Annotated in this window: 56 protein-coding genes (1 of these 56 running past the window's edge); 39 read left to right on the forward strand and 17 right to left on the reverse strand. The window is 65.0% G+C overall.

The genetic code is table 11. From position 1 onward, the window contains the following. Window positions 1–154: 154 nt before the first annotated feature. From EZV60_RS15035 to EZV60_RS15125, 20 genes are all read left to right on the forward strand, one after another. Window positions 155–985 carry a 3-oxoadipate:acetyl-CoA acetyltransferase gene (locus EZV60_RS15035; protein ID WP_135506491.1) on the forward strand — a complete coding sequence of 277 codons (831 nt, stop codon included), beginning with the start codon at window positions 155–157 and terminating at the stop codon, window positions 983–985. A gap of 112 nt (window positions 986–1097) precedes the next feature. Next, the gene (locus EZV60_RS15040; RefSeq protein WP_135506427.1) at window positions 1098–2207 is read left to right on the forward strand and encodes an efflux RND transporter periplasmic adaptor subunit; all 1110 of its coding nucleotides are present in this window, start codon (window positions 1098–1100) and stop codon (window positions 2205–2207) included. Continuing rightward, window positions 2204–5281: an efflux RND transporter permease subunit gene (locus EZV60_RS15045; protein WP_135506428.1), complete on the forward strand. Its 3078-nt coding sequence runs from the start codon at window positions 2204–2206 to the stop codon at window positions 5279–5281. Before EZV60_RS15040 ends, EZV60_RS15045 begins: the two co-directional genes overlap by 4 nt. A gap of 326 nt (window positions 5282–5607) precedes the next feature. Continuing rightward, window positions 5608–5898: an SH3 domain-containing protein gene (locus tag EZV60_RS15050; RefSeq protein WP_135506429.1), complete on the forward strand. Its 291-nt coding sequence runs from the start codon at window positions 5608–5610 to the stop codon at window positions 5896–5898. A gap of 44 nt (window positions 5899–5942) precedes the next feature. Beyond that, a complete protein-coding gene (locus EZV60_RS15055; RefSeq protein WP_167853539.1) occupies window positions 5943–6986 on the forward strand; it encodes an SH3 domain-containing protein in 1044 nt (347 codons plus the stop codon). A gap of 36 nt (window positions 6987–7022) precedes the next feature. Continuing rightward, window positions 7023–7331 (forward strand): hypothetical protein, encoded by a 309-nt coding sequence (locus EZV60_RS15060; RefSeq protein WP_135506431.1) that lies wholly within the window; start codon window positions 7023–7025, stop codon window positions 7329–7331. A 137-nt stretch (window positions 7332–7468) separates the two neighbouring features. Then, a complete protein-coding gene (locus EZV60_RS19350; protein WP_245306324.1) occupies window positions 7469–8257 on the forward strand; it encodes a hypothetical protein in 789 nt (262 codons plus the stop codon). 12 nt (window positions 8258–8269) lie between these two features. Then, entirely contained in the window at window positions 8270–8635 is a 366-nt protein-coding gene (locus tag EZV60_RS15070; protein ID WP_135506432.1) for a GlsB/YeaQ/YmgE family stress response membrane protein, read from the forward strand. A gap of 102 nt (window positions 8636–8737) precedes the next feature. Continuing rightward, window positions 8738–9001 (forward strand): hypothetical protein, encoded by a 264-nt coding sequence (locus EZV60_RS15075; RefSeq protein ID WP_135506433.1) that lies wholly within the window; start codon window positions 8738–8740, stop codon window positions 8999–9001. Between the two features lie 49 nt (window positions 9002–9050). Then, window positions 9051–9350 (forward strand): hypothetical protein, encoded by a 300-nt coding sequence (locus EZV60_RS15080; RefSeq protein WP_135506434.1) that lies wholly within the window; start codon window positions 9051–9053, stop codon window positions 9348–9350. A 142-nt stretch (window positions 9351–9492) separates the two neighbouring features. After that, window positions 9493–10461: a L,D-transpeptidase gene (locus EZV60_RS15085; protein ID WP_135506435.1), complete on the forward strand. Its 969-nt coding sequence runs from the start codon at window positions 9493–9495 to the stop codon at window positions 10459–10461. Between the two features lie 10 nt (window positions 10462–10471). Further along, window positions 10472–10630: a hypothetical protein gene (locus EZV60_RS19145; protein ID WP_167853540.1), complete on the forward strand. Its 159-nt coding sequence runs from the start codon at window positions 10472–10474 to the stop codon at window positions 10628–10630. After that, window positions 10627–11616 (forward strand): META domain-containing protein, encoded by a 990-nt coding sequence (locus EZV60_RS15090; protein ID WP_135506436.1) that lies wholly within the window; start codon window positions 10627–10629, stop codon window positions 11614–11616. The genes EZV60_RS19145 and EZV60_RS15090 overlap by 4 nt, the downstream gene beginning before the upstream one ends. After that, window positions 11606–12445, forward strand: a complete 840-nt coding sequence (locus tag EZV60_RS15095) for a hypothetical protein (RefSeq protein ID WP_135506437.1) — start codon at window positions 11606–11608, stop codon at window positions 12443–12445. The genes EZV60_RS15090 and EZV60_RS15095 overlap by 11 nt, the downstream gene beginning before the upstream one ends. Then, a complete protein-coding gene (locus tag EZV60_RS15100) occupies window positions 12435–13172 on the forward strand; it encodes a heparan-alpha-glucosaminide N-acetyltransferase (protein WP_167853541.1) in 738 nt (245 codons plus the stop codon). Before EZV60_RS15095 ends, EZV60_RS15100 begins: the two co-directional genes overlap by 11 nt. Before the next feature lie 96 nt (window positions 13173–13268). Further along, complete coding sequence (locus EZV60_RS15105; protein WP_135506439.1) at window positions 13269–13913, forward strand: protein-tyrosine phosphatase family protein; 645 nt, start codon at window positions 13269–13271, stop codon at window positions 13911–13913. A 15-nt stretch (window positions 13914–13928) separates the two neighbouring features. Further along, window positions 13929–15368 carry a hypothetical protein gene (locus EZV60_RS15110; RefSeq protein ID WP_135506440.1) on the forward strand — a complete coding sequence of 480 codons (1440 nt, stop codon included), beginning with the start codon at window positions 13929–13931 and terminating at the stop codon, window positions 15366–15368. A gap of 40 nt (window positions 15369–15408) precedes the next feature. Next, on the forward strand, window positions 15409–16326 hold the full coding sequence (locus tag EZV60_RS15115) for a metallophosphoesterase family protein (RefSeq protein WP_167853542.1): 918 nt from the start codon (window positions 15409–15411) through the stop codon (window positions 16324–16326). After that, window positions 16323–17117 (forward strand): MgtC/SapB family protein, encoded by a 795-nt coding sequence (locus tag EZV60_RS15120; RefSeq protein WP_135506442.1) that lies wholly within the window; start codon window positions 16323–16325, stop codon window positions 17115–17117. The genes EZV60_RS15115 and EZV60_RS15120 overlap by 4 nt, the downstream gene beginning before the upstream one ends. Further along, entirely contained in the window at window positions 17107–17955 is an 849-nt protein-coding gene (locus EZV60_RS15125) for an SdiA-regulated domain-containing protein (RefSeq protein WP_167853543.1), read from the forward strand. The genes EZV60_RS15120 and EZV60_RS15125 overlap by 11 nt, the downstream gene beginning before the upstream one ends. Here EZV60_RS15125 and EZV60_RS15130 read toward each other — a convergent pair. From EZV60_RS15130 to EZV60_RS15170, 9 genes are all read right to left on the reverse strand, one after another. Next, window positions 17952–19064, reverse strand: a complete 1113-nt coding sequence (locus EZV60_RS15130) for an alpha-hydroxy acid oxidase (protein ID WP_135506444.1) — start codon at window positions 19062–19064, stop codon at window positions 17952–17954. The two genes, EZV60_RS15125 and EZV60_RS15130, sit on opposite strands and share 4 nt — an antisense overlap. Window positions 19065–19072: 8 nt before the next feature. After that, window positions 19073–19486, reverse strand: coding sequence for a universal stress protein (locus EZV60_RS15135; RefSeq protein ID WP_135506445.1), 414 nt, complete (start codon window positions 19484–19486; stop codon window positions 19073–19075). A 30-nt stretch (window positions 19487–19516) separates the two neighbouring features. Continuing rightward, window positions 19517–20497: an alcohol dehydrogenase catalytic domain-containing protein gene (locus EZV60_RS15140; protein WP_135506446.1), complete on the reverse strand. Its 981-nt coding sequence runs from the start codon at window positions 20495–20497 to the stop codon at window positions 19517–19519. Further along, a complete protein-coding gene (locus EZV60_RS15145) occupies window positions 20494–21255 on the reverse strand; it encodes an SDR family NAD(P)-dependent oxidoreductase (protein ID WP_135506447.1) in 762 nt (253 codons plus the stop codon). Before EZV60_RS15145 ends, EZV60_RS15140 begins: the two co-directional genes overlap by 4 nt. After that, a complete protein-coding gene (gene hisD / locus EZV60_RS15150) occupies window positions 21248–22555 on the reverse strand; it encodes a histidinol dehydrogenase (protein WP_135506448.1) in 1308 nt (435 codons plus the stop codon). Before hisD ends, EZV60_RS15145 begins: the two co-directional genes overlap by 8 nt. Before the next feature lie 13 nt (window positions 22556–22568). Then, the gene (locus tag EZV60_RS15155) at window positions 22569–23897 is read right to left on the reverse strand and encodes a TRAP transporter large permease (protein ID WP_135506449.1); all 1329 of its coding nucleotides are present in this window, start codon (window positions 23895–23897) and stop codon (window positions 22569–22571) included. Between the two features lie 11 nt (window positions 23898–23908). Then, window positions 23909–24421: a TRAP transporter small permease gene (locus tag EZV60_RS15160; protein WP_135506450.1), complete on the reverse strand. Its 513-nt coding sequence runs from the start codon at window positions 24419–24421 to the stop codon at window positions 23909–23911. A 99-nt stretch (window positions 24422–24520) separates the two neighbouring features. Beyond that, a complete protein-coding gene (locus EZV60_RS15165) occupies window positions 24521–25669 on the reverse strand; it encodes a TRAP transporter substrate-binding protein (RefSeq protein WP_135506451.1) in 1149 nt (382 codons plus the stop codon). A gap of 21 nt (window positions 25670–25690) precedes the next feature. Next, the gene (locus tag EZV60_RS15170) at window positions 25691–25876 is read right to left on the reverse strand and encodes a hypothetical protein (protein ID WP_135506492.1); all 186 of its coding nucleotides are present in this window, start codon (window positions 25874–25876) and stop codon (window positions 25691–25693) included. A 133-nt stretch (window positions 25877–26009) separates the two neighbouring features. Between EZV60_RS15170 and EZV60_RS15175 the strand changes: the two genes are divergently transcribed. The 5 genes from EZV60_RS15175 to mnmH all read left to right on the forward strand — a co-directional run bounded on the left by EZV60_RS15175 (window position 26010) and on the right by mnmH (window position 31605). Further along, window positions 26010–27035: a LacI family DNA-binding transcriptional regulator gene (locus tag EZV60_RS15175; protein ID WP_135506452.1), complete on the forward strand. Its 1026-nt coding sequence runs from the start codon at window positions 26010–26012 to the stop codon at window positions 27033–27035. A gap of 99 nt (window positions 27036–27134) precedes the next feature. Further along, window positions 27135–27593, forward strand: coding sequence for a (2Fe-2S)-binding protein (locus tag EZV60_RS15180; protein ID WP_135506453.1), 459 nt, complete (start codon window positions 27135–27137; stop codon window positions 27591–27593). Window positions 27594–27597: 4 nt separating this feature from the next. Next, entirely contained in the window at window positions 27598–29778 is a 2181-nt protein-coding gene (locus EZV60_RS15185) for a xanthine dehydrogenase family protein molybdopterin-binding subunit (RefSeq protein ID WP_135506454.1), read from the forward strand. Window positions 29779–29782: 4 nt separating this feature from the next. Further along, window positions 29783–30388, forward strand: a complete 606-nt coding sequence (locus tag EZV60_RS15190; RefSeq protein ID WP_135506455.1) for an Isoquinoline 1-oxidoreductase subunit — start codon at window positions 29783–29785, stop codon at window positions 30386–30388. Between the two features lie 140 nt (window positions 30389–30528). Next, the gene (mnmH, locus tag EZV60_RS15195; RefSeq protein ID WP_135506456.1) at window positions 30529–31605 is read left to right on the forward strand and encodes a tRNA 2-selenouridine(34) synthase MnmH; all 1077 of its coding nucleotides are present in this window, start codon (window positions 30529–30531) and stop codon (window positions 31603–31605) included. On the opposite strand, the gene selD is transcribed toward mnmH, so the two are convergent. Beyond that, window positions 31566–33704 carry a selenide, water dikinase SelD gene (gene selD / locus EZV60_RS15200; RefSeq protein WP_135506457.1) on the reverse strand — a complete coding sequence of 713 codons (2139 nt, stop codon included), beginning with the start codon at window positions 33702–33704 and terminating at the stop codon, window positions 31566–31568. The genes mnmH and selD overlap by 40 nt on opposite strands. Window positions 33705–33917: 213 nt before the next feature. Between selD and EZV60_RS15205 the strand changes: the two genes are divergently transcribed. The 9 genes from EZV60_RS15205 (at window position 33918) to EZV60_RS15245 (ending at window position 43723) form a co-directional block, all read left to right on the forward strand. Beyond that, window positions 33918–36797, forward strand: a complete 2880-nt coding sequence (locus EZV60_RS15205) for a monovalent cation/H+ antiporter subunit A (RefSeq protein WP_135506458.1) — start codon at window positions 33918–33920, stop codon at window positions 36795–36797. 1 nt (window position 36798) lies between these two features. Continuing rightward, a complete protein-coding gene (locus EZV60_RS15210; protein WP_135506459.1) occupies window positions 36799–37152 on the forward strand; it encodes a Na+/H+ antiporter subunit C in 354 nt (117 codons plus the stop codon). Further along, complete coding sequence (locus EZV60_RS15215) at window positions 37149–38819, forward strand: monovalent cation/H+ antiporter subunit D (protein WP_135506460.1); 1671 nt, start codon at window positions 37149–37151, stop codon at window positions 38817–38819. Before EZV60_RS15210 ends, EZV60_RS15215 begins: the two co-directional genes overlap by 4 nt. Window position 38820: 1 nt before the next feature. Continuing rightward, window positions 38821–39321 carry a Na+/H+ antiporter subunit E gene (locus EZV60_RS15220; protein WP_135506461.1) on the forward strand — a complete coding sequence of 167 codons (501 nt, stop codon included), beginning with the start codon at window positions 38821–38823 and terminating at the stop codon, window positions 39319–39321. Further along, window positions 39318–39605: a K+/H+ antiporter subunit F gene (locus EZV60_RS15225; RefSeq protein WP_135506462.1), complete on the forward strand. Its 288-nt coding sequence runs from the start codon at window positions 39318–39320 to the stop codon at window positions 39603–39605. Before EZV60_RS15220 ends, EZV60_RS15225 begins: the two co-directional genes overlap by 4 nt. Continuing rightward, window positions 39602–39976 (forward strand): monovalent cation/H(+) antiporter subunit G, encoded by a 375-nt coding sequence (gene mnhG / locus EZV60_RS15230; protein WP_135506463.1) that lies wholly within the window; start codon window positions 39602–39604, stop codon window positions 39974–39976. The genes EZV60_RS15225 and mnhG overlap by 4 nt, the downstream gene beginning before the upstream one ends. A gap of 149 nt (window positions 39977–40125) precedes the next feature. Further along, window positions 40126–41700 (forward strand): ABC transporter substrate-binding protein, encoded by a 1575-nt coding sequence (locus tag EZV60_RS15235; protein WP_135506464.1) that lies wholly within the window; start codon window positions 40126–40128, stop codon window positions 41698–41700. A gap of 86 nt (window positions 41701–41786) precedes the next feature. Continuing rightward, the gene (locus tag EZV60_RS15240) at window positions 41787–42770 is read left to right on the forward strand and encodes an ABC transporter permease (RefSeq protein ID WP_135506465.1); all 984 of its coding nucleotides are present in this window, start codon (window positions 41787–41789) and stop codon (window positions 42768–42770) included. Beyond that, complete coding sequence (locus EZV60_RS15245; protein WP_135506466.1) at window positions 42770–43723, forward strand: ABC transporter permease; 954 nt, start codon at window positions 42770–42772, stop codon at window positions 43721–43723. The genes EZV60_RS15240 and EZV60_RS15245 overlap by 1 nt, the downstream gene beginning before the upstream one ends. 20 nt (window positions 43724–43743) lie before the next feature. Here EZV60_RS15245 and EZV60_RS19150 read toward each other — a convergent pair whose 3' ends face one another. Continuing rightward, on the reverse strand, window positions 43744–43902 hold the full coding sequence (locus EZV60_RS19150; protein ID WP_167853544.1) for a hypothetical protein: 159 nt from the start codon (window positions 43900–43902) through the stop codon (window positions 43744–43746). A 191-nt stretch (window positions 43903–44093) separates the two neighbouring features. On the opposite strand from EZV60_RS19150, the gene EZV60_RS15250 reads away from it, so the two are divergent. Beyond that, window positions 44094–45095 carry an ABC transporter ATP-binding protein gene (locus tag EZV60_RS15250; RefSeq protein WP_135506467.1) on the forward strand — a complete coding sequence of 334 codons (1002 nt, stop codon included), beginning with the start codon at window positions 44094–44096 and terminating at the stop codon, window positions 45093–45095. Beyond that, window positions 45092–46057, forward strand: coding sequence for an ABC transporter ATP-binding protein (locus tag EZV60_RS15255; protein ID WP_135506468.1), 966 nt, complete (start codon window positions 45092–45094; stop codon window positions 46055–46057). The genes EZV60_RS15250 and EZV60_RS15255 overlap by 4 nt, the downstream gene beginning before the upstream one ends. Before the next feature lie 100 nt (window positions 46058–46157). On the opposite strand, the gene speB is transcribed toward EZV60_RS15255, so the two are convergent. The 6 genes from speB to EZV60_RS15285 form a co-directional block, all read right to left on the reverse strand. Beyond that, a complete protein-coding gene (gene speB, locus EZV60_RS15260; protein ID WP_135506469.1) occupies window positions 46158–47000 on the reverse strand; it encodes an agmatinase in 843 nt (280 codons plus the stop codon). Further along, window positions 46997–48166 (reverse strand): carboxynorspermidine decarboxylase, encoded by a 1170-nt coding sequence (locus tag EZV60_RS15265; protein ID WP_135506470.1) that lies wholly within the window; start codon window positions 48164–48166, stop codon window positions 46997–46999. The genes speB and EZV60_RS15265 overlap by 4 nt, the downstream gene beginning before the upstream one ends. A gap of 210 nt (window positions 48167–48376) precedes the next feature. Beyond that, window positions 48377–49588, reverse strand: coding sequence for a saccharopine dehydrogenase family protein (locus EZV60_RS15270; RefSeq protein WP_135506471.1), 1212 nt, complete (start codon window positions 49586–49588; stop codon window positions 48377–48379). Between the two features lie 11 nt (window positions 49589–49599). After that, entirely contained in the window at window positions 49600–51501 is a 1902-nt protein-coding gene (speA, locus tag EZV60_RS15275; protein ID WP_135506472.1) for a biosynthetic arginine decarboxylase, read from the reverse strand. A gap of 112 nt (window positions 51502–51613) precedes the next feature. Further along, a complete protein-coding gene (locus EZV60_RS15280; RefSeq protein WP_135506473.1) occupies window positions 51614–52855 on the reverse strand; it encodes a lytic murein transglycosylase in 1242 nt (413 codons plus the stop codon). A 26-nt stretch (window positions 52856–52881) separates the two neighbouring features. Next, entirely contained in the window at window positions 52882–53559 is a 678-nt protein-coding gene (locus EZV60_RS15285; RefSeq protein WP_135506474.1) for a cupin domain-containing protein, read from the reverse strand. 242 nt (window positions 53560–53801) lie between these two features. On the opposite strand from EZV60_RS15285, the gene EZV60_RS15290 reads away from it, so the two are divergent. The 3 genes in view from EZV60_RS15290 to EZV60_RS15300 are tightly spaced (at most 6 nt apart) and all read left to right on the forward strand, a layout consistent with a single transcriptional unit that may run on beyond the window. Beyond that, window positions 53802–55235: a circularly permuted type 2 ATP-grasp protein gene (locus tag EZV60_RS15290; RefSeq protein WP_135506475.1), complete on the forward strand. Its 1434-nt coding sequence runs from the start codon at window positions 53802–53804 to the stop codon at window positions 55233–55235. A gap of 5 nt (window positions 55236–55240) precedes the next feature. After that, window positions 55241–56182 carry an alpha-E domain-containing protein gene (locus EZV60_RS15295; protein WP_135506476.1) on the forward strand — a complete coding sequence of 314 codons (942 nt, stop codon included), beginning with the start codon at window positions 55241–55243 and terminating at the stop codon, window positions 56180–56182. A gap of 6 nt (window positions 56183–56188) precedes the next feature. Then, window positions 56189–56256, forward strand: the 5' end (the start) of a protein-coding gene (locus EZV60_RS15300) for a transglutaminase family protein (protein WP_135506477.1). Its footprint extends 733 nt past the window's final position; 68 of the gene's 801 nt are visible here — the first part of the coding sequence; it begins with the start codon at window positions 56189–56191; its stop codon lies beyond the right edge, outside the window.

A 56256-nucleotide genomic window follows, 5' to 3' on the forward strand; every position in this document is an offset into this window, starting at 1 on the left:
CCTGCCGGGTTTGATTTTCGAATTTCTCGAAATCGTGGCACGGTCCGCGACGGTCGGCAAGTCACCAAAGCGCGCGATGGCGGCTTGCGCGCGCAGGGCCGCCGGGGCATGTTTTGTACAAATTGTAGCAACCTCAAGACCCGCTTTGTCCAATTTGTACACTCCCTGCATCCTTTGCGTGGCCATCACGGGGTCGGTTCCCACGAAGGCCGACAACCCCGCCGTGCCGATCACCGTGACCGAACAGGTCGAGTCGACCCACGAGGCGTTCGAGGCGGGGGCAGCCATCGCGCATTGTCACGTGCGCAACGACGACGGCACGCCCAGTTCGGACCCCGAGAAATTCGCCCGTCTGAAGGAAGGGATCGAGGCGCATTGCCCGGGCATGATCGTGCAGTTCTCGACCGGTGGCCGGTCGGGCGCGGGTCAGGCGCGGGGCGGGATGCTGCCGCTCGGGCCGGACATGGCCTCGCTTTCGGTGGGCTCGAACAATTTTCCGACGCGGGTCTACGAGAATCCGCCCGACCTGATCGCCTATCTGTCGGGGTTGATGCGCGAGCATGAGATCACGCCGGAAATCGAGGCGTTCGATCTGAGCCACATCCTTCAGGCGATCCGGCTGCACGAGGCGGGCGAGATTTTCGGAAAGCTATACGTGCAGTTCGTGATGGGCGTGAAGAACGCGATGCCCGCCGACCGGGAGGTGTTCGACTTTTACGTCAAGCTGATGCGCGACCGGGCGCCCGGGGCCAACTGGTGCGCCGCGGGGATCGGGGCGAACCAGATCCGGGTCAACGAATGGGCCATCGCGGCGGGCGGGCATACCCGCGCGGGGCTGGAAGACAACGTCCGGCTGGATCGCGACACGCTCGCGCCGTCGAACGCGGCGCTCATCCGGCGGGCGGCGGAGCTTTGCGAGAAATACGAGCGCCCCGTTGCGACGCCCGCGCAGGCGCGTGAGATCCTCGGCCTGCGCGCCGCGTAAGCTTTTGCGCCGCTGCCTCACGCGGATGTGCTAGGCTGGGCCGCGCGGCGCACGTGACGACCGGCGGCGGCGGGCTATACTCTTTGCGATCTCATATGGCGGACGGCGCGGCGTGACACGGACCTCTTTCGGCAAACAGCTTTTGATCTGTGCGATCCTGATCGGGATCGGCGCGGCGGCGTGGGGCATGCGTGCGGAGCTGGGCGCGCTCTGGGCCTCGGTGACCGGGACTACGGCAGGCGACGCCCGGGCCGAGCGGAACCGCGACGGGGTGCCGGTGATCACCGAGCCGGTGCGGATCGTCAGGGATGACCTGACCTTTTCGGCCATCGGCACGGGCTATGCCGCACGCTCGGTCACGCTGCGGGCCCCGGCCAGCGGGCGGATCACGGCGCTGAGCCTGAGCCCGGACCGGACGTTTGCGGAAGACGAGGTTCTGCTGCAGCTTGACGACACCGACGAACGTCTGGCGGTGGAATTGGCCGAAGCGCAGCTGGAACGGGCCACGCAGGAGCGCGAGCGATACCGCGCGCTGCAGGACACAGGCGCCGCGGCGCAAACGCGGCTGGAACAGGTGGAAACCGATTTCAAGGTGGCCCGCATCGAGCTGGAACAGGCGCGCGCCGATCTGGAGGACCGCAGCCTGCGCGCGCCCTTCGACGGGGTGACCGGTATCGCGTCGGTCGAGCGCGGTGACCGCGTGGCCGCCGAGGACGCGGTCGCAACCTTCGACGACCGCAGCAGCATTCTGGTGGAATTCGACCTGCCCGAGGCGTTTCTGAGCCGTGTGGAGCCGGGCCTGACCGTCACGGCGCGTACGCCCGCGGTCGAGGGGCGCAGCTTTGACGGGCGCATCACCGCCATAGACAGCCGGGTGGACCCGGCGACGCGCACCGCGCGCATTCGGGCCAGCATCGACAACAGCGCCGATATTCTGCGCCCCGGCGCGTCCTTCTCGGTGCGCATGGACCTGCCCGGCGCGGCGTACCCGGCCGTGCCCGAACTGGCGGTGCAATTCTCGCGCGGGTCGCTTCTGGTCTGGCGGGCGCGCGACGGCACGGCCGAGGAGGTGCCGGTGCGCCTGATCCGACGGCGAGCCGGGCTGGTCATCGTCGACGGCCCGCTGGAGGAAGGCGAACCGGTCGTCGTGGAAGGCACGCAGCGCCTGCGCCCCGGCGTGACGCTTGATGTGCTCAACGAATCGACCGAGGCCAGTTCATGAGCTTTGACGGCGGCGGTCTTTCGGATCTGAGCGTGCGGCGGCCCTATATGGCCGCCGTCATGAGCCTTTTGATCGCCATCGCCGGGATCGGGGCGCTATTCGGCGTCGAGGTGCGGGAACTGCCGGATGTGGACCGGCCCATCGTGTCGGTGCGCGCCAATTATCCCGGTGCCTCGCCCACCACTGTCGACGCCGAGGTGTCGTCGCTGGTCGAGGGGGCTGTGGCGCGGGTGGCCGGCGTTGAATCGGTGCGCACCTCGTCCGAAGAGGGCAATTTCCGGATGCGGGTCGAGTTCAGCGCCGACCGCGATCTGGCCAATGCATCGAACGATGTGCGCGAGGCGGTGAGCCGGATCGAGAACCGTCTGCCCGACGGGGTGGAAGACCTGTTCGTGGTCAAGTCCGAGCAGGACGCGGACCCCATCGTGGACGTGGCCGTGTGGTCGAACGAGCGATCCATCGACACGCTGACGCGGCTGGTGGAGGACGCCATCGCCACCGAGTTCACCGCCGTGGAAGGCGTGGCCGAGGTGGTGCTTTTCGGGGACCGGCAGCGCGTCTTGCGCGTGGCGGTGGAGCCAGACCGGCTGGCGGCGTTCGGGCTTTCTATCGGGGAAGTGGCCGAAGTGCTGCGCGCGGCGCAGTTCGACGTGCCCGTGGGCAGCTTTGCCTCCGGCCCGCTGGAAGTTCTGGTGCGCGCCGACGCCACGGTGGCCGACCCCGCACGGATCGAAGACCTGATGCTGAACGACCGAGTGCGGCTGGGCGATGTGGCGGGCGTTTATTTCGGCCTGGCGACGCCCGACAGCGTGGCGCGCCTTAACGGGCGGCAGGTGGTCAGCCTGGGTATCGTGCGGCAGGCGCAGTCGAACACGGTGCAGATCTCGGGCGAGGTGAGCCGCGCCATCGAGCGGCTGAAGCTGCGGTTTCCCGATCTGGGCTTTCAGGTGACGAATGACGACGCGGTCTTTATCCGGGGCGCGATTGCCGAGGTTTTGAAGACACTGGCGCTGGCGCTGGTGATCGTGATCGCGGTGATCTGGGTGTTCTTCGGGCGGTTGACCGCGACGCTGATCCCCGCCGTGACGATCCCGATCGCGCTGATGGGCTCCATCGCGGGGCTGTGGCTCATGGGATTTTCGATCAACCTGATCACACTTCTGGCACTGGTTCTGGCCACGGGTCTGGTGGTGGATGACGCCATCGTGGTGACCGAGAATATCCAGCGACGCCGGCAGGAGGGCATGGGCCGCCGGGCCGCCGCCGTTCTGGGCGCGCGGCAGGTCTTTTTCGCGGTCATCGCCACGACGATCACGCTGATCGCGGTCTTCGTGCCGATCTCGTTCCTGCCAAGCGACGCCGGGCGGCTGTTCACCGAGTTCGGTTTCATGCTGGCGGTGACGGTGGGCATTTCATCTTTCGTGGCGCTGACCATGTGTCCGATGCTGGCCTCGCTGTCCGAGGGGCTGGCGCAGGGCAACGGGATCTTCGACGGGCTGGGGGCGTGGCTGAGCCGGACCTATGCCGCGCTGGTGCGCCCGATGATCCGCGCGCCGCTGGTGACGCTGGTGGGCGCGGCCCTGCTGGCCGGGGGCGCGGGGCTTGTCTATGACGATCTGGGCGCCGAGCTTGTCCCCAAGGAGGACCGCGGCGAAATCTCGGTCTGGATACAAGGGCCGGACGGCACAGGGCTTGATTACACAGACCGGCAGGTGGTGAAGGTCGAGGAGGCGCTGCAGCCCTTCGTGGACGAGGGTGTGGGGCGCGGCATCTATTCGATCACCGGGCGTTACGACCTAAACCGCGGCAGCATCGGGATGCGTCTTGTCCCGTGGGAGGCGCGCGAGATCAGCCAGGGCGAGATCGAGGACGCGATCCGCCCGGCGCTGGAGGGGCTGCCGGGCGCACGTCCCTTCGTGCGGTCAGGCAATTCGCTGGGCCTGCGGGGCAGTTCGGGGGGCGGGCTGAGCATCGCGCTGACCGGGCCGAATTACCCCGATATCGCCGTGGCGGCGGATGCGTTCGCGGTGGCGATGGAGGATATCCAAGGCCTGTCGCGTATCCGCGTGCAGTACCAGGCGACCCAGCCGCAGCTGAGCATCGGGGTGGACCGGCAGCGCGCGAGCGATCTGCGGGTGCCGATGGCGACGCTGTCGGGCACGCTGCGTGCGCTGATCGACGAGGACGAGATCGCCGAGCTGACCATCGAGGACGAAGCCATCCCGATCCTGCTGCAATCGGCGGCGGGCGCGGTGCGCGACCCGGTGGATCTGATGAACCTGAATATCCGTTCGGACGCGGGCGATCTGGTGCCGCTGAGCCAGATCGTGACCTTCGAGGAAAAGGGCGTGGCCGCCGAGCTTGACCGCCATGCCCAGCGCCGGGCCATCGAGATCGACGCAAGCGTGGCGCCCGAGGTGACGCTGCGCGAGATGATCGACGAGGTGCGGGCGCTGGCGCAGGAGGAGTTGCCGGAGGGGATCGGGCTGATCTTTCTCGGTGAGGCCGCATCACTTGACGAGACGTCGTCGGCGCTGACGGTGACCTATGTGATCGCGCTGCTGGTGGTGTTCCTGGTGCTGCTGGCGCAGTTTGAAAGCCTGACGAGCGCTTTGGTGGTGATGATCACGGTGCCCTTCGGGGTCTGCGCGGCGATCTATGCGCTGCTGCTGACGGGGACGACGATCAACATCTACAGCCAGATCGGGGTCTTGATGCTGATCGGGGTAATGGCAAAGAACGGGATCCTGCTGGTGGAGTTCGCCGATCAGCTGCGCGACCGGGGCAGGCCCGTGGTCGACGCGGCCTACGAGGCGGCGCAGGCGCGGCTGCGGCCCATCGCGATGACGCTCATTTGCACGGTGATGTCGGGGCTGCCGCTGATCCTGGGCGGGGGCCCGGGCGCCGAGGCGCGCGCCGCCATCGGCTGGGTCATCGTCGGCGGCCTTGGCCTTGCGGCGGTTTTCACGCTGTTCCTGACCCCGGCGGCCTATGCGCTGATCGGGGGTCTGGGCAAATCGCGGGCCTCTGCTGCGCAGGCGCTGGCCGAAGAGCTGAAGGCGGTGGACGGCTAAGGCGGATCGTTGCCGGGCTGCGCGCGCCGCGTCGCGGCGAATCCTTGCCGTAGACCGAAAAAATCGCCGAACCGCATACTTTCGCCCTGTCTGTTTACTTTGTTCTTCCCTATCGTAAACTTCAAAATCGAGGGACTCAGCATCAGTCAGCTTTGGTCGGGCAAGATGACTTTTTATCCGTAAGCTCACCTGTCTCATGCGCAGGCCGCATTGCGCGGCGCCAAGCCTGCGGTCCGCCGACGTGAATGCAGAGTTCGTCATGTAGCGTGACGTTTGTTGATTGAATTCCGAAGACCGAACCGAATTACAGGAGCCTCTGTCCAAACATGCACTCGAAACTTGCAGCAGCCCTTGTCGCCTTCGCCCTAGCCCTGCCCCCTATCGGAGCGCAAGCCGAAGCCGATGGGCCCGACTTTTACCGTGTCGTCGGCGTGGCGTCGGACGACATGCTAAACCTGCGGCGCGGCCCCGGCACGAATTACGAAACCATCGTCGGCCTTCCGCCGGGGCGTGAGTTGGACCTGCTGTCGCGGGAAGGCAACGGCTGGTGCCTGGTCGCGCTTCGCGAGACACCCCAGCTGCAGGGCTATGTGTCTTGCCGCTATATCGGAGAATAATCCCCATGTTCCTGTCCTTTTCACGGGCTCGGTCACGGGCCGGAGTGTTTTCGGCCATCCTTCTTTCAGCCGTTGCAGGCGGGGCGCTTGCACCGGCCGCGTCCGCGCAGGACAGCGTGCGGATCCAGTTCGAAAGCGGCGCGACCGACACGCAGATCAATGGCACGATCGTCGGTGACGAATACATCGATTACGTGGTCAACGCCCGCGCCGGTCAGACCATGGTCGTCGCGCTGGACGTGACGGCCACGAATGGCAACGGATCGGCCTTTTTCAACATCCTGCCGGCGGGCAAGGATTTCGACGGGCTTTATACCGGTCACATGGATGACGACAACCGCGCCGAAGTGACGGTTCCTTCGGATGGCGACTGGGCGATCCGTGTCTATCTGATGGGCAACGATCGCGATGCCGGCAAGACCGTGGGCTATGCGATCAACCTTTATATCACGCCCACGGGCGCCAGCAGCGGCAGCAGCACCCCCGCCTCTGGGTCAAGCCCGGACATGTTGCCAGAAGAGGACTTTTTCATCGTCAATCTTTCGACCGCGGGCGGAACGCTGAACGTGCGGGACGCGCCGCGGGCGAGCGGGGGCCTTGTCGGCAAGGTGACGAACGGCACTGTTATGCGCAACACCGGCGGCTGCACCCTGTCGGACGGTCAGCAGTGGTGCAAGGTCGAACCCTCGGCCGGCGGGCCGTCGGGTTGGGTCGCCGCGCGGTTCCTGTCGCTGCCGCAACCCGGCGGTCAGGGACAGGCCACCCAACTTCCCAGCGCCAGCCGCATGGAGCGTGTCACCTTCAGCGCCGGAACGACCGGCACGGAACTTGGCGATCAGCTTGGGCCGAACACTTCGGTCACGTATCTGCTTGGCGCGAAGGCGGGACAGAATCTCTATTTCCGTCTGGCCGCGGACGCATCGGTGCTGTCCTGGCGGATCTACAATCCGGACGGGTCGCTGGCCGATCAGGGCGGGCCCGGGAAGGAATACCGCGGCGAGCTTTGGCAAACCGGGGAGCACAAGTTCGAGGTCATGAATTCGGGCGGCAGCGCCCAGTCTTTCAACGTGATCTTCAGCATCGATTAAATCAGCGACCAAGCATGCAATACTGAAAGGACCAGCATGAAACCTTTGAAACTTTTTGTCGGACTTGCCTCAATCGCCGCACTGGCGGGCTGTGTGGAAGACAGCGGATCCTCGGCGCCAGCGCAAGGAACGCCGAGCGTCGGAAGCTCTTCGGACGTGACGTCTTTCCAGGGCGCGCGGGCCGGACAGGCCGAGGGCGGTCTGCGCGCGCTTGGCTACGAGCCGATCCGCAGCCAGGGCCTGACGACCTACTGGTTCAACCGCGACACTGGCGCCTGTGCTGAGATCACCACCTCGGACGGGCGGTATTCCAGCGTCACAATGGTGCCGGCCGAAGACTGCTAAGCGCAGGTCGGCACATATGAAAAAGGCAGGCACGCGTCCACGCGTGCCGGTCTGCACACCGGGTAAGACGCGCGCGGCGGCGGGACGGCCGCGCCGGCACCAAAGGGCGATCATGACGTAAATTGAGGGATCAAAAGATGAGAAGGCTTTTATATTGCAGCGTCGCGTTTTTTGCGCTGGCAGCCTGCCAGGAAGACGAAGCCGCGCCTGCCGAAGAGAGCGGAAACGGGTCGTCAGAGAGCACGCAGAGCGCCCAGCCGGAGACGACACCGGCCCAGACGCAAACGCAGACCGAGGACACCGCGACGGCGGATGACGGCGGCGGGGCCATGGCCGACGCGCCCGAGCCCGAGGAAGACGCGCCCGCAGAGGCCTCAAGCCAGGATGCTGTCGCACCTTCCGAAGTCACGCAGGACGCGATCGACGGATGCATCGACGCGCTGCGCGCACAAGAGGGCGCAGTGGGCGGCACCGTGCAAAGCACCGAGTTTTCCGAGGCCAATTCGCTGGTGATGCTGGAGGATGCCAACGGGACCACGTGGCGCTGTCTTGTGTCCAATGACGGCAGCGGCGCGTCAATCGAGGCGCAAGGCGGATCAGGCGCGACCGAGGACACCGCCACGGCGGACGATGGCGGCGGCGCGATGGCGGGAAGCGAAGCCGAAACAGCCGACGATGGTGGTGGCGCGATGGCGGGCAGCGAAGAGGCCGCGCCCTCTGCCGGAAGCCCGAGCGATGTGACCGGGTTTGTCGGCGCGCGGGCGGGACAGGCCGAGGGCGGCCTTGCGGCGCTTGGCTTCGAAGCGATCCGCAGCGAAGGCCTTACGACGTTCTGGTTCAACCGCGACACCGGCGCCTGCGCGCGCATCACGACGTCGGACGGGGTCTTCTCGGATATCGAGATGCTGCCGGCGGAAGACTGTTAAAGGAGCACAGCCATGCAGATCAAACCATGTGCCGCGGCCCGCGCGAGTGCGGTGCTCGTCTGTCTCGCCGGTCCGGCGTTGGCGCAGGACCAGGCCGCGGAGATTGTCGGCGGCGCGGTAGGCGGTCTGATCGGGCTGATCCTCGTGATCATCGTCGGCGCCGTGGTCGGCTGGCTGGCGAGCCTGATCGTCAAGGGCGGCGGATCGGGGTTCTGGGGCGATGTCCTGATCGGGATCGGCGGGTCCATCCTGGCGGGGTACGTTCTGCCGGCGGTGGGTATTTCGCTTGGTGGCACCGTCGGCAGCTTTCTTGCCGCACTCATCGGGGCCGTGCTGTTGATCCTGATCGTCCGGCTGATCCGGAAGGCGGCAAACTAGGGTGTCTCTTGCAGGCCCGGGCGGCGTGCCGCACCGGCCCGCGGATATGAGCAACATCCACGCGGACCAGATGAATGAAGACCGGCAGAGGAAAGTGGTGGCATGGCGAAGACGGTATGCAGCTTTGCGATCTGGATCCTGATCCTGCTTTATGTCGGGGCGGTCTTCATCTTCCTCGTCGGAACCTTCGGCTGGTTCGGAGAGGAGCGCGACCCGTTGTCGGGGGTGTTCCTGTTGCCGCTCGGCCTGCCTTGGAACCTGCTTTTTGGCGCCTTGGACGACAGTCTGCGGCCCTGGCTTTCGGCGGCGGCCCCGATCGTGAACATCGTTATCCTGAAAGCCATCTGCAACCGGGTTACGGCCTGAGCGGCCCCGTGCAAACGACCTTGATCAACACAACAGAAGGACAAAGGACATGGGAAAAATCATTGCCGGCCTGATCGGGCTGATTATCGGGGCCGTCGGGGGCATGAGCCTTGGCGGCGGTGCGATGATGGGCGCGGGCGTGGCGACCGGTCTGTCGGCGGGGATCTGCGCGACAGTGCAGGCCGCGCAGGAAGAGGGCCTGATGACCGCCGAGCAGGTCGATCAGGTGCTGACCCGGGCGGCGCAGGATCTTGGATCGACCGCGCAGCTTGACGACGAGGCGGCCATGGTCGGCAGCGCCGATCAGTGCCAGAGCGTGATGGACAACCTCACCGCCGCGGGCGGCTGACGCGCCTGCCCCTGACGGACGGGCCGGAGCATCCCGTCCCCCCACACCCCATCCTCGGCAAGCCCTCGGTTTGCCGGACGTTCCGGGCGATGCAGACGGCACCCTGCAAAACCGCGCGCCGCCCCGCTTGAAGGAGTTGAACATGATGAAACTGACCCGCCGCGGCGTTCTGGCAGGCGCCGGATCCTTTGGCCTTACCATGCTGGCCGGGCCGCTTTTCGGGCAGCACGTCTACAAGGAAATTCACGCGCTGGAGCCGGGAGAGTTCACCTGGCATCCCGAGCGGCAGCCGCGCGGACCGGTGGCAGTGATCGTGTCGCTCGACGAGCAGCTGGTGCATGTCTACCGCAACGGCGTGCGCATCGCGGTCTCGACCTGTTCGACCGGCAAGCCTGGCCATTCGACACCGACGGGCGTCTTCGTGGTTCTGCAGAAGGATCGCGATCACAGGTCCTCGACCTACAACAACGCGCCGATGCCCAACACCAACCGCCTAACCTGGGACGGGATCGCGCTTCATGCGGGCAATCTGCCGGGCTATCCCGCCTCGCATGGCTGCGTGCGCCTGCCGCTGAAGTTTTCGGCGCTGCTTTTCGACGTGACCCATCTGGGTACGCCGGTCATCATCGCGGATGAGCATCACTTCCCCATGGATGTCGCGCATCCCGGCATGATCCTTGGCGGCTATGCCGAGCATGAGTTCGAGGACGTTCTGGCCACGCTGGAGCCGCGCAAGCATCCCTCGGACTGGGACCTGGACGAAGCGCATCCGATCACGTCGATGATCGCCTCGTCGCACGACAAGAAGATCGCGATCATCGAGAATGACCGGGAGATCGCGGACGGGCCGCTCATTTGGGACGGAGAGCCGCTCGGCTCGCATGTCTACGTTTTGAAAGGCGCGCATGACGCGGCCCAGGGCATGCATTGGGAGGCGCTGACCTATTCCGGCAGCAGCGGAGGCCTGCACGACCTGCGCCGGGTGCGCACCGACAAGGCCTTTTCGGAAACCATCCGGCAGCACGTGCATCCCGGCATGATCTATGTCTTCACCGATCTTCCGCTGCATCCCGACAACCGGTCGGGCCGCGATTTTGTCATCATGTCCTGAGGAGGATCGCATGGACGCACGGATCGATTACATCGGGCGGTCCCGCGCCCTGCCCGGCCTCGCCGCGCTGGGGTCCATCCTGCTGTTGAGCGGGTGTTTTCCCGGCGCCGCGGATCAGACGCAGGGCGTCGTCGTCGCCGACATCGCCGAGGAGGGCGTGGAAGAATGACCCGATCACAGAGACGAACCGCTGCCGGTACCGTGGCTACGCTGGCCCTAACCCTGACGCTTGGGCAGGCCGCGCAGGCCGAAACGCGGGAATGGCGCATCGACACGGTCAACGGTAGCCCGGCGCAGGGCGAGGCCGGGCTGCGCCTGTCCGACGAGGGGGCGCTTTCGGGAAAGACCGGTTGCAACGGCTTTATGGGAACGGCCTTTTTCGCCGATGGGCTGCTGCTGGTCGACGAGCCGCTTGCGACCACGCGCATGGCCTGTCCCGGCGCGGAGGTGACGGCGCAAGAAGACGCGGTGCTGCGCGTGCTGAGCGGGGCGGTCGCGGTGGCCTTCAACCCGGTCTCGGGCGCGATGACCCTGACCAAGGAGGGCGACAGCATGATGCTTGTGCCCGGAGCCTTTGACGCCGCAGCCGCCCAAAATCCGCCCGAGCCCGCCGTTTTCGAGGCCGACTACGTCAATGTCTTCGGCCTGAGCGGGCCGCTCAACATTCGCAGCACGGCCAGCACGGATGCGAAGGTCGTCACGCGGGTTCTGGCGGGCACGCTTCTGCGCAACGAGGGGTGCGAGCATGGCACCGACCGCGACTGGTGCCGCATCGCATTTCTGGATGCTTCGGGCCGCGAGGGCTGGGCGGCGGCGGAATACCTGCAGTCCGCGCCCGCGCTGGTGCGCGCCAAGGACGGTGTGTTCGACCGGATCGGAACCGTAGAGTGTCAGACCGCCGGGGAGGACGCGCCGGGGACCTGCGATTATGGCCTCGCGCATGACGGCGCGCATTCTGCCGCCCTCGTTGTCTACACGCCCGATGGCGGCACGCTGTTGTTCAGCTTTACCGACGGGACATTCGTCGATGCGTTTCAGGACGGCCGCATGATCGCCGGGGTCGACAGCGTGGACGAAGGTGAGACTGTCGCGTTGTCCGTCGCGGGGTCTCGGTTCGACGTGCCGAAGGCGATTATCCGGCCCGATGCCCAGTGACGCCCGCCGGACCCCGCGCCGCATGACCGCGCGAGTGCGCAGTGTTTTTGCGGGTCTCACGCTTGGCCTGCTGCCGCTGAGCGGGGTGCAGGCGGAGCCGGACGCGCGGCTGGACGCGGTGATCGACGCGCTGACGCCGACCATTGCCGTGGAGGCGATCGGGGACATTACCGATCCTGGCCGCAAGCTTCTGGCGCTGCGCAGCTATCTGCGCGCGGGTGACGGCATTCGGGACAGGTGGAGCTGGACCGAAGCGGAGATCTCGGCCTTTCAGGGCAGCCCCGCGCAGGCGGCGCTGCTGGCGGAGGTCGAGGCCATCAAGGCCCATTTCGCCGCGCAGAATCCAGGCTTTGCGATTTATTCCAACACGCGCGTGCGCAGTCTGGATGTTCAGATTGCGCACTGGAACGAGAACGCCTCGGTCGGGGTGGCGGCAGAGGAGATCGTATCGGCCTTCGACGCCGAGGTGCTGTCGGCCTCGGACGGGGATGTCGAGGCCGACCGCGCGGCGCGCTGGCTGAAACGGTTTCGCAACACCGCAAGGGCGCATCTGGCGGCGCCGGGCCTGACCCGCCATGGCCGCGCGCACGCCATCGATTTCCAGATCAGCCGCGAGGACGGCACGCTGCACGCGCGCGCCGACAGCGACCGGATCGAGACGGTCTGGCGCGCGGAAGGCTGGGATGCCGCGCTTGCGGGCAGCGTGGCGGCGGCGGGGCCGTCCTTTACCGGGCCGCTGACCAATCCCAACGAGCCGTGGCATTACGACTATGAGCCCACCGAGGACGCCGAGGCGGAGATCGGTCCGACGGGCGCCGATGACCGCTAGGCGTCTTCCTGCCCTCGATCTTGCGCGTGGGGGCGCGTTGGTCGCGATGGTGATCTTTCATTTCACCTTTGATCTTGTGCTGTTCGGGTTTCTGCCCGCCGACACGATGCGGACGGGGTTTTGGCCGAACTTTGCCCGCGTGATCGCCGGCAGTTTCCTGTTCATCGCCGGGATCAGCCTGTGGCTGGCCCATAGCAAGGGCATCCGGTGGCGGCCTTTCCTGCGGCGGCTGGCCGTGCTGGCCCTGGCCGCCGCCGCGATCAGCGCCGCGACCTATGCCGCGATGCCCGCGCGGTTCATTCAGTTCGGGATTCTGCATTGCATCGCGGTGTCGAGTGTCGCGGCCCTTCTCTTTCTCCGGCTGCCTGTCTGGGTCGGTTTTCTGAGCGCCGCGGGGGTCCTTGTGCTGCCATTCGTGTGGCGCAGCCCGGTCTTCGACGCGCCGTGGCTCGTGTGGACCGGACTGTCGCAGACCTGGCCGCCCTCTGTGGATTACGTGCCCGTCTTTCCGTGGTTCGCGCCGGTCCTGCTGGGCGTGCTGGCGGCGCGGATCGTGGGGGCGCGTCGGAGGTCCATGCCCGCTGCGCCCTCTTCGCGGCCCCTGCCTGCGCTGCTGGGTCCGCTGGCCTGGGCGGGGCGGCATTCCTTGTGGGTTTACCTGCTGCATCAGCCGATCCTGATCGGCCTTGTCTGGGGGGCCAGAGAACTGGTCCGTCTCATTACCTGAGCCGGGGCCCTGGCAAAACGACGGTATGCGCCGCCGGCTATTGAAATGCCCGACCGATTGCCCAAAGCTGCGGTCATGCCGAGAAGGAGAACCGTCATGCGGAAACTGGTAACGGGGATGATCCTGTGCGCGCTGGCCAGCGCCAGCCATGCGGAGGTGACCGCGCGGTCTGGCGGGCCATCGCAAAGCGCGATGCTTGCGCGGAGCGCGGACGGTGCGCCGGAGGGCATGGCGTTCTTCCGCCCGGTGTTGTCCGGCGTTCTTTATCGCAGCGGGTTCAAGGGCGGCGACAAGGGCCGCACCGGCATGTCCCAGGCGCAACGAACGGCGCTATGCTCGGAAGGGTTCGAAACCGCGTTTTACGCCGATTTCGGCAAGAACACCGACTATGGCACGACCCGCTGTGCCAGCGGCGCGCTGGACTACAAGGCCGCCCGGTCGAGCCGCCCGGACGCGGTGATGAAGGCGATCCACGACACCATCAAGACCCCGTCGAAAGGCCCGGTTCTGGTGCATTGCATGTGGGGTGTGCATGCCTCGGGCGCGCTGTCGGCCATGGCGCTTGTCCAGTTTTGCGGGTGGTCCGAAGACCGCGCCAAGGCCTATTGGAATGAGGCCCGCAACGGCGCGCCCTGCGGCAACGGCTGCGACAGCTGGATCGACGCCAAGTTCGACCGGTTCAAGGTGAGTCCGGCCCTGCAGATCACCGAGGCCGAACGCGCCGCGATCTGCCCGAAATAGGAGGCCCCGGACCAGATGACCATACAAGGACGCGCCCTTTTCCTCGCTGCCGCGATGGCCGCCTCGCCGGGCTTTGCCACGGATGCCGTGCAAGGCGACGCGGTGACCTTCACGAGCCCGAAAGGCGTGACGGAACGCTGCGTGCGGATCGCGCCGATCCCCGGCGGGGAATATTCCAAGGGCGACCAGAAGGACGAAGCCGCGTTTTGCGCCATCGATCTTTATGCCAATGACGTGGCGCTTTGCCCCAAGACCTGGAGCACCAGCCCGGGCATGATGGTCTATGACATCACGTCCGGCCCCTATGCCGGAAAGCGCGCTGCGTTCGAGCGCAACGCCTGCCAGGAAGGCAAATCCGCCAACCGGCTGGCCGGGGACAACCTGGCGAAGTTCAAGGTGACGATGAACGCCAAGGGGACGAGCGGCACCTACTCGGCCTCGCCGCTGCTTTATTATCATTTCTCGCGGTATTTCGACATGGCCGTGAAGGTGCCGGTCACGGTCTGGCGGTCGATGGATGCCGCGATGCATGCCTCGGAGGTCGCGCGGCCCGGGCTGGCGATCTCGGGCGGCAACCGGTCGGCGCGCATGAACCATGCGGGGTGGCGGCACCTGGTCGATGCGGAGGCAAACCCCGGCAGTTACAGCCCGACCGATGACATCTTCACCGCCGACCGCGCGCAGATCTACGGCGTGCTGACGTCGAGCCCCGGGCATCGCTACGGGTCGGAAATCAACGGCACGCGCAAGTCGGGCTGGGGCAAGGGGCAGAACCTCGACTTTCAGGAAACCCCCGCCTTTCTTGCGCTGCGCGATCCGGCGCCTTTGATCGAGGCGATCGACGCCGGTCTGCGAAAGGGCCGCAAGGACGCCCAGATCAATCGCGACCTTGGCCCGGACGTGTCCCGAGAGCAGATGGCCTACTGGATGCGGGAACTGTCGGAGATCGTGCTTCTGGATTTCATCTTCAGCCAGCAGGACCGGGTCGGAAACATCGATTTCACGCCCTATTACTACTGGGCCGAGAACGGCAAGCTGAAGCACAAGAAGGCCCGTCATCACGAGCCGGGCGACAGCGACGTGCCCGCGGGCGCGCAGCTTTTGCGGCGAACCAACCTGAACGACAACGACGCGGGCGGGCGCGTGGCCTATGCCAATTTCGCCAAATCCACGCAGATGCTGGAAAAGCTGCGCCATTTCGACGGCAAGGTCTATGCGCGGCTGATCGCGCTCGACCGCGACCTGCAGGCGGGCGGCGAGATTTACCGCTGGCTGGAAAGCAGTCTTGGCCTGAAACCGAGCGAGGTTGCGCAGGTCGTCAAGAACACCCGGCTTGCCACGGGCATTCTGCAGGAGAGCTGCCGCAGGGGGGCCCTGCGGTTCGACCTGAATCCGAAGACCTTTTTCCTGACGGGGGCTGTCACGCCCGATGCGGTGAGCTGTGATCCTGCCTAGGCTTGTCCTTGCCGTCCTGTTGGCCGGGTGGGGTGGTGCCTTGACCGCGCAGGAGGCGGTCAGGATCGTCGTGGTCTCGGATCTCAACGGGTCGTACGGGTCCACGACCTATGGCTCGGACGTGCATCGGGCGATCCGGGCCACGATCGCGCTTGAGCCCGATTTGGTCCTGTCCACCGGGGACATGGTCGCCGGGCAGCGCCGCCCGCATCTGAGCGAGGCCGAGATCCGGGCGATGTGGCGCGGCTTTCACAACGCTGTCACGGACCCGCTGGCCGCGGCGGGGATCCCGCTGGCCGTGACGCCGGGCAATCATGACGGATCGGCCTATCCCGGCTTTGAGCTGGAGCGGCGAATCTACCGCGAGGAATGGCTGGCGCGGCGGCCCGATCTAGCCTTTGTGGGGCCGGATACCTATCCGTTCTTCTATGGCTTCGACATCGGCCCAGCACGGGTCGTGTCGCTGGACGCCACGCGCGTCGGGCACCTCGACCCGGCGCAGATGGACCATCTGTCCAGCGTTTTTCGCGGCGCCGGCCCCACGCGGATCGTGTTCAGCCATATCCCGCTCTGGCCTTTTGCAATCAACCGCGAAACCGAGATCATTGGCGATCCGGAGCTTGAAAGCCTGCTTGAGCGCGTGGAGATCGACCTGCACCTGTCGGGCCATCACCACGCCTTCTATCCCGGATTTCTCGACGCGTTCTCGGTTGTGTCGCAGGCGGAACTGGGCGGCGGCGCGCGGCGGCTGATCGGCACCAGAACGCGCGCGCCGAGCGCGATCACGGTGCTGGACATCATGCCGGACGGGGCGATCCGGATCTCGGCCTTCCGCGCCCCGGATTTCACGACGCCCGTCGATATCGACGCATTGCCGCCCAAGCTTGTCACGCGCGACCGTGTCATTCGACGTCTTGATAGGGTGCCGTCCGGCGATGTAGGTCTGGCGCGGCCATGACATCCCTTGCCCCCTTCCGCCACGCGTTCAAGCACCCGATGCTGCTGCTTCTGGGTCTTCTTGTCGTCCTCGGCTGCCTGCCCGGCGCGCTTTTCGCGCAGGCGCCCGAGGGCGCAATCGTTCTGCCCTCGGACGTCAGCGTTCGGGGTACGGGCTGGGGCCAGATCCACGATTTCGTGGAGCTAGGCGATTTCTTCCTGTCGGTGGTCGAAACGCTGGTCTTCGTTGCGGCCTTCGCCTTTCACCCCAAGGCCAACGCGCTGCGCGAGGGCGCGCGCGGCTGGGTCGTGCAGGCGAGCCTGTTCCTGTTCGGGCTGATCGGCATGCTGATCGGGTTCCTTGTGCTGCATCACGGCTATCTCATCGGCTTTGTCGTGTTCGGAATCGGGGGGCTGTTCCGGTTCCGTATGGAAACCAGTTCGCTGCTCGACGGGGCGCTTTTGATCATGGTGACGCTGATCGGTCTGGCCGTGGGCCTGGACCTTCCAGTGATGGCGCTGGTGGCGACCTTGGCAGGTTTTGTGACGCTGTGGTTCGTCACGTCGGCGAAGACCTCGGCGCTGGAGCTCAAGTTCGCGGATGACGCGACGCTGCGGGCCGCGCTGGAGGTCTTGCGCGGGGCGGTCGAGCGGAAGGGCTTTCGCGTGGTCTCGGTCAGGAAGACGGAGTTCAAACCGGTTGTCGAGATGGTGGTGTCCCATCAGACGGCAGAGGCGCTGAACGATATTCCGCAGATCCTGGACGAGCTTGACCGCGCGGGGCATGGCGTCAAGGATTGGTATGTGGCGTAGCGCCAGAGTTTTCGCCGCGCTCGTTCTGGCCGGCGCGGCCACGGCGGACCCTGCGGAAGACGGCCTGCGCTACGTCGGTCATGTGCCGCTTTTCTATCCCGCCATTGGCCTGAACGAACCCTCGGGGCTGGCCGTCGATCCTGATGGCAAGGGCTTCTGGGTGGTGAGCGACGATACCGAAGCCGTTTTCTGGCTTGGCGTGGACGGCGATCTGCGGCCGTATTTCGAGGGCGATCCGCGGCTGCGCGACCTGGAGGGCATCGCGCTCGATCCCGCGAATGCGCGCCTTCTGGTCGTGTCGGAGCGACGGGCGAGCGTGATCGCCCTGCCGCTGCAAATCCCCGAACCCATGCACGAGGTCGCGCTGGACGCAATCGCCCCGGACGGCCATGACGCGCTGTGGCAGGACCGCGACAACGGTCTTGAGGGCATCACCGTCGATCCGGTCTCTGGCGCGGTCCTGGCGGTCAAGGAAAACGACCCGAGGCTGCTGATCGAAATGTCACCCGGGCTCGACACGGTCACGGCCCTGCGCGATCTGGAGGCACCGCTGGCTGATCTGGGCGGAGAGGACGAGGACGTCTCGGGTCTTGCCGCAGATCCGGCCCGGGGCGGTCTGTGGCTTCTGAGCGATACCGGACGGGCGGTGTCCTTTCTGGCGGCGGCGGGCGGGGAAAGCCGCCGGTACGCCCTGTTCTGGCAAGAGGACGGCGCGCGCCGGTCGCTTCGCAATCCTGAAGGCGTGGCCGTGTCGGCGGATGGCCGGTTCCTGTTCGTCGTGACGGATGACGACCGCGATTCGAAGCTGGTTCAGTACGAGATCCCGGACGCGCCTTAACCGGGCCGACCCGATCCTGCGCGCGGTAGCCGGGTCAGGCCGGTCTGGGCCATGGCGATGCTGAGCTCGTCGCTCAGCACATCGAAGAGACGCGCGAGGCCTCCCTCGCCGGCGGCGGCGATGGCGAATTGAAAGGGACGGCCCAGAAAGGTGAAATCCGCGCCCTGATGCAGCGCCTTGAGCACGTCCTCGCCCGACCTGAGGCCGCTGTCGTAGAAAAGCGGAAACGCCGCCCCGACCGCGTCGCGGATCGCGGCCAGCGCGGTGATCGGCGCGGGCGCGCTTTCAAGCTGGCGCGCGCCGTGGCTGGACACCTGAATGGCGTCGACGCCCGCCGATTTGAGGCGGCGCGCATCGTCGGGATCGAGCACGCCCTTGACCACGAGCTTTCCCGGCCAGGCGTCGCGCAGGCGCGCGAGCGTGTCCCAATCGGCGCGCGCGCGGCTTTCCGTGCGGTCAAAGGTAAAGCCCGGTGTTTGGAAATTCGCCATTTCCGGACGCCCGTGAAAGAGCGTGGACAGCGACCAGCGGGGATGGCAGGCGAAGTCGAAGACCTGACGCGGGCCAAGGCGGAAGGGCATCTTGAAACCGTGGCGCAGTTCACGCGGGCGGCGGCCCACCTCGGGCACATCGACCGTCAGCACGAGCGTCTCGTAGCCCGCGGCAATCGCGCGCTCGACCAGTTTGAACGAGCCGGTCCCGTCACCGGAAAAGTAAAGCTGGAACCAGGCGTGGCCTTCGGCGACTTCGAGGATCTTTTCCATCGGCGTGGAGGCGACGGTGGAGACGCCGTGCGGGATGGCATGCCGCGCCGCCAGCCGGGCCAGCATGAGATCCGCGCCCGGCGCGGAAAGGTTGCACATGCCCATCGGCGCGATGCCGAAGGGGCGTGACACGGAGCGGCCCCAGAGCGTCGTTTCAAGTGACCGTTGGCTGACATCGGTCAGGATGCGCGGGCGCAGCGTGAGCGCATCGAGCGCCGCGCGATTGCGCGCCGCGCCGGTCTCTTCGCCCGCCGCGCCGTCGATATAGTCGAACACCATCCACGGCAGGCGCCGCCGCGCGAGGCGGCGCGCGTCGCCGGTGCTGTGGATGCGGCTGGCGGTCATCCCGGGGCTCAGCCCTCGTCGCGCCAGACATGCACCGCGCAATGGGCGTGGCGCACCACGCGGCTGGCGGTGGACCCGATGAAGAAATCGCGCATGCCGGGCTTGTGCGAGCCGATCACGATGCAATCCACGCCGGCCTCGGCGGCGAAATCGATGATCGAGCGGGCGGTATGGCCACGGATCATCTTGGGCGTGACATGGGGCGTGGCCTTGAGTTTCTCGGTGAGGGTCGCTTCGGCTTTCTTGTAGGCGGCCTTGACCACATCATCGTCGAGATAGGCGCTGGCCGAGCCTTGCGGCGACTCGTAGACATGCAGCGCGATGATCTCGCCGCCGGGGTCCAGCAGCGCCTCGGCGATGCGCAGGGTTTGCGGCGAGAGCCCGTGATCGAGCGCCATGCCAACGAGGATTTTCTTGTACATCTCTTGCCTCCGTGAAGCGGGCCGGGCCGGTCAGGCCCAGGGATCGAGGATGAGTTTGGGTGCGGCGACGCGGCCGCCGCGCAAATCGGCGAAGGCCGCCGCGCCCTGCCCCAGGGGCCGCGTTTCGGCCCAGTCGAGCGGGCCAAGGCGACCGTCGAAAATCGCCTGCGCGGTGTCGCGGAAATCTTGTGCGGTGTAGGTGTAACAGCCCAGGAACGTGATTTCCTGAAGAGTCATGCGGCGGATGTCGAGCCCGCCCTCGTCCTGACCCAGCCCAACATGGGCGATCACGCCGCCCGGCGCGACCAGGCTTGAGGCGGTGGCGCGGGTGGTCCCGAAGCCGACCGCGTCGATCACCACCGGGAAGCTGCCCTGCGGCGCGGCCACACAGGGCAGCGCGCAGACTTCGGACAGATAGGCGCGGCGGGCGTCGTTGGGCTCGGCCACGGTCACGTCCTTCACGCCCATGGCCTTGAGAGCGAGCGCGGCGGCAAGGCCGATGGCGCCGCCGCCGAGCACCAGCGCACGCGGGGCCGGCCAGTCACCCAGACGGGCAAGCGCCAACCGGACGGCGTGCCAGCTGACCGCCAGAGGCTCGGCCAGTGCGGCCTGGCTCAGGGGGACGTGGTCCGGCACGGTGACGAGGTTTTGCGCGGGCATGGTGACGAATTGCGCGAAGGCGCCTTCGCGCGGGGGCATCGAGATGATCTGGCGGTTCGGGCAGATATTTTCGCGCCCCGAGGCGCAGGCGTGACAGGCGCCACAGGTGACGAGCGGGTTGATCGTGACACGTTCGCCGTCGCGCGCGCCGCCCTGGATGGTGCCGGCGGCCTCGTGCCCGAGAATGAGCGGCGCGGGGCGGCGGGCGTCGTGGCCGAGATAGGCATGCATGTCGGAGCCGCAAATGCCCACCGCCTCGATCCGGATGAGGTGCTCGCCTTCGGCTGGCGTGGGATCTGGCCAGTCGCGCAGGGCGAGGGTTTCGATGTCCTCAAAAACGAGCGCCTTCATTTCGCGGTGAACCCTCCGTCGACCATGAGGACCTGCCCGGTGACGTAAGCCGACGCCTCGGAGCACAGAAAGAGCAGCGGGCCGTCGAGATCGGCCATCTCGCCGTTCCGCCCGATGCAGGTTTGCGCCGCGTTGCGCGCGGCGCGCTCGGGGTCGGAAAAGACCGACTCGGTCAGTTCGGTCGGAAAAAAGCCGGGACCGATGGCGTTGGCGGTGATGCCGCTGCGCGACCATGCCTCGGCCATGGCGCGGGTCAGCTGGGCCACCCCCGCCTTGGCGGCGCCATAGGCGATCCCGCCCGGGAAGGCGCGGGTGGTCTGCAGCGAGGCGAAATTGACGATGCGGCCCCATGCCTTGTCTTTCATGGCCGGCACGAGGGCCTGCGACAGAAAGAAGGGCGCGGTGAGGTTGAGGGCAAGAGTGGCGTCCCAGCCCTCTGGCGTGACGTCATCGGCAGGCTCACGCGTGTTGAGGCCGGCGGCGTGGACCACGATATCGGGTGCGCCGAAGGGCGCGGAGATGGAGCGGACGAGATCGGGGATCGCGTCGCGGTTGGAGAGGTCGGCCGGCAGGCTTGCCGCGGCCGGGCCGATCTCGGCCGCGAGCGCCTCGAGCGGCGCGGCGCGGCGGGCGAGGATCACCACCCTGGCCCCTGCCCCGGCCAGAACCCGGGCGGCGTGTTGGCCAAGGCCGGAACTGGCCCCGGTTATGCAGGCGACGCGGCCTGTCAGGTCGAACAGGCCGGCGGGATCAGCCATCGGCGCTGAGATCGAAATTCTCGCCCGGGAAATACTTGGCGAGGCGCACGTCGGCGGCGCGCGCGTGGCCTTCCATGCCTTCGAGCCGCGCAATGCGCGCGGTGGCCTGCGCCACGGGTTTGGACCCTTCGCGGGTGGCGCGCTGCCAGGTGACGATCTTCATGTATTTGTGCACGCTGAGCCCGCCGGTATAGCTCGCGGCGCCGGAAGTGGGCAGCACGTGGTTGGTGCCCGCCGCCTTGTCGCCGTAGGACACGGTGGTTTCCTCGCCCAGGAAAAGCGAGCCATAGCAGGTGAGACGATCGAGCCACCAGTCGAGATCGGCGGCCTGCACGGTCAGGTGCTCGGGCGCGTAGGCGTCCGAGGTGGCGGCCATCTCTTCGCGGTCGGCGCAGAGGATCACCTCGGCATAGTCGCGCCAGGCGGCGAAGGCGTTGTCGCGGTTTACCTCGGGGAGGTCGTCGATGAGCGCCGGGACCAGCGTCATGACCTCTTCGGCCAGCGACCGGTTGTCGGTAACAAGCCAGACCGGCGAATTGTAGCCATGCTCGGCCTGGCTGACGAGATCGGTCGCCACGATCTCGGGATCGGCGCCGCCATCGGCGAGAATGAGGCTGTCGGTGGGGCCGGCGATCATGTCGATGCCGACGCGGCCGTAGAGGATGCGCTTGGCCTCGGCCACAAACTGGTTTCCTGGGCCCACGAGAATGTTGGCGCGCGGCAGGCCAAAGAGGCCGAAGGTCATCGACGCGATGCCCTGCACGCCGCCCATCGCGAGGATCTTGTCGGCCCCGGCGCGCTGTGCGGCGTAGACGATGGCGGGCGCGATGCCAACGCCCGGGCGCGGTGGCGAGCAGGCGGTGATATGCCGGCAGCCCGCGACCTTGGCGGTGGTCACGGTCATGATCGCGCTGGCCACGTGGCTGTAGCGCCCGCCGGGCACGTAGCAGCCCACCGCATCCACCGGGATCGCCTTTTGCCCGGCAATGAGGCCCGGGACGATCTCGAGCTGCACGTCCGACACGGTGGCCTTCTGCGTTTCGGCAAAGCGGCGCACGTTGTCGTGTGCGAAATCGATATCGGCCTTGAGCTTGTCCGGCACCTGCGCGCAGGCCGCCGCGATGTCGTCGTCGTTCAGAAGGATCGCCCCCTCGTAGCCGTCGAAGCGCGCGGCGTATTCGAGTGCCTTGTCGTCTCCGCCCGCCTCGATATCGGCGAGGATGGACTTGACCGTTTCATGCACTTCCGAAGCGTCGGATTTCGCGGTCAGGGTGGCTTTCTTGAGGTATTCGCGCGTCATGGCGGGCGGGGTCCTACTTGTAGATTTCCGGAAGAAGCGTCGTCGACAGGGCGGGCACATAGGCGATGAAGAGCACCACCACCAGCATGCACAGGACGAAGGGCACGGCCCGCGCGGCGATCTTGAGGATCGACTCGCCGGTGATGCCCGACACCACGAAGAGATTAAGCCCAAGCGGCGGCGTGATGAAGCCCACGCCCAGCGCGGTGATCATCATGATGCAGAACTGGATCTCGTTCATGCCGATATTGTCAGCCAAGGGTTTCAGGATCGGCGCGAGGATCACGATATTCGGCGTCGTTTCCATCACGCAGCCGGCGGCGATCAGGATGCCGATCATCAAAAGGATGAGCACCCAAGGCTCGTCCGTGAGGCCGGTGACGGCGGTGACGAAGCCCTGCGGCACGCCCATGATCGCCAACGCCTCGGCCAGCGGGGCGGAGAAGGCGATGATGGGCAGGATAACACCGTTGACCTTGGCGGAGCTGACCAGCATGGCGGGGAAATCCGCGAAGGTGAGCGTGCGCAGGATGAAGCCCATGATGATGGTCACCACAACGGCGGTCGCACCCGCCTCGGTCGGCGTCAGGCGGCCCGAGAAGATGCCGTAGAAGATGATGCCGGGCACGATGAAGGCATACCAGCCCGAGCGCAGCGCGCGCCCCAGATTGCCGAGCCATTCGCCAAAGGACATGTTGCCGCCGCCCTCATAGGCGTAAAGGCGGTTCATGATGATGTTGGTGACAAGGATCGACACGAGGATCGCCAGACCCGGGATCAGGGCCGCGAGAAAGAGCGTTGAGGCGGAGATGCCCAGCACGAGGCCGATGATGATATAGGCAATGGAGGGCGGGATCAGGATGCCGGTACAGGCGCCCGCCGCCACCAGCGCGCAGGCATAGGGGCGCGGATAGCCCGACTCGACCAGCCGGTCGATGGTCATCCGGCCCACGGCAGCGGCGCCCGCCGCGTCAGAGCCCGAGATCGCGGCGAACATGCCGCAGACCAGCACTGTGGCCGACCCAAATCCGCCCTTGGCGAAACAGGTCAGCGCCTCGGCCACGTCGAGGAATTTTCGGGACAGCCCGGTTCGGACCAGCACGTCGCCGGTGAGGATGAAAAGCGGCACGGCGGTGAGCGCGAAGGCGTCGATCCCGGCAAAAAGGCTTTCGCCCACGAGGCTGAGCGGCAGGTCGCCAGACATCATCAGCATGAGGATCGCCGCCGAGCCGATGGCCGCCCAGACCGGCACCGCGAGTGCGATCAGCGCCACGAAGAGGATCACCGGAAGGTAGAAATCCCAGCCGAGCTCGACCGTTTGGTTCATCGTGTTCCAGAGCATGGGCCTAGCCTTCAGTCAAAGAGCTTGTCGCCCTCGAACACGGGCGTGCCGTACCGAAGGGATTGGAAATCGCGCCAGAACGACTGGCACAGGCGCCAGATCATGAGCGAGAAGCCCACCGGCAGGGCCATCAGGAACCAGACCTTGGAAATGCGCAGCCCGTCGGTGACCGAGCCGAACTTGGCCGAGACATGCACGGATTCGAACGACCAGTAGAGCGCGATGATGGCCACCACGAACATCACCAGATCGCCCAGGATATAGATCAGCGCCTTGGTGCGCGGTCCGAGGTAATGCATGATCACGTCGATGCGGATATGCGCGCGTTCCTTGACCGCCGCCGCCGCGCCGATCCAGGCGAGATAGATGAAGGAATAGCGCACGATCTCTTCGCCCCAGATCGAGGAATACGAGAAGATCTCGCGCCGGAGCACCTCGATCGCCATGGTGATAACGAGCATCACGTAGAAGACGAGCAGGAGCCAGCGTTCGGCGTCGCGGTCGATGAGGCGCAGCGTGGACATGGGCGTGCATCCGGTTTTTGGCGGGATCAACCCGGCGCTGGGGCGCCGGGGCCTTGGGCCAGAGGACGGCGCGGCAGATCCTCCGCCGCGCCAGCCCGGTCAGGCGTCGTGGACGTAGTATTTGCCCTGCGTGCTTGCGGCCTCTTCCAGCTTGGCGAAGGCGTCCATGGAGCCCGCGAGCTCGGTCTTGAACTCGTCCCATTCGGACCGCTGGTAGCCGCCTGCCTCTTTCCACTCGGCCAACTGGTCGTCGGTCAGCGAATGGAAGGCGACACCGGCCTTGCGCAGCTCGGCCATGGCGTAGGCGCGGGCGGACGGCACCTTGGCGAGGTTCTGGTGCGCGGTCATTTCGGCCGCCCACATGATGCCTTCCTGCACGTCGCCGGGCATGGAGTTGAACCACTCAAGGTTGCACGAATAAACCTGGCTGTCCGGCACGGCCTGGGTGAAGGTCACGTGGCTGAGGATGTCCTTGAAGCCGAAGACGTAGAGCGCGCCCACCGAAGGATCGAGCGCGTCAGCCACGCCCTGCTTGATCGCTGACGGCGTCTCGCCCCATGCGACCGGCGTGGGGTTGGCGCCGACCATGCGGTAATACTGCTGCAGCATCTTGGAGCCCGGCACGCGGAATTTGATTCCCGACAGATCCGCGGGGCTGATGACCGCGCCCGCGCCCCCCTTGCGCACAGCGATCACGCGCGGGTCGATGTTGACGTAAAAGAGCGCCTTGAATCCGTTGGCCTCGACCTTGGGGTGCACCTCGGCCTTCCAGTAGTCGGAATTCACGAGGTTTGTGAAGCGCTGGTTGGAGCCGCAGAGATAGGGCATGTTGATCAGGTCGACGGTGGACGCGAAGGGCGCGAAGTTGGACAGCGAATGCTGCGCCGCCTGGATCGTACCGCCCTGCACCTTCTGCACGAGGCTACCCCCCGCGCCAAGCTGGCCGCCCGGGGCGAGCTTCACATAGACCTTGCCGTTGGTGGCGTTCTGGATGTTTTCCTTCAGGTCAAGCTGCATGATCGGGTAGCTGCGCGAGGCGCCCAGCACATAGGCCGTGGCCACAGTCATCACGTGATCGGCCGCCTTCTCGCGGTCGCGCTCTTCGTTGGCGGTTTGCGCCGCGGCCGGGCTCGACCAGAGCACGCCGCCGGCGCCCGCGACCATCGCGGCGGTGAACGCGCCCGTGGCCGACAGTTTCAGGAAATTCCGGCGCTCGGCTGAGGCCAGCTCCTCGTCATACTTATCCATCTTTTTCCTCCCTAAAGACCTTCAGCCGCCGTTCTTGTTTTTTCGGTCAGCCTCTTTTTTCAGAATTGCCACGACAAACAGGATCGATGCCGCGAACAGTACCAGCATTTCGCCCACATCCCCAAGGAACGCCGCCCCCGCGAACGCGCCCAGCGCGACATTGGCGAAGTAGATCACGAAGACGATGGCGGAACCGGCGAGAAACATGCGGATGCCCCTGAAAGAATCGCTTGCCAGATCAATGTAAGCGCTTACATGATCGTCTGGCAAGCGCCGTGATCCGGCCCGAGGCCCCCCGCCCGCAGCCGGATGCCCGCCGCTGGCGGAGGGGAGATGACCGATGGGACGCATGAGATCCGGACCCACGCTTGACGATGTGGCACGTCGGGCCGGCGTATCGACGGCCACGGTGTCGCGCTGTCTCAACAGTCCCGACCGCGTGGTCGAGGAGACCCGCGAGCGCGTTCTGAAGTCGGTCGAGGCGCTAGGATACACGCCTAATTTCGCCGCGCGGGTGATGGCCGCGAAACGCACCTTTACCATCGGCGCGATCATTCCGACGATGGAAAATGCCATCTTCGCGCGCGGTCTTCAGGCCTTTCAGGAAGAGCTGCACCGGCGCGGCTATACCCTTTTGGTGGCGAGTTCGGCCTATCGCCCCGAGGTCGAGGCGGAGCAGATTCGTGCCTTGGTGTCGCGCGGGGCGGACGGTCTTTTGCTGATCGGGCACGAACGGCCCGGGACGGTCTATGACTATCTTGAACGTCAAAGCGTACCGGCGCTTGTGGCTTGGTCGCACGATGCCGGGGCGCGGCTGACCTCGATCGGGTTCGACAACCGCGCCGCGATGCGCGCGCTTACGCGCGAGGTGATTGCACAGGGGCACAGGCGGCTGGCGATGATTTCAGGCGTGCAGGCAGGCAATGACCGCGCGCGGCTTCGGGTCGAGGGGTTTCGCGACGCCGTGGACGAGGCCGGCCTGGCCGCGATGCCAGTGGTCGAAACGCCCTATGAGATCGAGCATGGCGCGCAGGCTTTCGAGGATCTGATGGCCCTGCCCCTGCGCCCGACGGCGGTTCTTTGCGGAAATGACGTGCTTGGCGCGGGCGCGCTCCGCCGGGCGCAGGACATCGGCCTGGATGTTCCGCGCGAAGTGTCGATCACCGGCTTCGACGATATCGAGCTGGCGCGGATCGTGTCGCCCGCCCTGACCACCGTGCATGTTCCACACCGGGATATGGGCCGCAAGGCCGCGCGCGAGCTGATCGACATGGTCGAGGGCAAGAGCCAGGGACGCTCGGAGACGCTTGCCACGGACCTGCGCCTGCGCGGCTCTCTCTGCCCGCCCGACCCTGCGATCGGCTAAGCGTCGCGCAGCGCAGGGCGGCACCAAGGATTTTCTGGGAATGCGTCGGATCGGCACTACGTTGGGTTGTGATACCTGCCCAAACAGTGGAGCCTTGCGATGATTTCCTTCGACCTCAATGGCAAAAAGGTCTCTGTCGACGTGGCCGAAGATACCCCCCTGCTGTGGGTGCTGCGCGACGAGTTGAAGATGACCGGAACGAAATTCGGCTGTGGTATCGCGCAATGCGGCGCCTGCACCGTGATGCTGAACGGCATGACCCGCCGGTCCTGCGTGACGCCGGTTTCCGCGGTCGAGGGCAGCAGCGTCGAGACGATCGAGGGGCTGGAGGGCGACGAGGCAAAAGCCGTGCAGGACGCCTGGACGGGGATCGACGTGCCGCAATGCGGCTGGTGCCAGTCTGGCCAAGTGATGAGCGCGACAGCCCTTCTGCGAGAGATGCCCAAGCCCACCGACGAAGACATCGACAACGCGATGGCCGGGAATATCTGCCGCTGCGCCACCTATGTGCGCATCCGCAAGGCCATTCACGACGCTGCCGACAAGCTGGAGGGCTGAGACCATGACCAAGACATTTTCCCGCCGCAACTTTCTGGCCTCTTCCGCTGGTCTGGTCATCGGTGTCACACTGCCCCTGAAGGGCCGCGCGCAATCGGGCGCCGAGGCCGCGATGGGCGGCAACGCCACGCCCGGCGAAACCGGCAGTTTCGCCCCCAACGCCTTTGTGCGCATCGCGCCCGATGATACGGTGACGGTGCTGGTCAAGCATATCGAGTTCGGCCAAGGCCCCTATACCGGCCTGTCGACGCTGGTGGCCGAGGAACTGGACGCCGACTGGAGCCAGATGCGCGCGGAAAGCGCGCCCTTCGACAACGAGCTTTACAAGAACCTCGCCTTTGGCCTGCAGGGCACGGGCGGATCAACTGCGATCGCCAACTCCTACACCCAGATGCGCCGCGCCGGGGCCGCCGCGCGCGCCATGCTGGTCGAGGCCGCCGCCGCCGAGTGGGGCGTGCCAGCCGGAGAGATCAACGTCGAGAAAGGCATGATGAGCCACCCAAGCGGCAAGTCCTCGGGCTTTGGCGCCTTTGCCGAGAAAGCGGCGCAGATGAGTCCGCCGGAGGAGCCCACGCTGAAAGATCCCAGCGCCTTCACCCTGATCGGCACGGATGTGCCAAAGCTTGACAGTCGGGCGAAATCGACCGGTCAGGCCGTTTTTTCCATGGATGTCTATCGCGAGGGAATGGAAACCGTGGTGCTGGCGCGACCCGACAAGATCGGCGCCACTGTCGCCTCTTACGACGACAGCGCGGCGAAGGACGTGCCCGGCGTCACCGCCATACGTCAAATCCCGCAGGGGATCGCGGTTTATGCCCGGTCGACCGCCGCCGCGATCAAGGGCCGTGAGGCGCTTGAGATCGAATGGGACGACAGCACCGCCGAAACGCGCAGTTCGGACGAGATTTATGACGCCTTCAGCCGCGCCGCCGAGGATGGCGGGCTCGATGCCGAAGTGATCGGTGACGGCGCAGGCCCGATCGCGGGCGCGGCGCAGGTGCTTGAGGCGGAGTTCCGATTTCCCTATCTCGCCCATGCCGCGATGGAACCGCTCGATGGCGTGATCGAGGTGACCGAGGATGGCGTCGAGGCCTGGGTCGGCTCGCAATTTCCGTCGCTCGACGTGCCCACCATCGCGCAGACGCTGGGCGTCGATCCGGCGACGGTGAAAATGAACGTGATGCTTGCCGGCGGCAGTTTCGGGCGTCGCGCACAGGACACGGCCCATTTCGCCGCCGAACTGGCCGAGATCGCCAAGGCCGCCGGCGGCACCGGCGCGTGGAAGCTGATCTACACCCGTGAAGACGACATGACCGCCGGGTATTACCGCCCGCTGACCGTGCACAAGCTGCGTGCGGGTCTGGATGAGAGCGGCGGCCTCGTCGGTTGGGAAAACGTGATCGTGAATCAGTCGATCATGGCCGGAGGACCGATGGCTAGCATGATGCAGGACGGGATCGACCCCACCTCGCTCGAGGGCTCGACGAAGATGCCCTATGACTTCGCCAATGCGCGCGTGGGCTGGGTGCAGGCAGAATCGCCCGTCAGCGTGCTCTGGTGGCGCTCGGTCGGGCATACGCACACCGCCTATGCTACCGAGGTTTTCCTCGACATGGTGCTGGAGGCCGCGGGCAAGGACCCGGTCGCGGGGCGGCTGGAGCTGCTCAAGGACGACGCGGGCCGCGACCGCGCGGTGCTGGAAAAGGTTGCCGAGATGGCCGGCTGGGACGGCGAGCCGGTCAAGGGCGGCAAGGCCTATGGCGTGGCGTTGCACGAAAGCTTCCGTTCTTACGTGGCGCAGATCGCCGAGGTCTCTGACGTGGACGGCATGCCCAAGGTGCATCGCGTGTGGTGCGCCATCGATTGCGGCGTTGCGGTGAATCCCAACGTGGTGCGCGCGCAGATCGAAGGCGGGATTGGCTTCGGTCTCGGCTCTGTCCTGTTCGACGAGGTGACGCTGGGCGAGGGCGGCACGGTGCAGCAGAAGAATTTCGACACCTACCGCATGCTGCGCATCAACGAGATGCCCGAGGTGCTTGTCGAGATCATCGACAGCAGCGCCGATCCCACCGGCGTGGGCGAACCGGGCACACCGCCCATCGGACCGGCAGTGGCAAACGCGTGGCGGGCGTTGACCGGCCAGACGGTCACGCAACTGCCGTTCACCCGCGCGACGGAGGCATAGGACTATGTGGAAACATCTGACCTTGCCCTTTCTCGTGGCCGCGCTCGCCGCGCCAATGGCCAGCGCCGAGACCGTCGAGGGCCTGCGCACGCCGGACGCCTTCGACACCATCGCCGATGATACCGAGCGGTCGGTGGCGCTTTTCGAGGAGATGCTGCTGGTGATCGAGCATCCGCGCTGTCTCAATTGTCATCCGGTGGGCGACGCGCCGTTGCAGGGCAATCTGGCGGCGCACCAGCCTCCGGTCGTGCGCGGCGCCAACGGATTCGGCCGGCCGGGCATGCGTTGCAGCACCTGCCACGGGGCCGAAAATGTCGCCTATGCCGGGCCCAAAGGGTCGATCCCCGGTCATGAGCCGTGGCATCTTGCGCCGCTGAGCATGGGCTGGGTCGGCAAGAGCGCCGCCGAGATCTGCGCGCAGCTCAAGGACGAAGAGCGCAATGGCGGCAGGTCGCTTGCGGAGCTTCACACGCATAATGCCGAGGACGGGCTGGTCGGCTGGGGCTGGAATCCCGGTGCCGGGCGCGAGCCTGCACCCGGCACGCAAGAGGTTTTCGGCGCTCTGACGAAGGCATGGATCGACACAGGGGCGGCCTGCCCCGAGGCCTGACGCCCCCGTGCCGTAGGCCGTGCTTCAGCGCGGCCTTGTGGGAGTGGGCTTACACTGCCCACCCCTAAATGCCTTGCGGGTGGCACGTGGCCACCCGCGCCCCCTTCCCTGCCCGGCCTTGCCGGGCTATGTCCCCGGTCATGCTGAAACTCACCTCTCTTGCGGATCTGGTTACGCTGGACGCAGACACGATCATCGACGTGCGCAGCCCGGCGGAATATGCCGAGGATCACCTGCCCGGTGCGATCAACCTGCCCGTGCTCGACAACGAGGAGCGCGCTAGGGTTGGCACGATCTACAAGCAGCAATCACCGTTTCTGGCGCGCAAGATCGGCGCGGCGCTGGTGTTCCGCAACGCCGCGCATCACGTGGAGACGCGGCTGGCCACGCATGACGGGGGCTGGCGCCCGCTGGTCTATTGCTGGCGGGGCGGGCAACGATCCGGCGCGTTCACCTGGATGCTCAAAGAGATCGGGTGGCGCGCGCAGGTCCTTTCGGGCGGATACAAATCCTACCGGCGCCTGGTGGTGCGTACGCTTTACGACGCGCCCTGGCCGGTGCCGGTGATCCAGCTGGCAGGCTATACCGGCACCGCCAAGACCGAGCTTCTGGCGCGGGTGGCGCATCACGGGGTGCAGATGCTCGACCTCGAAGGGCTGGCGCGCCATCGCGGGTCGATCCTCGGAGATCTGGCCGAGCCGCAGCCAAGCCAGAAGGCATTTGAGACCGCGCTGGCGATGGAACTGCAGGGGCTTGATCCTGCGCGACCGGTGCTGGTCGAGGCCGAAAGCAGCACTATCGGGGATATTACCCTGCCGCCGTCGCTTTGGGCGGCGATGAAAGACGCGCCTGTGATCCAGGTTAAGGCGCCGCTGGAGGCCCGGGCGCGGTATCTATCCGAAGTCTATGCGGATGTGCTGGCCGACCGGGCGCGGCTGAAGGAAAAGCTGCACCCGTTGCGGCGGCACCGCGGGCACGCGTTGATCGACGGGTGGAACGACCTGATCGACGCGGGCGAGATGGTGACGCTATGCCGAAGCCTGGCCGCGGATCACTACGATCCGGCCTACGAGAAATCGAGCGGGCCGCTGACGCCGCGTGTGGCGCGGACGATTTCGGTGCCGGCGCTGGACGACCCCGCGCTGGAGGCGGCGGCAGCGCGGATCGCGGCGGCGGTTCAGGAGATATCCAGCACGCCTGCGCGGTCGGTGATCTGACCGATGATGGCCGCCTCGATCCCCTGAGCGCGGAGTTTTTTCACACAGGTTTTCGCGCCTTTGCCCACGCAGGCCAGAAGCCCGCCGCCGGTCTGGGGATCGAAAAGCAGATCGGTGCGCGGGTCCTCGGGGATATGGGGAAAGGCGGCCTTGTTCTGGGGATAGAGGGTGGAGCGGACACCGTCGCGCGCAAGCTCAAGCGCGCCCTGCATCAGGGGGATGCTCTTGAGATCGAGGTCGGCGCCGACACCGGAGGCCGCGCAGATTGCCTGCAGATGACCGGCAAGGCCAAAGCCGGTCACATCGGTCATCGCGTGGGCCTCCTTCAACAGCTCTGCCGCCGCACCCTGCGGCTGAGCCATGACAGAAAGGGCGGCGGCCACGTCGGCGCCACGCGCCTGCCCGGCCATGTCCGCGGCCATGAGAACCCCGCTGCCCAGAGGTTTTGTCAGGATAAGCGCATCGCCCGGCTGTGCGCCGTCTTGGGTGATCGGCGCGCGCTCGCAAAGCCCGGTTACCGTGAAACCGATCGTGAGTTCAGGACCAAGCGTGCTGTGCCCGCCGACGAGGCGCGCGCCGGCCTCGTCCAGGATTTCTGAAGCGGCCTGCGTGATTTCGCGCAGGCTGCGCGCGGCGAGGTCGGGCGACTGGCGAGGCAGGATGATCGAGTCGAGCGCCGCCTGCGGCGTGGCCCCCATCGCCCAGATATCGCCCAGCGCGTGGACGGCGGCGATACGGGCCATCATCACCGGATCGGTGACCATGGCGCGCAGGTGATCGGTGCTGATCACCTGCCGCGCGTCGCCGGTCGTCAGGATCGCGGCGTCGTCCGTCGGCGCGTCGCCCGGCAGAACCGAAAGCGCGTCCCGCAAGGCCCCTGCCCCGACCTTGGAGCCGCAGCCACCACACATCGGCTTCGCGCCGACCGTCTCGGACAGGCCCGCGGCGCGGGGCCATGGCAGCGCTGGGGGCAGTGCGGGATCGGGCGTTTCGAACTTCTGCATGAAGCGGCGATCGATCCAGTCTTTCCAGCGCCAGAGAAGCGGTCCGGAGAGAACGTGGCCATTGCGCTCGGCCATGGCGGATTTCTCGCCTAGCGAGATCAGCTTGAGATAATCGCGCTGCGGGCGATAGGGCTTTTGCGCGCCCGCGCCGGAGAGGGCCGCGCGCAGGTTGTCGAACAGGACAGGGGCCTGCCGGACCGCAAAAACCCCGGCCTTGGGGCGCGGCGCGTCGGTCATGTGGGCGCAATCACCCACGGCATAGACCGTCCCGACGCGACTGCGCAGCCGGCTATCGACGGGGATGAAGCCCCGTTCATCGGCCAGCGTGGATTGCGCCAGCCACGCATGCGGGCGCGCGCCCGCCGCGCCCGTAATGAAGTCGGCCTCGATCTTTTCGCCACCTTGAAGTTCGACGGCATGGGCCGTGATCCGCGTGGGCGTGGCGTTGTCCCGGACTGTTACGCGCAGGTCGTGAAGCGCATCCCGCAGTCGGGTCTGTGCCACGGGTCCCAACATGTCGAGCGCCCGGCCCCGGTCAAGCAGCGTGATCTCGGCCATGCGCCCGTCGGTCCGCAGGGCGTGGGCCATCGCCATCGCCAGTTCCGCGCCGGCGACGCCGCCGCCGATCACCGCGACGCGGGCCGGGCCGCTGCCCTTGCGGAAGGCGGCCCAGCGCGAGGCGAAGGGGCCAAGCGGCTTGGCCGGCATACCATGTTTGGAAAAGCCCGGCAGATCGGGCATCGCGCTGGTGATGCCCACATCGACCGAGGCGACGTCGTAGGCGACGTCGGGCCAGCCTTCGACCTTGATCAGTCTGGCTTCGGCATCGATCCCGGTTGCGGGCGCCATGATGAGACGCGCCCCGGCACGGCGGCAGAGCCGCACGAGGTCGATGTCGAGCTGATCGCGGGTGTAATGCCCGGCGATATGGCCCGGCAGCATCCCCGAATAGGCCGCCACGGGACCCGGGTTGATCAGCGTCACGCGCACGCCCGGCAGCGGATTCATCGCCCACGACCGAAGGACGAGCGCATGGGTATGCCCGCCGCCGACAAAAACCAGATCGCGGGAAAAGGGGTGGGGCTGATCTTGCATATCGCGGCCTGCCTTTCGCCTTTTCGAGTAGCACCGCGCGGAGAGGAGGCCAAGCGCAAGGACGCTCACGATCGGGTCAGGTCCGCTGCCCGATTTTCCGGTGCGGACCGAAGGAATCTGGTATACCAGCCCCGGAATCGGTTTTTCTTGATCGCCGCGCTGTGCTAGCTAGGTCGTTACGGAAAACATGTTGACCCAAATTCAGGAGTTGTCGTGTCGCTCTTTCTGATCGTCGCCTTGCCATTCCTTGGGGCGCTTCTGCCCGGTGTCATGATTTCCGCTGGACGACAAACCTGCTCCGGCGTGACCTTCATGGTGACGCTGGCGGCCTTCATCGGATTGCTGACGAACCTGCCGGCGGTTCTGGCCGGGGAGGTGGTGACGACCGGGTTCGAGTGGATCCCGCTCTTGGGCCTCAACGTGACGCTGATGCTCGATGGGTTGGGCTTTTTCTTTGCCATGCTCATCCTCGGCATCGGCCTTCTGATCATCGCCTATGCGCGGCTTTACCTTAGCCGCGAGGACAATATGGGTGAGTTTTTCACCTATCTGCTCTTGTTCCAAGGCGCGATGGTGGGGATCGTCCTGAGCGATAACATCTTGCTATTGCTGATTTTCTGGGAGTTGACCTCGCTCTCGTCCTTCCTGCTGATCGGGTATTGGAAGCATCTGCCCGAAGGCCGGCAGGGCGCGCGCATGGCGCTGGCCGTAACCGGAATGGGGGGCCTCGCGATGATCGGCGGCATGCTCATCCTTGGTCAGATCGTCGGCAGCTATGACCTGAGCGTGATCCTGCAGAACCGCGAGCTGATCCAGGCCGATCCACTTTACGTGCCGGCGCTGATCCTGATCCTTCTGGGCTGTTTCACCAAATCGGCGCAGTTCCCGTTCCATTTCTGGCTGCCGCACGCGATGGCCGCGCCGACGCCCGTGTCGGCCTATCTGCACTCCGCCACAATGGTGAAGGCGGGCATTTTCCTGATGGCGCGCATGTGGCCGGTGCTGTCGGGCACGCCGGAATGGTTCGTGATCGTCACCACGGCGGGTCTGATCACGATGGTGCTGGGCGCGATCATCGCGCTTTTCAAGCATGACCTGAAAGCGCTGCTGGCCTTTTCGACGGTGTCGCATCTGGGCCTGATCACGATGCTTCTGGGCACCGGGACGGCCTTTGGCGCGATGGCGGCGGTCTTTCACATCCTCAACCACGCGACGTTCAAGGCCGCGCTCTTTATGTCGGCGGGCATCATCGACCACGAAGCGCATACGCGCGACATCCGGCGGCTGGGGGGCCTGCGCACGCTGATGCCGATCACCTTCGTGATTGCGACGCTGGCATCGCTGTCAATGGCGGGCATTCCGTTCTTCAACGGCTTCCTGTCCAAGGAAATGATGCTGGAGGAGGCCACGCACACGGTGCTTTTCGGCACCTGGTGGCTGGTGCCGGCGCTGGCGACCTTCGGCTCGGTCTTTTCGGCGGCCTATTGTTTCCGCCTGATCGGCCATACCTTCCTTGGCCCGGTGCGCGACGACTATCCCCACAAGCCGCACGATCCGCCAGCGGGCATGTGGCTGCCGCCTGCACTGTTGATGATCCCTGTGATCGTGATCGGCGTGGCGCCGTTCCTGGTACAGGATTTCGTGTTTCTCGTGGCCAAGTCGGTGATCGGCGGGGTGGAAAAGCTTGACGTCAAGTATATCAAGATCTGGCATGGCCTTGTGCCGGCGCTCTTTATGTCGATCATCGCCGTGATCGGCGGCCTGATCCTGCTGGCGCTGTTCAAACCGCTTCTGCGCGCTTGGGATACTGCCCCGCGCCCGGAGGCAAAAGAGATCTTCGAGGGGCTGATCGCCGCCGTGGTCCGGCTGGCGCGCGCGGTCATCGCGCCGCTGCATGACGGGGCCTTTACCCGCTATGGTGCGATCATGGCGGTGACCGTGGTGGCTGCCGCGCTGCACGCCTATTCGACCGGCACCATCGGCGAGGCCGTGCGCGCCATGCAACCGGTGACCGAGGTGGCGGTCGCGGGCTGGGCGATGCTGGTCGCCGCCGCGCTTGCGATGGTTTTCCTGCACCGCAATCGTCTGCTGTCTCTGATCCTGATCGGGATCGTGGGCCTGATGGTGTCCGTCGGCTTTATCTTCTTCAGCGCGCCGGACCTCGCGATGACGCAGATCACCGTCGAGGTGGTGACGATCATTCTGATGCTGCTGGCGCTCAATTTCCTGCCCAACCGCACGCCGATCGAAAGCACCGTGCTGCGCCGCACGCGCGACGGTGCGATCGCGGTGGCGGGCGGTCTCGCCACAACAGCGCTGGCGATGCATTACCTTCTGCGCGAAAGCGTGGCGCAGCCGATTTCCGAGTTCCATCTCGCCAATTCCTACAAAGGCGGCGGCGGCACCAATGTGGTGAACGTGATCCTCGTCGATTTTCGTGGCTTTGACACGTTTGGCGAGATCATCGTGCTGGGGATTGCGGCGCTTCTGATCTATGCCCTGACCGAAACGCTTTTGAACGGGCCGACGCGGGCGCGGCTGCTGAACCGCAAGCCCGATCAGCCGCGCGCGGGCGACATGCATCCGACGATGATGGTGGTGCTGACGCGGGTATTGATGCCGGTGGTGATGATGGTGGGCTTCTACATCTTCCTGCGCGGCCATAATGAGCCCGGCGGCGGGTTTATCGCGGGCCTTGTGGTCAGCATCGGCGTGGTGATGCAATACATGGCCAGCGGCTTTGGCTGGGCTTCGGCGCGGCTGCGCTATCCCTATCACGGAATCATCGGCGCGGGCGTCCTCATCGCGGGATTGACCGGCATCGGGTCGTGGTTCGTGGGCAAGCCGTTCCTGACCTCTGATTTCACCTATGTGCGTATCCCGCCCTTCCAGGAATTCGAACTGGCGACGGCGGCGCTTTTCGATCTGGGTGTATTCCTTGCGGTGGTGGGCGCGGTGATGCTGTCGCTGGAAAGCTTCTCGCGCCTCGCGCGGCGCGCGCATGTGCCGGATACCGAGCACGCGATGGATATCGATCCGTCACGGGACGATCCGCCCGATCCCAAAGATCCCGTCGCGCAGGGAGGGCAGTAACATGGAATTTCTCGTGGCCTCCGCCATCGGCATCATGACCGCCGCCGGACTTTATCTTGTACTGCGCCTGCGCACCTTCCCGGTGATCCTTGGCATGTCGCTGCTGACCTATGCGGTGAACGTGTTTCTTTTCGCCTCGGGGCGTCTGACCATCGGGGCGCCGCCGATCCTCGTCAAAGGAGTCGAGACCTATACCGACCCGTTGCCGCAGGCGCTTGTGCTGACGGCGATCGTGATCTCGTTCGGCATGACAGCAGTGATCGTGATGATCGCGCTTGGCGCCTATCTGGGGGCGGATGACGATCACGTGGACGATCCCAAGGACGACGACGGACAGAAGGAGGATGCGGCATGATGCACTGGATCATCGCCCCGGTCGTTCTTCCGTCCATGCTGGCGCCCTTCATCGTGCTGGGCGCGCGCTATCACATTTCGATCCAGAGGACGATCTCGATCGCCGGGATCCTTGCGCAGATCGCCATTGCGCTGGGGCTGTTCGTGCAGGCCGCCGATGGCACCGTGACGCTTTATCAGCTCAGCGACTGGGCCGCGCCCTTTGGCATCGTGGTCGTGGGCGACCGGCTTTCGACGCTGATGGTGCTGCTAACCGCCGTGCTGGCGCTCTTCGTGATGCTTTACGCCATTGGATCGAAATGGGACGAGCGCGGACGGCATTTCCACGCCCTTTTCCAGTTCCAGCTGATGGGGATCATGGGGGCATTCCTGACCGGCGACCTCTTTAACCTTTTCGTGTTCTTCGAGGTTTTGCTAATCGCCTCTTACGGGCTGATGATCCATGCAGGGGGTACGGCGCGGTTGCGCGCGGGCGTGCAATATGTGCTTTTCAACCTTCTGGGCTCGACCCTCTTTCTCTTTGCGCTCGGATCGATCTATGCCGAAACGGGCACGCTCAACATGGCCGATCTGGCCGAGCGCGTGACGCTGATCGACCCCGCCGACAGCGTCGGCATCCGCGTGGCGTCGGTGTTGTTGCTTCTGGTCTTTGCGATCAAGGCGGCGGTGGTGCCGCTGCATTTCTGGTTGCCGTCGAGCTATGCCGAGGCGCCGCCGCCGGTTGCCGCGCTCTTCGCGATCATGACCAAGGTGGGCGCCTATGCGATCATCCGGGTCTACACGATGATCTTCCCGCCCGATCTGGAGGTGACGGCGGGACTGCACGGTCTGTGGTTGCTGCCCGCTGCGCTGATCTCTCTGGCGCTCGGTATGGTAGGTGTGCTGGCCGCGCGCAAGCTGGACCGGCTGGTGGCCTTTGCGGTGATCGGATCGATGGGTATGGTGATGGTGTCGATCTCTATGTTCACGCAGGAAAGCATCGCTGCCGCGCTCTACTATATCCTTCACTCGACGCTGGCCGCCGCCGCGCTTTTCCTGATCGTGGATCTGGTGGGAGCGGGCCGCGCCAATCTGCGGCTCAAGGCCTTGCCGATGATCCCGGGGGCCGCTTTGGTGTCGGGCATGTTCTTCGTGGCGGCGATCGCCATGGCGGGTCTGCCGCCGCTTTCGGGCTTCGTGGGCAAGCTGCTTATCCTTGACGCGGCCTATACCACGCCGCTGATGGTCTGGACCTGGGCCATCGTCCTGTCCACCAGCCTTATCGCCGTGGTGGGCTTTGCCCGGGCTGGCAGCACGGTTTTCTGGAAGGCGAAAAGCGTGCCGGTGGATCCGCCCCCGGAGCCTGAGGCCGGCAATGCCGCGAAACCCGTGAAAGAGGCCCCTGCCCCATCATCGCTGTCCTTTGTCGCGGTGGGGGGGCTTTTGTCGCTGACTGTTCTGCTGACGGTCTTTGCAGGCCAGGTACATGGCTACATGACTGCGATGTCCCAGCAACTGTTCCAGCCGGTGCCCTACATCACCACCGTGACCGAAACCCCCGGCAAGCTGAGCAAGCCAAAAGGCTATGACGACAAGGCCGAAGGGGAAAAGGCCGAGGGCGCAAAATCCGGGGACGCGGCCTATGGTGCCGAGACAGACGGCGACGCCAAGTCAGAGGAGGCGCATTGAGATGACCGGGTTTTTCAACCGTCTTTTGCCGCACCCGTTCCTGACGCTGTTGCTGACCGTGGTGTGGGTCATCCTGCAGAACAACGTCAGCGCGGGCATGGTGGTCTTCGGCCTGATCCTTGGCATCATCATTCCGCTGATCACCGCCGTCTGGTGGCCTGACCGTCCGAAAGGACTTCGGCTTGGCAAGTTCATCATCTACACGCTGATCGTGATGTGGGACATCATCGTCGCCAATATCGAAGTGGCGTGGATCGTGCTGACGCGGCCCAATGCCAAGCTGCGTCCGAAATGGGTCGTCGTGCCGCTTGAGCTGCGTCATCCCGAGGCGATCACGATTCTCGCGGGGACGATCACGCTGACCCCTGGCACGGTGTCGGCGGACCTCTCGAACGAGGGGCACAGCCTGCTTGTGCACGCGCTGGACACCGACGACCCCGATGAGGTGCGCGACCAGATCAAGGCCCGCTACGAGGCGCGATTGAAGGAGATTTTCTCATGAACGGAGAGCTTGATATCGTCCATGTCTCGGTGATCATCGCCTTCGCGGCGCTTTCAGTGTCGCAAGTCATGGCGATGATCCGGCTGGTGATCGGCCCCGATACCGGCGACCGGATCCTCGCGCTCGACACGATGGTGGTGAACGCCATCGGCCTGATCGTTCTTCTGGGCATCAGCCAGGGCACGCAGATCTATTTCGAGGCCGCGATGATCATCGCCATGCTGGGCTTTGTGTCCACAGTGGCGCTGGCGCGGTTCATTTTGCGGGGGGACATCATCGAATGATTGCCGCTTATGCCACCGCCGCCTGCCTGATCATCGGGGCCGGGTTCGCGCTTGTCGCTGCGATCGGTCTCTTGCGGTTCAACGATTCCATGACCCGCATGCACGCCCCCACGAAGATCGGCACGATCGGGATCGGCGCGCTTCTTCTTGGGTCGATGATCCACGCCTACGAGACCGGCCACGGATCCTTCCATGAGCTGTTGATCATGGCGTTTCTGTTCGTGACCGCGCCGATTTCGGCGAATTTCATCGCCAAGGTGAATCTTCACTGCCGGTCCTGCGAAACGCCGCCCGCGCCGCCGCGCGACGATACCTGGTCGACGCTGGATGCCCCCACCGACGAGTCGAACGGGGCCAAGACGCGGTCGTGATCCGCGCGACGCGAAATTGAGCGGGACGTCTGCCTGACGCAAAGGCAGCGCCACCTGACCGGCATGGCCGCTTGCACCTTGGGCCATGTGTTTTATCATCCGCCCTATAACCGGCCAGTATCGGCCGGATGAAACCAGGGAGAAACCTAATGACACGCAAACTAGTTCTTGCGGCGGCTTTGCTTGCGACCACAGCGGCGGGCGCCTCTGCCGAAACGCTTCGCTGGGCGCGCGCGGGCGATTCGCTCACGCTTGATCCGCATGCGCAGAACGAGGGGCCGACGCACACGCTGGCGCACCAGATCTATGAACCGCTGATTATCCGCGACATGACCGGCGCGCCGCAGGCGGCGCTGGCCACCGACTGGGCGCCGAGCGAAGACGATCCGAACATCTGGGTCTTCAACCTGCGTCAGGGCGTGAAATACCACGACGGCGCGGATTTCACGGCAGAGGACGTGATCTTTTCGATCAACCGCGCGAAATCCGAGAATTCCAACATGAAGGAGCTTTTGAACTCCATCGTCGAGGTGCGCGCGGTGGACGATCACACCGTTGAATTCGTGACCGACGGGCCGAACCCGATCCTGCCCGCGAACCTCACCAACCTCTTCATGATGGACAAGGGTTGGGCCGAGGCCAATGACGCGGTCGAGGTGCAGGATGTGGAAGGCGGCGAGACCACCTTTGCCGCGACCAATGCCAACGGCACCGGCGCCTTCAAGCTGGTCAGCCGCGAGCCGGACGTGAAAACCGTTCTTACACAGAACGAGAATTACTGGGGCATGAACGACTTCCCGATGGACGTGACCGAGATCATCTACACCCCGATCCAGAACGCCGCGACGCGCGTTGCTGCCCTTCTGTCGGGCGAGGTGGATTTCATCCAGGACGTGCCGGTGCAGGATTTGGGCCGTGTTGGCGAGACCGACGGCCTGGTCGTGAAGACCGCGCCGCAGAACCGGGTGATTTTCTTCGGCATGAACATGGGCGCCGAGGACATTGCCAATGACGATGTCGAGGGCGCCAACCCGCTGTCGGACGTGCGCGTGCGCCGGGCAATGTCCATGGCCATCAACCGCGACGCCATCCGGCAGGTCGTGATGCGTGGCCAGAGCCAGCCCGCCGGCATGATTGCGCCGCCCTTCGTCAACGGCTGGTCCGAAGAGATGGACCAGGCCAGCACCGATATCGAGGCCGCCAAGGCGCTGATGGAGGAAGCGGGCTATGCCGACGGCTTCTCGATCCAGCTTGATTGTCCGAATGACCGCTACGTCAATGACGAAGCGATCTGTCAGGCCGCTGTCGGCATGCTGGCGCAGATCGGCGTGACCGTGAACCTCGACGCCAAGCCGAAGGCGCAGCATTTCCCGCTCATCACCAACGGCGAGACGGATTTCTACATGCTGGGCTGGGGCGTGCCGACCTACGATTCGGAATACATCTTCAACTTCCTCGTTCACACCCGTGGTGAGGAGCGCGGAAGCTGGAACGGCACGGGCTATTCCAACCCCGATTTGGACGCCAAGATCGTGAGCCTTGCGTCTGAAACCGATCTGGACAAGCGCAACGCCACCATCGCCGAAATCTGGGAGGTCGTGCAGGACGAGCAGCTTTACCTGCCGATCCACCACCAGGTGCTGAACTGGGGGATGACCGATGCGGTCGGCATCGAGGTCAGCCCCGAGGATGATCCGAAGATGAAATTCTTCACCATGAACTGAGACCTTGAGGGGCGGCCGTTGCGCCGCCCCTTTCCGCCCTGCCCCGGCGGCGTGCCGGACAGGGCCTGCGGTGGGGGACCCCGAAAATGCTGGCCTACATGATCCGGCGCGTGGCGCAGTCCGTTCTGGTGCTTCTGGTGGTGGGGCTTGTGGCCTTTGCGATGTTCAGTTTCGTGGGCGACCCGGTGGACAACATGCTGGGGCAGGAACGCACGCAAGCCGACGTGGAACGTCTGCGCGCCGAGCTGGGGCTCGATCAGCCGTTCATCGTGCAATACTGGAAATTTCTGGAACAGGCCGTTCAGGGCAATTTCGGGCTGAGCTATCGGCAAGGGCGGCCTGTTGCCGAGATCTTGGCCGAGAGGCTGCCCGCGACACTGGAGCTGGCGTTCGTGTCGGGCGTGATGGCCTTTGCGGGCGGTGTCGGTCTTGGCATCTTCACCGCGATACGGCGGCGGGGGATCGCGGCGAACACGATCATGACGCTGTCGCTGATCGGCGTGTCGCTGCCCACCTTCCTGATCGGTATTCTTCTCATCTACGTCTTTTCGGTCGAATTGGGGTGGTTACCCAGTTTCGGGCGCGGGGACGTGGTGCATCTGGGCAGCTGGAGCACTGGGTTTCTGACCGAAAGCGGACGTCTGGCGCTGATCCTGCCGGCGATCACACTGGGGCTCTACCAGATGACGCTAATCATGCGGCTGGTGCGCACCGAGATGCTGGAAGTGCTGCGCATGGATTACATCCGCTTTGCCCGCGCGCGCGGCCTGCGTGAACGCGCAATCAATTTCCGGCACGCGCTTAAGAACACGCTGGTGCCCGTGATCACCATCACCGGCCTTCAGCTGGGCAGCATCATCGCCTTCGCGATCATCACAGAAACGGTGTTCCAGTGGCCGGGCGTCGGCCTTCTTTTCATCAATGCGGTCCAGTTCGTGGATATCCCCGTGATGGCCGCCTACCTGATGATGATCTCGGTGATGTTCGTGGGCATCAATCTGATCGTGGACATGCTTTATTTCGCTATCGACCCGCGCCTGCGGGCGGACCGGACCGGAGGGGGCCACTGATGACAGACGCCCCGATGACCCCCGAGAAAGCCCCTCGCCCCTCGCGTCTCAAGCGCGCATGGGAGAGCGATTTCATGTGGTCCTTCCGCCACGCGCCCGTGGCGGTGGTGTCCTTTGCCGTGGTGACGGTGCTTGTGCTGGCGGCCGTCTTTGCGCCGCTGATCGCGCCGCACAATCCTTTCGATCCCGGTACGCTGAACTTGATGAACGGGTTCACCCCGCCGGGCGTGCCGAACCAGTTCACCTCGGACACGTTCCTGATGGGTACCGACGATCAGGGGCGCGACGTGTTCTCGACCATCCTTTACGGGATGCGCATCTCGCTTTTCGTGGGATTCGCGGCGGTTTTCCTGGCCATGCTGATCGGCATCACGCTGGGCCTGCTGGCGGGCTATGTGGGCGGCTGGACGGAATCCATCATCATGCGCGTGGCCGATGTGCAGCTGACCTTTCCGGCGATCCTGGTGGCGATGCTGATCTTCGGGATCGCCAAGGGGATCACCCCGCCCGAATACCGCGACCAGATGGCAATCTGGGTGCTGATCCTGGCCATCGGCCTGAGCGACTGGGTGCAGTTCGCCCGAGTGGTGCGGGGCACGACATTGGTGGAGAAGAACAAGGAATACGTGCAGGCGGCGCGGCTAATCGGCCGGTCGCCTTTCGCCATCATGCTCAAGCATATCCTGCCCAACGTGTTGAACCCGGTTCTGGTGATCGCGACGATCTCCCTGGCGCTGGCGATCATCGCAGAGGCGACGCTGTCCTTCCTCGGCGTGGGGGCGCCACCGACCAAGCCAAGCCTTGGCACGCTGATCCGGATCGGACAGGAATTCATGTTCTCTGGCGAGTGGTGGATCCTGTTCTTCCCGGCGATGACGCTTTTGGCGCTGGCGCTGTCGATCAACCTGCTGGGTGACTGGCTGCGCGATGCGCTGAACCCGAGGCTGCGGTGATGACGCGCGCGATCCCGATGTCAGGCGCGCGGCGCGTCGGTACACCAACGGTCTTCGACCCGTTCCCAGATCACGTCACCTGCGGTGGCGTGGATGGTCACGGCGTCGGTTTCTGCGGTCAGAACCTCCGCGCCGATGATGTTGAGAAAAAGCGCGAAGGCTTCGGTCGTCAGGCACATGGTCGGTCTCCTTGCTTGAGGCGTTGGCCCTCCGTGTCGGCGTGTCACGCTATCATGCATGATCCGGTGTTGCGGCGCGGCGCAAAGGACCGCGCGGTAGAACTTTACACGCAAAACGTGAAAATCCTGCCCACGATTTGGGCGTACCGCCCACGACGCACCTTCCATTTCCCAAATGCAGGCCAGCCCTCATGAGCGATAACCCGATCCTGTCCGTCCGCGATCTGGTCGTGGAGATCCCAACGCGCCACGGCATCCTGCGCCCCGTAGATCACGTAAGCTACGACATCCATGCCGGCGAAATCCTTGGCGTGGTGGGCGAAAGCGGTGCGGGCAAATCGATGACCGGCAATGCGGTCATTGGCCTTCTCGATCCGCCGGCGCGGATCGCCGGGGGCGAGGTGCTGCTGAAAGGAGAGCCGATTCACAACATCTCACGCGACAGGCTGCGGCGCTTGCGGGGAAACCGGATGGGCATGATCTTTCAGGATCCGCTGACCTCGCTCAATCCGCTGCTGACAGTGGGCGATCAACTCGTCGAGACGATCCTCGTGCATCTGAAAGTCGGACAGTCGGAGGCGCGCAAACGTGCCATCGCCGCGCTGGACGAGGTGGGCATTCCCGCCGCCTCGCAACGGATCGACAGCTATCCTCATGAATTCTCGGGCGGTATGCGGCAGCGCGTGGTGATCGCGCTGGCCCTTTGCGCCGAACCCGAACTGGTCATTGCGGACGAGCCGACGACGGCACTGGATGTAAGCGTGCAGGCACAGATCGTGGCGCTTCTCAAACGGCTGTGCCGGGAACGCGGCGTGGCGGTGATGCTGGTCACGCACGATATGGGCGTGATCGCCGAAGCCGCCGACCGCGTGGCGGTGATGTATGCGGGCCGTCTGGCAGAGCTTGGCCCTGTGCGCGAGGTGCTGACCCGCGCGCACCATCCCTATACAGCGGGCCTCATGGCCTCGACCCCGCTTGCCAGCCAGGGGCGCAAGCGTCTTCGCCAGATCCCCGGCGCCATGCCGCGCCTGGGCGCCCTGCCCGAGGGCTGTGCGTTTCATCCGCGCTGCGAGCGCGCCGAGGCGAAATGCCGGCAGGATCCCGGCCCGAGGATCGACACCTGCGACGGGCGCGCGGCCTGCTGGTTCCCGGTGACCGAGACGCAAGAGGACAAAAAAGAGGTGCAGGCATGAGTGCGCTCATCTCCGTGCGCGGGCTGACACGGATTTTCGACGTGTCGAAACCGTGGCTGAACCGGGTGATCGAACGCAAGCCGAAGGCGCTTCTGACGGCGGTATCGGATGTGAGTTTCGAGATCGAGGAGAACTCGGTTTACGCGCTGGTGGGGGAAAGCGGATCGGGCAAATCGACCATAGGCAAGATCATGGTGGGCCTCGTGCCGCCAAGCGACGGACATGTCGAGATCGACGGCGTGGACCTGGCGACCGAAACGGATGCCGCGAAAATCGAAGCGGTGCGCGCCGATATTCAGATGATCTTTCAGGATCCCTATGCCTCGCTCAACCCGCGCTGGCGGGTACGTGATATCATCAACGAACCCGTCGCCGCGAAAGGCGGCAACGTCGAGGGGCTGGCCGAACGGCTGCTGGATCAAGTGGGGCTGTCTGCAGCGGATGCGGGCAAATATCCGCACGAGTTTTCCGGCGGCCAGCGGCAGCGGATCTGCATCGCCCGGGCGCTGGCCTCCGAGCCGAGGATCATCGTCTGCGACGAGCCGACCTCGGCGCTCGATGTGTCGGTGCAAAGCCAGGTTCTGAACCTCATGTCGGATCTGCGCGAGGAATTCGGGCTGACCTATCTCTTCATCTCGCACGACCTGACGGTGGTGCAGCACATGGCCGACAAGATCGGCGTTCTCTATCTTGGCCGGCTGGTGGAAGAGGCGCCGCGCGACCGTCTGTTTCACGAGCCGAAGCATCCCTATACGCAGATGCTCTTCGATGCCGCTCCGCGCATGGATGCCTTCGGGCGCGAGGTGGAGCCACCCAAGGGCGAGATCCCCGATGCGATCAATCCGCCATCGGGCTGTGCCTATCACCCGCGATGCCCCATCGCCGTCGAGCGGTGCAGCCGCGAACGGCCGAAAATGCGCAAGATCGGCGAGACAAGAGTGGCGTGTCACCTGGCGGAGTGAGGGTCCACGCCGTCGAAGGGCCGCGGTACGGCGATGGCGCGGCGGCACCGCAAGCTGCGCCATTATTCCGCGCCGTGCAATCTGCTCGAACTGACCGCCGCTAACAGGCCGCCATCAGCCGATAGACGATCTGGGCGGTGGTGAAATCCCAAGCCGTATTCCCGTCTGGCGCAAGTTCCACCACGTCGAAGCCGACACAAGTGCGATCTTTCAGGGCGTGTTCCACGAGGTGCAGCGCCTGGTAATATCCCAAGCCGCCCGGCACCGGTGTGCCGGTTGCAGGCATGATCGACGGGTCAAGCCCGTCCACGTCGAAGCTGACATAGACATGTTCGGGAAAGCTGTCGGGCAGGTCGATCTGGTAGAGGGCGTTGGTCACCAGGTCCTCGGCGTCGCGGTAGAAAACCTTGTTGCGGGCGCGGCTGTCCACCTCTTCCTGGCAGAGCGCGCGGACGCCGAACTGGGCCAGATGCACGCCCTGTTCCGCCAGCAGGTGCATGACGGAGGCGTGAGAGTGTTTTTCGCCTTGATAGGCGATGCGCAGGTCAGCATGGGCGTCGATCTGAACCAGACCGATCGGCATGTCCGTGGCGCGGGCCACGCCCATCACCGCCCCGTAGCTGAGGGAGTGTTCGCCCCCTAGCGTGACGGGGATCCGGTCGGCCTTGACCGCGGCGGCGGTGCGGGCGGCGAGACGCTCCATCACGTCCGGCAGTGGACCAGTGCAGTCAAGCGGATCCTCGGTAAAGATCCCCTTGGCGCAGGGCTCGCCCCCGTTGCAGAGCCGTTCCAGTTCGTTTGATGCCTCGATGATGGCCGCCGGACCCTGCGCGGTGCCCGCGCCGTAGGACACGGTGCGTTCGAGGGGTACCGGAATGACACGAAAGCGGGCGTCTTCGCCGCGCTCGTCCTCGGTCAGTTCGCTGTCGAGAAAGATGCTCATGACAGACGCTCCTTGAAATCGTCGTACCCGAATTGCCGGATCATGCGCAGCTCGTCCGTATCACTGTTCCAGAGAGCTATGGCCGGCAGTGGCACGCCATTGAAGGTGTTGGTTTTGACCATCGAGTAATGCGCCTGATCGAGAAAGGCGAAACGCTGGCCCACCTTCAGCGGTTCGGCGAAGGTGTAGTCGCCGATCACATCCCCGGCGAGACAGGACGGCCCGCCCATGCGGTAGGTATGGCCCATCTCGGCCTCGTCCATCAGCGCGGGGCGGTAGGGTGCCTCGATCACATCGGGCATATGGCAGGTGGCGGAGATATCGGTAATGGCGAGCGGTATGCCGTTTTGTGGCGTGTCGAGGATTTCACCCACGAGGATGCCCGCGTCGAGCGCCACCGCCTCGCCCGGTTCGAGATAGACCTCGACGCCGTATTTGGTGCGGATCTCCTTGAGAAAGGCCACCAGCGCAGCCCGGTCATAGTCGCCGCGCGTGATGTGATGCCCGCCGCCGAAATTGAGCCACTTCAAGCCCTTGAGATAGGGGGCAAGTTTCGGCTCGACCGCCGCCCAGGTTCGCTGAAGCGGCTCGAACCCCTGTTCGCAAAGCGTATGCATATGGAGGCCATCGACGCCATCAATCGCCTCGGGCGTGAGCAGGCTGACGGGCGTTCCGAGGCGCGAACAGGGTGCTGCCGGGTCGTATTTGGGAACCTCACCTTCGGAATGTTCGGGATTGAGGCGCAGGCCGATGCTGCGGCCAGCCTTTTTGCACAGCCCCCCAAAGCGGGCCTTCTGGGCCGGACTGTTGAAGATCACATGATCCGAAAGTGCGATGATCTCGTCGATATCGCTATCCTTGTAGCCCGCGCAATAGGTCGCGACCTCGCCGCCGTATTCTTCACGGCCCAATCGCGCCTCGAAGATGCCGCTGGCGCAGGTGCCGCCGAGATATTGGCGTACGAGGGGGGCGAGGGCGAACATGGAAAAGGCCTTGAGCGCCGAGAGGACATGCGCGCCGGATTGGTGGCCCACATCGGCCAGCGCCTTGAGGTTGCTTTCCACCCTAACCTCGTCGACCACAAAGCAGGGGCTGGGGACGCGGGACAGGTCGAAGTTTCGGAAGGCGCCCGCGTCACCGGCCTGGGTTTGCATCATCTGGGTCATGCGTCTCTCCGGGTTTTGCCGGGCCTCGTCGGGCCGCGGTGCGGCGATCCTGCCCTTGAGCTAAAGCGCTTTGTTTCTGCCAAGTCTGCGTAAGTTTCGAGCTTTTCGCCTAGCCTAGCCAAATCGCCGCGCCGTGGGTGCGGCCCGGCGATGCGCGGCGGCGTGGCAAGCCACGCCTTGATTCCGCGCAACGTGCCAAGCTGGCAGCCGTCAGAACTTCACCGGGCCATCCAGCTCGTGCACCTGCCACGGCAGGCCGTGATTGTTGAGCATGTCCATGAAATCCTCGACGTCGAGCTGTTCCATGTTCCACACGCCCGGCTCGGTCCAGTTGCCCTTGAGCACCTGCGCCGCGCCGATCATGGCCGGGACGCCGGTTGTGTAGCTGACGGCTTGGCTTCCGACCTCGCGGTAGCATTCCTCGTGGTCGCAGATGTTGTAGATGTAGTAGGTCTTTTCGCCCGACCCATCCAGAGCCTCGCCCGTGGCGATATCGCCGATACAGGCCTTGCCCTTGGTCTGCGCGCCAAGATCGCCGGGATCGGGCAGCAGGGTCTTGAGGAACTGGATCGGAATGATCTCGACGCCGTTATGCATAACCGGGTCGATGCGGGTCATGCCGACATTTTCCAGCACCTTGGCGTGGGTGATATAGGCGTCGCCGAAGGTCATCCAGAACCGCGCGCGCTCGATCTCGGGGAAGTGGGTTGAGAGGCTTTCGAGCTCTTCGTGATACATCAGGTACATGTTCTTGGGCCCGATGCCGGGAAAATCGAACTCGACCTTGTGGGACATGGCCGGCGTGATCTTCCACTCGCCCTGTTCCCAGTGCTTGGCGTCCTGCAGGACCTCGCGCAGGTTGATCTCGGGATTGAAGTTAGTGGCGAAGGCCTGATCGTTGGAGCCGCCATTGGCGTCGAGCACGTCGATCTGGCGGATGGTCTTGAGTCTGTGGTCCTTGAGCCACTTGGCGAACACGCTCGTCACGCCGGGATCGAAGCCGGAGCCGAGGATCGCCACGACGCCCGCTTCCTTGAACTTGTCATGGTAGGCCCACTGCCACTTGTATTCGAACTTGGCCTCGTCCTCGGGCTCGTAATTCGCGGTGTCGAGGTAATGCACCCCGGCCTCAAGGCAGGCGTCCATGAGCTTGAGATCCTGGTAGGGCAGCGCGAGGTTGACGAGGATATCCGCGCCGGTCTCTTTAATGAGCGCGACCGTAGCGGCCACGTCCATCGCGTCGAGCGCGGCGGTGGCGATATCGACGCCAACGCGATCCTTCACGCTTGCGGCGATGGCGTCGCATTTGGCCTTGGTCCGGCTGGCAAGGGTGATGTCCCCGAATATATCGGCGTTCATCGCCATCTTGTGCACCGCGGCATGGCTGACGCCGCCCGCGCCCACAACAAGGGTCTTGGTCATGGTGGTCCTCCTCAGGCTGAATGCCGTTCGTAATAGGTATAGCCGTTGATCGAGGCGCGATAAGCCTCGATCAGGGTCTTTCGGTCGCTGGTGGCGACGGTGCCTTCGGACGTGGCCTCGTCCACCATCTTGCGGAAGGCGGCGATGCAGTCCTGTGGATCAAATTCAACCGCCGCCATGACCTCGGAAATACTGTCGCCTTCCTGTTCGTGCAGCAGGTCGAACTTGCCATCCGGACGCAGGTCGATGGTAACCACATTGGTGTCGCCGAAGAGATTGTGCAGGTCGCCCAGCGTTTCCTGATAGGCGCCGACGAAGAAGACGCCGAAGTAATAGGGCGCATCCTCTGGCAGTGAGTGCACGGGCAGTGATTGGAAAATGCCGTCGGCGAGAATGAAGCGGTCAATCTTGCCGTCGCTGTCACAGGTGATATCCGACAGGATCGCCTGCCGGTCGGGCGTCTTGTTCAGCATCTGCAGGGGCACGATCGGATGCAGCTGGTCGATGGCCCAGACATCGGGCAGCGACTGGAAAAGTGAAAAGTTGCAGTGATACACATCTGCGATGCCGCGCATGTCGTCGGAAAGATCGCTTGCGTCTTCAAGCTGTGCGACGACCTCCTTGATCCGCGCCATGAGCGAAAGATAGATCCGCTCGGCCCGGGCCATCTGGCGAAGATCGACGAAACCGCGCCGGAAGAGCGCGCGCAATTCGTCGCGATAGTAGCTGGCGTCGTTCCAGCATTCCTGTACCCGCTCGGGTGTCAGGTAGCCGCCCACGGCGGCGAGGTCGGACACCAGATGGTTGTCGCCCTCTTCCGGCGCGGGCGTGTCGGGGGCGTCGTACTTGGTGCTTTCCAGCGCCTCGAAGATCAGCATCGAAGACGTGGCCACCAGCGCCCGGCCGCTTTCGGTGACCAGCACGGGGTGCTTGAGGCCGGCCTCGTCCATGGCGTAGGCCACGGTTTCCACGACATTGGTGCAATATTCCTCGACCGTGTAGTTGATCGAGTTCTCCGTCGCGCGCTTTTCGCCGGTGTAATCCACGCCCAGACCGCCGCCGAGGTCGAGATGCGTGAGCGGCGCGCCCTCGCCCGTCAGGGCCACGAAGTAGCGGCAGGCCTCGGCCACGGCTCGGCGCACGTCGATCACGTCGGGCACTTGGCTGCCCAGATGCGAGTGCTGAAGTTGCAGGCAATGCAGAAGCCCCTCGTCGCGCAGGCGGTCGACCACGCGCAGAAGCTGGTCGGTGTTCATACCGAAAGCCGAGCGGTCGCCCGAGCTTTCCTGCCATTTGCCACCAATCTTCTGCGTGAGCTTGACGCGCACGCCCAAAAGCGGGTCCTCACCCAGTTCGCGGGCCACCTCGATCACGGTTTCGGCCTCTTTCGGGCTTTCCAGCACGATGACCGTGTTGAAGCCCAGCTTGCGCGAGAGAATGGCAAGACGGATGAATTCGGAATCCTTTACGCCGTTGCAGACGATCAGCGCCTCACGCGAGAGCCTATGCGCGAGCGCCACCACCAGTTCCGGTTTGGAGCCGGCCTCGAGACCGAACTCATACTGCTTGCCGAACTCCACGATGCGCTCGACCACCTGCGCTTGCTGGTTGACCTTGATCGGAAAGACGCCGCGATAGGGCGCCTGGTAGTTCAGCCGCGCGATGGCGTCGGCGAAACCCTGGTTGATATGCCGGATCTCGGCCTCGAGAAAGGATTTGACGCGCAGCACGACCGGCGCGGCGATACCTCGCTGATCGAGATCCTTCAGAATTTCCGGCAGGCTGATCGGGGTGGCGCCAGGGTGCATCGGGTCACAAAGCGCCACCTCGCCGTTATCGAGCACGGTGATGAGGCCCTTGGACCAGCGGTCCACGCCGTAGATGTCTTCGTGGATCGTGCGCAAATGCTGCATCGAAGCGGCTTTCCTTGGTTGCGGTCGCTTTGCGCCTCTGACGTGGGCGCGGCGTATTGAGAACAGGGTTAGCAAAGCCACACGCAAGAGGCCATGCCGGTGGGGGATTTATCTAGCGCGCGAGCCGCGATTTCATCGCCGCCTCGGGAAAGCAGGTGGCGGGCTGGCCTGTCGCCTCTTGCCAGCACCCGATAGAGCGGCGGGTCTTGAAGCCGGGCAGGCCATCGATGCCGCCCACGTCATGCCCCATCGCCACTAGCGCGCGCTGCATCGCGGCCACGTCCGAGCGGTAAAGCCCGCCCACACGGCCCCAGGGGGCGGCGAAGTCGCCGACGTTGAACTGGATCCGGTCGCCGACATGGCCCACGAAAAGGGCATAAAGGTCGCTCATGTTGTAGTCTTTCAGTACGTAGAAATTGGGCGTGACGATAAAGGCGGGACCGTTGCGGCCCGCGGGCATCAGAAGAAAGCCCTCGCCGCGGCGTTCGTGATCGGGAAAAGGGCGGCCCGACACGCGGGTGAATCCGAGGCGTTCCCAGTCGGATATGCGGCGGCCCTGATCGGGGCCTTCGAGGGTGCAGGAGACACTGCCGGGCACGCGCACCTCGAAGCCCCAGTCGCGCGCAGGCTGCCAGCCGTGACGCGCGAGGTAGTGCCCGATGGAGGCGATGGTATCAGCCTCGGAGCGCCAGATATCGGCGCGGGCGTCGCCATCGCCGTCGACCGCGTACTTCAAGAAACTGGTGGGCATGAATTGCGGCTGGCCCAGCGCACCCGCCCAGCTGCTTTTCATGGCTTTGCCCGGGGCGTGGCCGGCCTCGGCGATCTGCAGCGCGGCCAGCAGTTCCTCGGTGAAATAGTCGGCCCGCGTGCTCATGAAGCCCTTGGTGCCCAGAACCTCGAAGGCATTGTGAGGGATGTCGACGCGGCCGTAACCGCTTTCGCGGCCCCAGATGGCCAGGATGATGCGCCCTGGCACCCCGGTTGCGCGCTCGGTGCGTGCAAGTGCTGCGGCATGACGGCGGGCCATCTCCTTGCCCACGGAGGTCGCGCCGGTGACGGCGCCGCGTGAGAAATACTTTCCCGGCGAGCCGAATTCGGCCTGCCGCTGCGTCTTGCGCCCCTGCGCGGGCATGCCCGGCGGGACGAGGTCTGGCAGGTTCCAGTTGAGAGAAACGCCGCTGAAAGCCGATTGGAACGTGCCGCGCGACACGCCGCGTGCGCGGGCGGCGGGCCAGACGGTCTGCTCAAGCCACGACTGGTATTGACGCTCGACCGCCGCGCGGTTCTGCGCATTGGCGGGGACCATGGCGAGGCATAAAAAAAACGCGGCAAGCGTGATGAGATGGCGCATGACGGTGCGGCTCCCCTGCCCCGGCCTCAGGCCGCGGGTGCGCGGACGTTGGTAAGATGCCCGGTCTTGATCCAGAGTTTGGCACCCCCGGGTCCGGCGGAGAGGTCGACCGCCTGCCCGTCGGCGCGGCGGATCCAGCTCCAGGGTTCCAGCACCTCGCCGTCCAGCGTCAGCGCGCCCGAGATCAGCAGGATCTCGGCGCCGTGCGGCGCGGTCACGACGGCGCGGGTGCCCGGCTCCCAGATTTCAAGCCGCACATCTTCGTGCCCGTCCTTGAACAGCGGCGAGACGCTCACGCCCGGACGGGTGGCATCGTCCACCGCGCCGAGCTTGTCAGTGGCGATGCGCACATGGCTGCGGTCCTCGGGCTGCATCTGCCACAGCTTGACGAAGATCACGCATCCGGGCTTGGAGCCGGGCGTGTGCGAGGAGGTGGGAGGGTTGCGGATATAGGCGCCTTCGGGGAAGTCACCATGCTCGTCGGAAAAGACACCCTCGAGCACCACGAACTCTTCGCCGCCGTCGTGTGTGTGGGGCGAAAACGCGCTGTTAGGCGCAAAGCGCACGATGGTCGTGGCGCGCGCGACTTCGTCGCCGATCCGGTCAAGCATCATACGTTCGACCCCCGGCATGGGCGACGGCGTCCATCCCGCCTCGCTGGGTTTGACGACCACGTTTTCAGAGAAATCCGCGTTGAGTTCCATCGGTGCCTCCTGCCGTTCGATTTGCGCAGAGTTTAGCGCCCGTACCGGGATTGTCGCGTCAAAACCGAGAGGTTTTCTGCAAGCCCGGCGCGGGAGCCTGCTCAACGGTAAGGCGCGTTTGCGGAAAAAACAGGCAATCGACGGAGAATTGGGCGCTCTTGCGCAACCAGAGCCTGCCGGGACATGGTATTCCGTAGGAAAGTTGAGGACTGTAAAGCAGATCCCACCGGAGTGACGCGCGTATGACCGACACGAAATTTTTCGATGAAATGTGGGGGTTCGAGGAAAATCTTCGTGAACCCTATGAGAAGTTTCACGACTGGTTCAAGCAAGAGGACATGTCGCGGCTGCGCGCCAAACAGCGCGAGGCGGAAGATCTTTTCCGGCTGACCGGGATTACCTTCAACGTCTATGGCCGGGCGGAGGCCGAGGAACGGCTGATCCCCTTCGACATCATCCCGCGCATCATTTCGGGCACAGAGTGGTTCCGCCTGTCGCGCGGCATCGAGCAGCGCGTGCGGGCGATCAACGCCTTTCTGCACGACATCTATCACAAGCAGGAGATCATCAAGGCGGGCCGCATCCCAGCCGAGATGATCGCGGCGAACGAGGCCTTCCTGCCTCAGATGATCGGGGTGGAGCCGCCCGGGGGAGTTTACACCCACATCGTCGGCATCGACCTTGTGCGCACAGGGGCGGGCGAGTTCTACGTGCTGGAGGACAATGCCCGGACACCCTCGGGCGTGAGCTATATGCTCGAAAACCGCGAGACCATGCTGCAGATGTTCCCCGAGCTTTTCTCGCGCAACCGGGTGCAGCCGGTGCAGAACTATCCCACGAGCTTGCGCCGGTCGTTGGGCGCGACCGTACCAGTTAACGGCACCGCCAACGACGGCGAGCCGGTTGTCGCAGTCCTGACGCCGGGGATATTCAATTCGGCCTATTTCGAGCATGCGTTTCTTGCCGATCAGATGGGTGTGGAACTTGTTGAGGGGCATGACCTGCGCGTCGTGGACGGGCGCGTGGCGATGCGCACGATCCGGGGTTACACGCCCATTGACGTGCTTTATCGGCGCGTGGATGACGATTTCCTCGATCCGCTGAATTTCCGCCCCGACAGCCAGTTGGGCGTGCCGGGCATCATGGATGTCTACCGCGCGGGCGGGATCACCATCGCCAATGCGCCGGGCACGGGCATCGCCGACGACAAGGCGATTTATTCCTACATGCCCGACATTGTCGAGTTTTATACCGGCGAACGGCCGCTTCTGAACAACGTGCCGACCTGGCGCTGCTCTAATCCGGACGACCTGGCTTATGTGCTCGACAACCTGTCCGAGCTTGTCGTCAAGGAAGTGCATGGATCGGGCGGGTACGGCATGCTGGTTGGTCCGGCGGCCACGAAGAAGGACATCGCGGAGTTCCGAAAGAAGCTGGAGGCGCGGCCCAGCAACTACATCGCGCAGCCGACACTGAGCCTATCGACGGTGCCGACCTTCACCCGCGCGGGGCTAAGCCCGCGGCATGTGGATTTGCGGCCCTTCGTGCTCGTCAGCCCCAATGACATCAACGTCACCCCGGGTGGATTGACGCGGGTGGCGCTCAAGAAGGGCTCGCTGGTGGTCAATTCCAGCCAGGGCGGCGGCACCAAGGACACCTGGGTTCTGGAGGAGTGAGGGCGATGCTGGGCAAGACCGCGAACGGACTCTTCTGGATGTACCGCTATTTGGAGCGGGCGGAAAATACCGCGCGCCTGATCGAAACCGGTCAGCGTATCGCGCTGACGCGACTGGGCGACAGCGACGAGGAATGGCGCTCGGTGCTTTTATCGGCTGGCGTCTGGCCGGGCTACGAGCAGTACAAGGGCGAACTCACCAAGGAAGGCGCCATAGACTGGCTCTTGCGGTCGAAGAATAATCCGTCCTCTGTGCGGGCCTGCATCGGCACGGCCCGGATGAACGCGCGTCTTGTGCGCACCGCGTTGACCGGCGAGGTCTGGGAATCGGTGAACGCCGCTTACATGAACGCCGAGAAGATCCTAGCGCGGCAGGTGTCGGAACGCGATCTGCCGGGATGCCTGCGCACGCTGCGCCAGCATACCGCACTGGTGCGGGGCATGACCCACGGCACGATGCTGCGCGAGGCAAATTACGAATTCTCGCGGCTGGGCACTTTCCTGGAACGCGCCGACAACACCGGACGGATCCTGGACGTGAAGTACTATGTCCTTCTGCCCTCGGCCCGGGCGGTGGGCAGCGCGCTGGACAATGTGCAGTGGGAATCGATCCTGCGCTCGGTCGCCGCGCGCGGAGGTTTCCGCATGGGCCACAGTTCGGACGCCGGCCCGCGCGAGATCACACATTTCCTGATTCTCGATCAGCGCCTGCCGAGAAGCCTTGCCTTTTGCGCGCACAGGCTGCAGGACAACCTCAAGCGGCTGAACTCCGGACGCGGCAAGCCCACAGACAGCATGAAACTCGTCGATATGCTCTTGCGGAAGTATCTCACGCACGAGGTCGAGGCGATCTTCGAATACGGGCTTCACGAATTCATTCAGGAAATCTTGGGTCTTCTGGGTGATCTTACCGCACAGATCCAGATCGACTATCGATTCTATGAGTAACGCCTTATGCGCCTGACCATCTATCACAAGACCCATTATCGCTTTGACGATGAAGTGACCTATGGGCTTCAGCA

The organism is Roseovarius aestuariivivens (assembly GCF_004761875.1).
Classification (GTDB): Bacteria; Pseudomonadota; Alphaproteobacteria; order Rhodobacterales; family Rhodobacteraceae; genus Roseovarius; species Roseovarius aestuariivivens.

Excerpts from the sequence above, each read along its gene's own strand:
- EZV60_RS15235 (WP_135506464.1), top strand. The coding sequence starts at position 40,126 with ATGACACGCAAACTAGTTCTTGCGGCGGCTTTGCTTGCGACCACAGCG.
- EZV60_RS15140 (WP_135506446.1), bottom strand. The coding sequence starts at position 20,497 with ATGAAGGCGCTCGTTTTTGAGGACATCGAAACCCTCGCCCTGCGCGAC.
- EZV60_RS15070 (WP_135506432.1), top strand. The coding sequence starts at position 8,270 with ATGCAGATCAAACCATGTGCCGCGGCCCGCGCGAGTGCGGTGCTCGTC.
- EZV60_RS15105 (WP_135506439.1), top strand. The coding sequence starts at position 13,269 with ATGCGGAAACTGGTAACGGGGATGATCCTGTGCGCGCTGGCCAGCGCC.
- speB (WP_135506469.1), bottom strand. The coding sequence starts at position 47,000 with ATGAGCATCTTTCTCGACAGCGAACTGACCGAGGACGAGCGCGGCGAA.
- EZV60_RS15145 (WP_135506447.1), bottom strand. The coding sequence starts at position 21,255 with ATGGCTGATCCCGCCGGCCTGTTCGACCTGACAGGCCGCGTCGCCTGC.
- EZV60_RS19350 (WP_245306324.1), top strand. The coding sequence starts at position 7,469 with ATGAGAAGGCTTTTATATTGCAGCGTCGCGTTTTTTGCGCTGGCAGCC.
- EZV60_RS15100 (WP_167853541.1), top strand. The coding sequence starts at position 12,435 with ATGACCGCTAGGCGTCTTCCTGCCCTCGATCTTGCGCGTGGGGGCGCG.
- EZV60_RS15090 (WP_135506436.1), top strand. The coding sequence starts at position 10,627 with ATGACCCGATCACAGAGACGAACCGCTGCCGGTACCGTGGCTACGCTG.
- EZV60_RS15170 (WP_135506492.1), bottom strand. The coding sequence starts at position 25,876 with ATGTTTCTCGCCGGTTCCGCCATCGTCTTCGTGATCTACTTCGCCAAT.
- EZV60_RS15130 (WP_135506444.1), bottom strand. The coding sequence starts at position 19,064 with ATGACCGCCAGCCGCATCCACAGCACCGGCGACGCGCGCCGCCTCGCG.
- EZV60_RS15160 (WP_135506450.1), bottom strand. The coding sequence starts at position 24,421 with ATGTCCACGCTGCGCCTCATCGACCGCGACGCCGAACGCTGGCTCCTG.
- EZV60_RS15075 (WP_135506433.1), top strand. The coding sequence starts at position 8,738 with ATGGCGAAGACGGTATGCAGCTTTGCGATCTGGATCCTGATCCTGCTT.
- EZV60_RS15295 (WP_135506476.1), top strand. The coding sequence starts at position 55,241 with ATGCTGGGCAAGACCGCGAACGGACTCTTCTGGATGTACCGCTATTTG.
- EZV60_RS15290 (WP_135506475.1), top strand. The coding sequence starts at position 53,802 with ATGACCGACACGAAATTTTTCGATGAAATGTGGGGGTTCGAGGAAAAT.
- EZV60_RS15210 (WP_135506459.1), top strand. The coding sequence starts at position 36,799 with ATGGAATTTCTCGTGGCCTCCGCCATCGGCATCATGACCGCCGCCGGA.
- EZV60_RS15050 (WP_135506429.1), top strand. The coding sequence starts at position 5,608 with ATGCACTCGAAACTTGCAGCAGCCCTTGTCGCCTTCGCCCTAGCCCTG.
- EZV60_RS15245 (WP_135506466.1), top strand. The coding sequence starts at position 42,770 with ATGACAGACGCCCCGATGACCCCCGAGAAAGCCCCTCGCCCCTCGCGT.
- EZV60_RS15185 (WP_135506454.1), top strand. The coding sequence starts at position 27,598 with ATGACCAAGACATTTTCCCGCCGCAACTTTCTGGCCTCTTCCGCTGGT.
- EZV60_RS19145 (WP_167853540.1), top strand. The coding sequence starts at position 10,472 with ATGGACGCACGGATCGATTACATCGGGCGGTCCCGCGCCCTGCCCGGC.
- mnhG (WP_135506463.1), top strand. The coding sequence starts at position 39,602 with ATGATTGCCGCTTATGCCACCGCCGCCTGCCTGATCATCGGGGCCGGG.
- EZV60_RS15060 (WP_135506431.1), top strand. The coding sequence starts at position 7,023 with ATGAAACCTTTGAAACTTTTTGTCGGACTTGCCTCAATCGCCGCACTG.
- EZV60_RS15120 (WP_135506442.1), top strand. The coding sequence starts at position 16,323 with ATGACATCCCTTGCCCCCTTCCGCCACGCGTTCAAGCACCCGATGCTG.
- EZV60_RS15215 (WP_135506460.1), top strand. The coding sequence starts at position 37,149 with ATGATGCACTGGATCATCGCCCCGGTCGTTCTTCCGTCCATGCTGGCG.
- hisD (WP_135506448.1), bottom strand. The coding sequence starts at position 22,555 with ATGACGCGCGAATACCTCAAGAAAGCCACCCTGACCGCGAAATCCGAC.
- EZV60_RS15220 (WP_135506461.1), top strand. The coding sequence starts at position 38,821 with ATGACCGGGTTTTTCAACCGTCTTTTGCCGCACCCGTTCCTGACGCTG.
- EZV60_RS15165 (WP_135506451.1), bottom strand. The coding sequence starts at position 25,669 with ATGGATAAGTATGACGAGGAGCTGGCCTCAGCCGAGCGCCGGAATTTC.
- mnmH (WP_135506456.1), top strand. The coding sequence starts at position 30,529 with ATGCTGAAACTCACCTCTCTTGCGGATCTGGTTACGCTGGACGCAGAC.
- EZV60_RS15285 (WP_135506474.1), bottom strand. The coding sequence starts at position 53,559 with ATGGAACTCAACGCGGATTTCTCTGAAAACGTGGTCGTCAAACCCAGC.
- EZV60_RS15180 (WP_135506453.1), top strand. The coding sequence starts at position 27,135 with ATGATTTCCTTCGACCTCAATGGCAAAAAGGTCTCTGTCGACGTGGCC.
- EZV60_RS15250 (WP_135506467.1), top strand. The coding sequence starts at position 44,094 with ATGAGCGATAACCCGATCCTGTCCGTCCGCGATCTGGTCGTGGAGATC.
- EZV60_RS15045 (WP_135506428.1), top strand. The coding sequence starts at position 2,204 with ATGAGCTTTGACGGCGGCGGTCTTTCGGATCTGAGCGTGCGGCGGCCC.
- EZV60_RS15085 (WP_135506435.1), top strand. The coding sequence starts at position 9,493 with ATGATGAAACTGACCCGCCGCGGCGTTCTGGCAGGCGCCGGATCCTTT.
- EZV60_RS15265 (WP_135506470.1), bottom strand. The coding sequence starts at position 48,166 with ATGACCCAGATGATGCAAACCCAGGCCGGTGACGCGGGCGCCTTCCGA.
- EZV60_RS15225 (WP_135506462.1), top strand. The coding sequence starts at position 39,318 with ATGAACGGAGAGCTTGATATCGTCCATGTCTCGGTGATCATCGCCTTC.
- EZV60_RS15190 (WP_135506455.1), top strand. The coding sequence starts at position 29,783 with ATGTGGAAACATCTGACCTTGCCCTTTCTCGTGGCCGCGCTCGCCGCG.
- speA (WP_135506472.1), bottom strand. The coding sequence starts at position 51,501 with ATGCAGCATTTGCGCACGATCCACGAAGACATCTACGGCGTGGACCGC.
- EZV60_RS15125 (WP_167853543.1), top strand. The coding sequence starts at position 17,107 with ATGTGGCGTAGCGCCAGAGTTTTCGCCGCGCTCGTTCTGGCCGGCGCG.
- EZV60_RS15110 (WP_135506440.1), top strand. The coding sequence starts at position 13,929 with ATGACCATACAAGGACGCGCCCTTTTCCTCGCTGCCGCGATGGCCGCC.
- EZV60_RS15095 (WP_135506437.1), top strand. The coding sequence starts at position 11,606 with ATGCCCAGTGACGCCCGCCGGACCCCGCGCCGCATGACCGCGCGAGTG.
- EZV60_RS15280 (WP_135506473.1), bottom strand. The coding sequence starts at position 52,855 with ATGCGCCATCTCATCACGCTTGCCGCGTTTTTTTTATGCCTCGCCATG.
- EZV60_RS15240 (WP_135506465.1), top strand. The coding sequence starts at position 41,787 with ATGCTGGCCTACATGATCCGGCGCGTGGCGCAGTCCGTTCTGGTGCTT.
- EZV60_RS15175 (WP_135506452.1), top strand. The coding sequence starts at position 26,010 with ATGGGACGCATGAGATCCGGACCCACGCTTGACGATGTGGCACGTCGG.
- EZV60_RS15080 (WP_135506434.1), top strand. The coding sequence starts at position 9,051 with ATGGGAAAAATCATTGCCGGCCTGATCGGGCTGATTATCGGGGCCGTC.
- selD (WP_135506457.1), bottom strand. The coding sequence starts at position 33,704 with ATGCAAGATCAGCCCCACCCCTTTTCCCGCGATCTGGTTTTTGTCGGC.
- EZV60_RS15155 (WP_135506449.1), bottom strand. The coding sequence starts at position 23,897 with ATGCTCTGGAACACGATGAACCAAACGGTCGAGCTCGGCTGGGATTTC.
- EZV60_RS15135 (WP_135506445.1), bottom strand. The coding sequence starts at position 19,486 with ATGTACAAGAAAATCCTCGTTGGCATGGCGCTCGATCACGGGCTCTCG.
- EZV60_RS15270 (WP_135506471.1), bottom strand. The coding sequence starts at position 49,588 with ATGACCAAGACCCTTGTTGTGGGCGCGGGCGGCGTCAGCCATGCCGCG.
- EZV60_RS19150 (WP_167853544.1), bottom strand. The coding sequence starts at position 43,902 with ATGTGCCTGACGACCGAAGCCTTCGCGCTTTTTCTCAACATCATCGGC.
- EZV60_RS15255 (WP_135506468.1), top strand. The coding sequence starts at position 45,092 with ATGAGTGCGCTCATCTCCGTGCGCGGGCTGACACGGATTTTCGACGTG.